This window comes from Bacillus sp. FSL L8-0152, assembly GCF_038006365.1.
Lineage (GTDB): Bacteria > Bacillota > Bacilli > Bacillales > Bacillaceae_G > Bacillus_A > Bacillus_A cereus.
In genome coordinates this window covers 1-57,671 of sequence record NZ_JBBOVB010000002.1, presented here as the reverse complement: position 1 = coordinate 57,671, position 57,671 = coordinate 1, and the positions used below count along the sequence as shown (strand labels likewise).

Genomic DNA, 57,671 nt, shown 5'->3' with positions numbered 1-57,671 from the left:
AGTATCAAACAAAATAAGATACAAAACGCTCGCCTGGTTTCTATGCATGGATTGAAGTCAAAAACAGTAATTCAATCTTTAATGGATGCGAAAAAAGAAGGGCACGATATTAAAGAGGTCATTATGGCAGTTGATAATGATAAAGCTGGGAAAGACTTCATTCAGACAATGAAATGCTTTGTAGACCTTAAAGAGGATATTCCAACAAATGAAAAGGATTGGAACGATGTCCGGAAGAAACAAGTGAATGAGCAACAGGCAAAAGAAACAGCCCAACCAAAGAAAATGAAACCAATTAAAGAGGTGGAGCGAAGTGTCTAATCTACCAGAAATGCCAAACATATTACAAATTTTGATGTATGGTTTTATCCTGTACGTTCTTTTTCGTATTTGTAAATTCATGTACCGGAAGATCCAGGAGCGAAGAATATTAAAGCGAATGGCTAAGTCTGGTATTCGTTATATAGACAAAATGGACGGACATCAATTCGAAGTATACCTAAAAGCTCTCTTTCGAGAGTTGGGTTATTCTCCAACAGTCACAAAACAGTCAAATGATTTCGGGGCGGATCTGGTATTGAAGGGGAAAAATCGTATTGTAATTCAGGCAAAACGCTACGGGATGAAAAATAGAGTCGGCATTAGTGCTGTACAAGAGATATATGCAGCACAAGCCTATTACAAAGCACACGAGGGCTGGGTTGTAACAAACAGTGTATATACAAGACAGGCGAAAGAATTAGCAGAGGCATGCCATGTAAAACTTATAGATCGTGTAGAACTTCAGAAATTGATTAATAAAATCAATCCCGAATATTCGGCTGAAGATGTGTATCAAGGGGTAAAACCTGCAGAACGGAAATGCCCAACATGTAAACATGATTTAGTCATCCGAAATTCGAATAAAACAGGAAATAAGTTTTTTGGCTGTTCCCAATATCCCACATGTACACATACAGAACCAATCAATACATGAGCTGTGATGAAAATCCAGCTCTTTTTCTTTTTATTTAGGCGCTGTTAAAAATACTGCAAATGAATAATCCTCTATTATTTACGCAATCTAATCCATATTATGCAGTAAGTTTGGAGTTAATTATATGTTTAAATGGAAACTGTTAATGACATTTTGCGGAGTTATAATGATGGTTTTATTTACATCTCCAATAGAAGGAAAGGCAGAAAATATATCTAATAAAGATTTTTATGATTCTTATAATACTTTATTAGCTCCTTACGCAAGTGAGATTATCCGAAGTAAACTTGGACCAGAACACCAGTATAGTTTAACGGATACAAAGATTATAAAAATTGAGCGTTCTCAAAAATATACCTTCACCTTTATTGTAGTAGCTAAATATAGAACGTATACTAACGCTCACAATCCACCTAATCATGTTGTAACAATAACTTATAATGTTAGTCCAAATGGGGTAAAAGTTATCGATTTCAAACAAAAAAAGAAAGAAAGTGAGTTTACAACTCATTTTCTTTATCAATAGGCAGAGTAGCAGACTTTTGGAATTCAAATAAAACAGGAAATAAGTTTCTTGGTTGTTCTTACTATCCAACATGTACACATACAGAACCAATTCATACATGAGCTGTGATGAAAATCCGGCCCTTTTTTATTTGTTTAAAGAATGCATGAAAAAATCAGTTTAACTAAAAAATGAACCTTCAAATTTAGTTGTATGAGGTTTTGATATGTTTATCAATACAATATAAGTCGTATTTGTTATAAAAACGCATGTAAAGGGAGAGAGAGGATTTAAATGCGTTTTTAGGTTTTTTAAGAAAAATAAAAAGGGTAGCCATTATTTACGACTTAACCCTTTGTCTACGACCTGACGAATTGCTTCATTTCGATTCTTCAGCTTATTTTCATGCCAGTAATTTTCTATTTGTTCTACTTGTTCTTTTGTAAAAGTAACTAAAATTTGAGTGTACTTGTCTTTATTAACAGCCATATAGCAACCTCCTCTATAAAAAATATTATAAGTTATATAACTTTATTGAGGAGGTTATTACATGGAACGGAAAGTTAAAAAGATGATGGCTGATCTTCAATTTATTATAAATCATGGTCAAATCAGTGTAGATTTTATAGATCAAGGATATAAAAGAATGCTTTTTAGTGTATTAGAAGCTACCGGAAAAGGTTTAATGTGCATACCAATGAACATAATGAAACAACCTTGTTCTTAGAGTTAGTTTAGTAAATTTACACAATGAGGGGCTGTTAATAATGGAGCAGTTAACGATTTTTGACGTAATGGATGAAACTAAAAATAAGCTTTATGAGGTATTAGAGAAAAATGGATTAGATTATAAGATTCATAAGTACTATTTATATTCAGATTATCAGGGAGCTGTTCAATATTACTATATAAGTACAACTGATAATACAATTAGGGTGTTTTTGCCCATCCCCCGAAAAAGGAGAATAATACAAAATATACCAATTGAACACTGGATAGATTGGGATTCAGCCGAGATACGTGTAAAAACGGATTATAGTTTCTTCAGTAGTTTTTCAAGTGAAAATGCTTACATCACGATAAACAAAAAGCCAATTTCCTGCATGTGAGGGAAATTGGCTTTTTGCTCATAATTTACGAATAGGACTAGTAAGAGAGATAATAATTTCAATGACCTTTGTAGTTGATGCCAAAATAAATATTGCAACCGGATTAAAATCGGAAATTAATCCACCTACTAGTGCTCCTAATGGCATAGCCAAACGAGTAAGCACACGTGAAAATCCTAAAACTCTTCCCTGCATATTGGTGGGGACTGTTTCCTGTCGGACGGATGCTACAATAGTATTCCAGGCTATATTACAAATCATAGCAAGACCAAATGAAATGCCCGGCGCAAGCCAATATTCACTCCATATTGCATAGGTCAATCCAATTGCTCCCACAGCAAGAAGGGTTGGAATAAGGATTCCCCTTCGAAAGCGTTGTTCAAGTGGAATAACAATGATACTTCCTAAAAGACCACCTACCCCAATTAAAGTGTAATTAATCCCACTTTCTTCAGCAGATAGATTTAATGTAGAAAGTAAATAATACATAAGCCCACCTAATACAGCGCTAGCGCCAAAGTTTCCCACCATTGCTTGAAGAGATAAAGCAAGGTTAAGGCGATCATTCATTAACCATTTTAGCCCTTCTCTCATATCATTCCTTATAGTTTGCAATGGCGTTTTTGCTCTATCTGTAGGTTTCTTCTTTTCTAATTTTGGCAATAGTAATACAGCAACTAGAGTAGCCATAAAAGAGATAGCATTTATCCAGAGGGCATTAATCCCACCCATTAAAGCAATTATAATACCGGCTAATGTGGGCCCTGCTAAACTAGCAATTTGATTAGCCATTTGGTATGCGGAATTGGCTCGTGTTAACGATGGACCTGCAATTTGTGGAATTACTGTAATAGTCGCTACGTCAAATAACATCGATAGTACGGCTAATATAAAAGAAATAGCATATAGATGCCATAGTTGAAGTACGCTCAAGTTATACAGGAGAGGAATTAAGGATACTAAAATAATACATCCTGCATCAGCAACCCACATTAATTTCCGCCGATCAAAACGATCCACTACTACTCCTACGATTGGACCAAATAAAACAATAGGTAACACACCGATAGCAAAAAGTGAACTCATAATTATTGCTGATCCAGTTAACTTATAGGCAATCCAAGGAAGAGCAAACGTATAAAGGGAATCACCTATCCTGGAAATCAGTAAACCAAAAATAAAAATCACGTAGGTACTAGGAAAATGTGTAGTTTTTGAAACTAGATTTCTGCTTTGTGCATTCGGTTTCAACGATGAGTTAAAGTTTGTTTCTTTCGTCATTATCGACTCTAATTTACCTCCTTTTTTAGTAGCAAAACTTATATTAACTGGCAGTAAGCCCCTTACTTATCAAATATTTAATAAAGTATAAAATTCTTTAAAATACAAAGGTGTCCCTTCTTTTAATCAATTATTCATTTTGCTGTAAGTGCCTCTTTATGCTAAGTTAACGTTTGTCACAATATAAAACTTCTACCTTTTTGTTACGTTGATTGTTTATAAATTGGTATTTTATGTATTATACCTTCTTTTCGGGGGATGGGAAAAAACAACCAATTATTGATTTGTGTCTCTCGGATTTTCCAGAAATTTTCGCTATCCCTAAAGGGTTTAGTGATAAAGAAATTAAAAAATTTACAAATGGAACTTATAAGTCTAAATAAATAACAAAGTAATGGAGGAATGAAGAATGAAGATTGCTGTATCTGAGTGGAAAGCGTTGAAAAAAGAGACAAAGTTAAAGCTATTGCGTTATGCGATGTTAGAAAGCAAGTATAAGTATGCAAAATAAAAGCTCTTCATTTGCAAAAAGCAAACAAAGAGCAAAGTCATGAGTGACCGTCGAGGAAAGAAATTGGCAGATTTCTCTCCTCTATATTTTAACATATTAAAAGTTGTAGAGAAAAGGGGGATGTAGAATGGAAGAAGGGCGTATTTCCTTTCAGCAAAGGGTTAAAGAAGTACTTGTTATGATCGTTGGCTTTTAGAATTTTATGTTACTCATGTATGGCGAAATCCTGTTACAATAGTCAAGAATAACTTTGGTACAAATTAATAATGAAATGGGGAAAGATAATAGATGAAAGCAACCGGAATGACTAGAAAAGTAGATGAATTAGGACGTGTAGTACTTCCAAAGGAACTTAGAAATACACTTGGTATTAAAGAAAAATCACCATTAGAGATTTTTGTAGAAGGGGAAGATATTATTTTACAGAAGTATCAGCCTGGTGGTGTTTGTGCATTAACAGGAGAAGTGTCAAATCGTAACAAGGCATTAGCAAATGGTAAGATCACATTAAGTCCAGAAGGTGCAGAACTATTAATAAAAGAAATAGAACAGTATCTTGTAAAATAAGTGCTCCTTTCAAGGGGCTTTTTTAGTAAAGATATTTAAAATTTCACGTACCGTAATATTTAATAAAAAACAAGATACATAATCAATAGTCTACATTGAATTTTATGTTGAACTCATCTGCTAAATGGAGTCCCTTCTCTTTTGTCCAGAATCCTGTAGGCGTTTTTTTTAATTCCCACTCTTTAAAACGATTTGGATATAATTCATTCAACATATGATAAGGACGACTACCCCAAAATTATAGCGCATTTAACATAGCAAATGGACTTGATTTCCAAAACTTTATACAAGGAGTTTGGAGTCGATGTTTTAACAACCATTTTTGTGAATATACATCTATTAACTCTTCACGAGACAAGTAAACGGACCTTTATTTAATACTTAAATTATCATTCCGATTTTTACCACAAATTCTTTTTAATTGTATAGCAGGTGAGAATTTTCTGTACTTATTTCGTTTTAGCTTCCATACTTTATGTATGTAGTGCATTCTTATCAATTTTCCCCATTACTTTAACTCGTAGGGGCATTAACTTTAGAACTCTGCTAATGGATAAGCAAGTTAATAATTATACTTGAAAATGGAGTGATACGATGAATAAGACGTATGATGTCATCATTACCGGTGCTAGATGTGCCGGCTCTACCCTGGCAATTTATCTTGCTAAGGCAGGTTTCCATGTGTTGTTAGTGGACCGAGCGAATTTTCCAAGGGACACATTATCAACCCATACCTTTTTCAATAATACTGTCGCTCTTCTTCGAGAAACCGGTGTCATGGACAAGTTATTGGAAACAAAAGCACCGCCGGTACGGGATATTAAATTTCAATTCGAGGATACCGTGATAGAAGGTCTCATCCCTGAGGTTTACGGAGAGGAAAGTTGTTATTGTATTAGAAGAACTTATCTCGATCATATTCTACTTGAACAAGCCAAATCCCAAATGAATGTAACTGTTTTAGAAGGATTTCGTGTGACGGATGTCATCCGTGATGACGAAACAGTGATAGGCGTGAAAGGTTTAGACGGCGACAATGAGAAACAAGAATTTTTAGCTCGCCTGGTAGTCGGGGCAGACGGCCGATCCTCTATTATTCGCAAGCTGGTAAAAAGTGAACTCAAAATAAGTATTCCGGCAACAGTCGGCATCTATTTCGGGTATTTCTCTGGATTTCGCCACGATAATGTCCCTAAATTTGAAGTATACAAGATAAAAGATAACACAGCCATTCTCTTTCCGACGAATGATGATTTATATGTAATTGTCGGCATTTTCCCATTAGAAAATAAGGAATTGATAGAACGGTTGAAATTAAATCCGGAAAGCTGTCTACGCAATTTCTTTACAGATAACTTTCCGAATACAACAATTGGGGCGCGCTTGAAAAATGCAGAACTAGTAGAACCGATCAAAGGCATTCTCGGATATGATAATTACTGGTATAAAGGAATGGGAAAAGGATGGGCGTTGGTTGGAGATGCAGTTTGTTTTAAAGATCCTGGCATGGCGCAGGGTATCCATGATGCTATATGTGGAGCACGTATATTATCCAATATTCTATCAAAATATAAGGGACAATCCGATCAATCAAATCAAATGTCTGAAGAATATCAAAAGGCAATAGAAGATGAGTTTATGGTTCGGTTTCACATGGGATGCCAAATTTCGAAGAATGAACGCATATCTGAACAACAGGATGCTGTCAACAAGCTAATCAGTTCCCATCCAGAGGCTATAGAGAAGTTTTTAGGGATTTACAATTATGCAAACGAGCCCGCTGCTTTAGAAAAAGAACTCGCACGAATTATGCAATCGATCTAGCAATGATTTTAGAGATTAAGTGATTTAAGGGGTAGCACGCACATTTTAACTTTTTTATGCGCTAAGGGATTCTCAAAACTCAATAACACGATTTGAATTGAGTTTTTGATTTAAGGATGAGTTTTGAGACACTATTTAGGCTCTTTTCAGCACCTTTTACATTGGAACGCACTTGTCTCAAATACATACGTTTTTGAGATCAGATGATTCTCTTAGAGTAGTAAAATCAACGTTTTTTCATGTTGAATTTTGCTTAGCGTATATTTTCGTTAAAATGTTGGTGATACGCCTATCAAAAATCACAAATAAAAAAAGATAAGATCGGCGAACACGATCTTATCTTTAGCACAAGGAGTAAACAAAAGGATAACCATCATATTTTTATTATAATTTATTTTTTGTTAATTTTGAATATTAGAACCATACTTAACAAGTATATCTATATTGAGAAATTTATTACAAAATTAGTTATAAATGATTCAAAACTCCAATGTAAACTTTTAGCCAGTAATTTGCATTCAAATTACTGAAAATATTGAATTCACGATAATTTCTCTAATACCTTCAAAACATACGACAAAAGTATACATTCAAAACACAATAAATAAACAGGTTAAAGCATCATGGATAAAAAAGAAAAAGCTAGTTCCATGCTAGCTTTTTTACATAATTTAAGTTAACAGGAGTAAGCACTATTTAATAAAATATTTCCAATATCCTATTACTACAAATAATAAAGACACTACTATGTAGAGAATAGATCCAATAAAAATAGGATTCATATTAAATTCAAACTTTTCTTCATCGATTTTAATACCAGTTTGAGCTTGAACTTGAAGTCGATTGCTATTACTAGAAAATCCACCCTTACTACTGAAAAAACCTATAATTAGAGTAAAACAAATTCCAGCAAAAAAGGTCAGGTCAATAAAATTCCAACCAATAAATTCTGCTAATTTATATACAATTACTCCTTCAATTATTAAAGTTGCAAACACTCCTAGCACTTTTTTCATCTTATCCATATACTCCTTCATATACCAAATTAAAAACCATTACTATGATATTTCTAAATTTATAAATAAAAACCTTTTATATATCCTATCTATAGTTAATATAATTCCACTTATCGGTAGTTTTAGTGAAAATATGAATATGATGATGATCTTTTTGGAAAAATACTACAAATGATTAAAATTCAAAATACAACAATTGATGAGATATAAAATCTAACTTAGAATAAGTTGTGTTTCAATTTTGTTTTTTACTGGATGGAGACAATATGAAGAGAATTACTCAAAAACAAATTATACTATTTTGTATTTCGTTAATATTTATGACAGGCTGCTTGCAAAAGTATATTATTGATGATCTTGAATTAATTCAAGGAATTGTATTTGATATAACAAAAAATAAAATAAAAACAACAATTGTCTCTCCTGTTCAAAAAAAAGGTCATCAAGTTCAAGTGTTTGAAAACATCGGAAACACAGTAACACAAGGAAAAGAAAAATCCTTTTCCGAATCTGTGCGCCCCCTTGCCATCGGACAATTACGTGTTGCTCTTCTTACAGAAAAATTAGCAAAAAAAGATATAACCATAGCATATGATACGCTTCTACGGGATAAGAGCATAGGAGGTACAATATATCTAGGAATATTAGAAGGTGAAGGATATGAGCTATTCTCTGGAAAATATAATAATACCTTTAACGTTGCAATTTACATAAAAAACCTGTTTGAACACAACATGGAAACAGGTTCATTACCACATGATAATTTATATCTTAACTCTTATCGCTACTATGAAGTTGGAAGAGATACTTTTATGGCAATATTAAAAAAACAAAAAGACAAAATAAAAATTAAAAGTATAGCTCTTTTCAAGAAAAACAAATATATAGGAAAATTGGAACAAAAAGATATGTTTATTTTTAAAGGATTGCTTGAAAAACATAGATTAAATTCCAAGGAATTTAAAACCCATGACGGTTATGTATTAATTAACAATATCAGTTCCACGCCTTCCTATCATGTTAAGATTAAAGATGGAAAACCATCTTTTTATATTCAAGTTAAAATGAATGCCCGTCTACAAGAAACCTCAAAAATGATAAATTTAGAAAATAAAAATACCATCAAGATAGTAACAAAAGACATAGAAAAACAATTGAATTCAGAAAGTAAAAAACTAATAAGAAAAATACAAAATCTAAATGTAGATCCGCTTGGTTTAGGCTCCAAATTCAAACAACAATATAAACCATTTAAATTAAAAGAATGGGAAAAGATATATAAAACAGTACCAATAAGAGTGAAGTACATTGTAAATATTGAAAATTCAGGGGTTATTGAGTAAAACATTTAATACTTTGCTACAAAAAATAATTAAATCAATTATTATAACCTCACTTATCAATAACAAAAAAAGCTAGCTTTTTTAACCATTATAATTATCCATAAATATAAAATATTATTGTTGATTTTGTTTTTCTCTTACACCTACAACCCAAGCTAATAATAAAATTGAGCTAGTTACTAAGAATGCTGTTAAAACTCCCATTAAACATTCCTCCTTTTCACAACCGAATTAACCATATTATACCATGATAATAAATACAACGACTTACCTATCCTATATAATTTTAGTTACCATAAAATCCGTTACAGGAAGTACAAACAACCCCCTCTCCAAATGGAGAGGGGGTTGTTATTCGTTCTCAATATTTTTTCTTTTTAAGTCGGTAAAGTCCTGTCAGACTGGCCCCTATTGCAATGGTAATCATAAAAATAGAAACACTTAAGGAAACAGCTTTATTTGGAATCGAATGATTAAAATTTGCCCCAAGTAATGTAATAGTTGCCAACCATGTTAAACCAATAATGTAAGACCAACTTGTTCTCTTTGTCATAACTTATTCCCCTCTTTTTTTATTACTTGGAGTAACACTCTTTGCAATTGATTTTTCCTTCGTTATCAAGCCATTTTTTGATTACAGTCATGCCTGCATATTCCGGATATCGTAATTCTACATAGACAAGTTCCCCGCCCCGAACGTCTTTTCCGCAACTTACACATTTAGGTTTCACTTTTAACATGATACATTTCCTCCTTTTTGCTAATTTTAACATTCGGAATAAGCAATTTGTTTTATATTTTTGATGTATAAAATATTCATAGAGAGTTAACATAACGTCTTATTATCAGTAGCAAGGACAAAAGCGCCCCCTTACTCTCGCAATGCATCTGCCTTTTTCTTTCTATAATTCTATGCATCTTTTTATATATTCCTATTTTGACGTGCCTTTTGGCCTCCCCATAGTTCCCTAAGTCTCCCGATCTTTTGCATAAAACTTTGCATGCTCTTAGCGTGTTTTTTTCTGAAATGCTGGCGGTACGCCTAGTATTACAATTCATCTAAATTATCTATTTTTCGTTATGTTAAAACTATGTATACTATAAAAAGTTAATCTCAATCTATAGAAATAAAGAGATTTGTAATATCTGCTTACGTCCACTTTTGTAAACATTCTAATCGCTTCATACTCTCAATCACTTTTTCGTCACTCACTATATAATAAATCTCATTTCCTTTTCGCTCATAGGAAACCATCTTAAACTGTTTTAACTTTATTAATTGCTGTGACATTGTAGATTGTGGAACACGTAGTAACCTCTGTAACTGGGATACATTTAATGGACCTTTCGAAATTAATTCTCGAACTATCATCAAGCGCATAGGATGCCCAAGCATCCGCAATATATCTGCAGGTCTCTCGTAATCATTAATATTCATATAAAAAGCTTTTGGCATAATTATTTCTCCTTTTTTAGTGAGCGTTTTCTACATCCTAACATCATCTATTTGTTTGGCAAATGTTTAGATACACAAGAGATTCCTTCAAGTGCTTATGTTTTCATAACTGTATCATTCCCAAAGAATCTCCCTATGTCCTCTTGGTATCTTCCATTGCTTCCGATGTTATTATAATAAATAACTCATTTAGTTCTCTCTGCTGTATATTTTCTGGTACTTTTAATTCCCTTCCAAACGTTTTCCTTCAAGTAATTTTTACTACTTTAATCTGCTGCGTAGAGACCGGAGTTTGAAATTTTTCTACTTTCTGGGCTGATGACAGGGTAATTTTAAGCTATTAAAGATTCCTTTTGTGTATCTAAAATCCAAAAATAAAAAGATAAGATCAGGGAACACGATCTTGTAAGTGTTATTTTTAATGACCGCTTCCGCGTGGAAGGTGCTGACCACCATCATTTTCAGGTGTATATTTTCATCCTACACCTGGTTCATCAATATAATAACCGGTGTTTCCATCTGTTTATTTACAACTTATATAGTTCATTTAAATTTCTCACCTTTTGGTTAATGCTTATATAGTCGTCTAGGTCCAATTTAAGCGTACTATTTCTAGAGGATTACATTAGTATTTTCGTTGCTTAGCCATGTTGATAAATGGTTCATATGTACTTGTTTCGTCAAAAGGATGCCCAAAACCATATTCATCTTCTCACGCATGGTAACCGTAGGTTGCAATACCTACACCTTGCGTGTGATTTTCTGGAAAATAGATAATGACTTTTGCTTCTTCGGGATTAGAGAGGTGCAGGCAAGCACATATTTTGTCTATTAAGTATTTATTAATTATATTGATTACACTTGTTCTTTTTGCACACCAACCAATATCATCATAAATATGTAATAAGTGATTTTCTTTGTCGACATATAACTCAAAATGATTATATCCCATATTGTGAAAGTTTTCCGTGATCAAATGGAATCGATTGTCAACGATATTTGGAAATAAAAACATATCATAGGTATCACTGGCAGTAATAACAATAGCTCGTTCATTATCTGATGATTTTTTGAACATGATAAATTCCTCCTTAAGAATATTTTTGTATTTTAATCTACCCCCACTTTCACTTCACTTAGAAGTGAGGGGTTCCTAAGTAAAGAGTTTTATTGAACTTAGGCTATTCCCGCAGTCCTTGCGGTTAGAATCCTTATCGCTTCATTCTTTAAAGGATACTTGCATTCATATTTCTATCATCATGTGTACGACAAGAAGGACACTCCCATGTATGTAGCTTCAGACTTTTAACATCTTTGTTTTGTTAGTAACAACAAGAACATAGTTGCTAGAAACAAATGTTTTTGATACAACAATAACTTGTTTGTCATACCATTTTTCTTTATATTCTAACATGGTTCGAAACTGTAACCATGACAAATTGTTTAGTAACACTTTATATATGTTGAACAATTAAGATGACTTGATGCTATTCCTTGTTCGAAGAGCCAATTCATCTCCCAGCTACTCACTGGACCGTGAACCTTCTCACTTCTTGAGGAAGGCGTCTTCTTGGCTAAAATAATAAGGAGTAAAAAGATAATGATATTCTATAAAAGATTTTCTATACTTATATTTAAATTAACTGAGGAGGCTTTTATTTGCTGACAGTATTAAAGAGTATTTTGGGGTAATTGGTTGTATTTTAGCGTTGTACTATCTAGTAACTGATAAATTTGAAGTAATGCCTTTTATGTCTTTATTTATGGGATTGTTGATTTTAATGACAGGAATTTCTAATTAAAAAGAAAATCAAAAAGCTTCGGCGTATATGCTATTTTTAGCATCAGGATTTATTATCTTTGTTGCAGTTTATACTTTCAGTTCTTAACATATATTTACTTAGAAAAATCAAGTTAACACAACTTACCATTATTAGGAGTAAAAAGAGCTAGTTTTTTACAATAATAATTATCCATACATATAACATGAGTTTATTTTACTAACTGTTTTGATTTATAAAAAGTCATATTTTTTTATTCTTTATAATAGTGTAAACCATTTTGTAGAGTTTCTGTGTGGAATTCCAACTTATGACTAGTTGGGTCTGTTAAAAATAGTACTTTTGTAGTTCCTTAAAAATGGAAATTGTATGCCTGAAAGTGAAAGTATGCGAATACTTAAATGATACATAAATAGTACTGAATAATCCTAGTATTTTTAGGTTGAGAATGTATAAAAAAGTCAATTTAATATTGACTGAATATTGTTATTTTTCTTTTTTTGAAAAGCGGAGTAATCTACTGTAATAAAGGCGTTTATAACGTTTTTTTCTTTTGACTAAAAGGGATTGTTCACTTGAAAGAACAGAAGATGTTTGTTAAGGTAGTGAACCATAAGCAAAAACTAAAAAATAGAAAGAGTCATTTCCCGGAATTTTGAATGGCTTATGGTAACACAAAGGAGAGATTTGGTGAAGGTTGAAATTATGGTTTCGCTTGCCATTTATATGGCAGCTATGTTGTACATCGGATATTGGTCTTATAAGAAGACATCCGATTTATCAGATTATATGTTAGGTGGAAGGGGACTCGGTCCAGCAGTTACAGCTTTATCAGCTGGCGCTTCTGATATGAGTGGCTGGATGTTAATGGGCTTGCCTGGTGCAATGTATGTAACAGGAGTAGCAAGCGTATGGATTGCAATTGGGTTATTAGTAGGTGCTTATGTAAATTATTTAATTCTTGCCCCACGTTTAAGAACCTATACAGAAGTAGCAAATGATTCTATTACTATCCCAGACTTTTTAGAAAATCGATTTCAAGATCGCACGAAAATACTACGTTTTGTCTCCGCTATTGTTATTTTAGTCTTTTTCACATTTTATACGTCAGCCGGTTTAGTTTCAGGAGGACGTCTATTTGAAAATTCCTTCAATCTTGATTATAAAATTGGATTATTTATAACAGTTGGTGTTGTTGTTGCATATACACTATTTGGCGGTTTCTTAGCAGTCAGTTGGACAGACTTTGTGCAAGGATGCATTATGTTTATTGCACTTGTATTAGTGCCAATTGTTGCTTTTACAGATGTGGGTGGTGTAACAGAAACATTTAATATAATAAAACAAGTCGATACCTCATATTTAGACCTATTTAAAGGAACTACAATACTTTCCATTATATCATTTTTAGCATGGGGACTCGGATATTTTGGACAACCACATATAATTGTCCGCTTTATGGCAATTACCTCCGTTAAAGACTTAAAAACTTCTCGTAGAATCGGTATCGGTTGGATGGGGATTTCGATAATAGGTGCAATGCTTACAGGACTTATTGGTATTGCTTATTACGCCAAAAATGGTGCTACATTAGAAGATCCAGAAATGATTTTTGTAACATTTTCAAGTGTTTTATTCCATCCGTATATTACTGGATTTTTATTATCAGCTATTTTAGCCTCTATTATGAGTAGTATTTCCTCACAATTACTCGTTATTTCAAGCGCAGTTACAGAGGATTTTTATAAAACATTTTTCCGCCGTCATGCAAGTGATAAAGAACTCGTATTTATAGGTAGGCTGTCCGTGTTAATAGTAGCTATGATTGCAGTTGTTTTATCATATCATCCAAGCGATACAATTTTAACACTTGTCGGTTATGCGTGGGCAGGATTTGGTTCTGCATTCGGTCCAGCAATTTTACTAAGTCTTTATTGGAAGCGAACGACAAAATGGGGTGTACTTGCAGGGATGATTACCGGTGCAGCAGTAGTCATTACATGGGTGCAAATTCCGAATCTAAAAGTGATGATGTACGAAATGGTACCAGGATTTTCACTAAGTTTACTAGTTGTCATTATTGTGAGCTTGTTGACACCAGAACCTACGAAGGCAATTTATTGTGAATTTAGTGAGATGAAAACATTGCTGGAACAAGAAACAAAGTAATCTAATGTAAGTGTTTGATATTAAACTATACAAAAGACATTTTTTTGAGAATGGGTAAATGCTATAATCTCCATGTTTATTGAAGATGTAATATTTAAATAAGAAAGTAGGTGTAGTTCATGTTAAAAGCATACAAGTATCGCATCTATCCGAATAAGGAACAACGTACATTTTTTTCTAAAACATTTGGATGTGTACGATTTGTATATAACAAAATGCTTGCTGATAGAATCAATTCTTATCATGAATCTCAAACAAGTATTGATAAATCCATCAAGTATCCTACACCAGCCCAATACAAAAAGGAATTTCCGTTTCTTAAAGAAGTAGATAGCCTTGCTCTAGCTAATGCACAAATGAACTTAAATAAGGCGTATGCTCATTTCTTTCGTGATAAATCTATTGGTTTTCCAAAATTCAAAAATAAAAAAGAAAACCGTTGTAGTTATACAACGAATAATCAAAAAGGAACCGTATGTATAGAGAATGGATATATGAAGCTACCAAAACTAAGGACAAGGGTAAGAATTAAGCAACACAGACCGTTTTTTGGTTTGATTAAGTCTGTAACGATCTCTAAAACAACTACTAACAAATATTTTGCTTCTGTTTTAGTTGAGGAAAAGGAACGACTGTTCCCTGAACTGAAAAAAAGAGTTGGTATTGTTATGGGTTTAAAGGGTTTTGCAACCCTATCTAATGGTAAGAAGTACGAAATTCCAAAATGGATGAGAAAAACTGAAAATAGATTAGTTTTTTTACAAAAGTCTTTGCTGCGCAAAAAGAAAGGCTCTAAAAATCAAAATAAAATTAGATCACAAATTGCAAGACTTCACGAAAAAATTGTTAACCAACACAATGACTTTCTTCATAAAATCAGTAATGAAATCACTAACGAAAACCAAGTAATTGTGATGGAAGATTTGAAAATGAAGGATATACAAAATAATCATAAGTTGGCAAAATCAATCTGTGAAGTATCTTGGGCTAAATTCAGAGAATACCAAACCTACAAAGCACTATGGAAAGATCGTGAGTTAATTATTGCACCGAAGAATTACTTAAGTGGTCAACTCTGTTCTTGCTGTGGTTATAAAAACAAAGAGGTAGAAAAGACGAATCTTTATGAATGGGATTGCCTAATGTGTAATAGCCATCATGATCGAGATGTAAATGCAAGTATCAACTTGCTAAAGCTAGCCCTGTAGTTTGATGCTTTCGTTTAGGGGTAGGAACTACCCTGATAGCTTGGAAAATATAGATGGCTAATATAAGTGTCTACTTCCCAAGAAGCATCCACTTCAAACAAACAATAAGGGTGTTAAGTGGTGTGTAGTTCACAGATGACTTCACACTGCCTTTAACAAAAAGGCAGATTGGATCTCCTTTGGTAAAAGAGATAAGGTAATTTCAATATCTTGTTTCTTAATGGATTTTTTCTTTAAAATGAGGAGATAATAAAAAATTACAATAAATCTAATAATGTATAGAGTTATGTTGCATGGTTATCTAATGAAACTACCCTACAGATGGTAGCTAAGTTTGAACAAGAAAAATTAGCTTTATAAACCAAATTTTACATGCCAGTTCTTCTAAAAATACAAGTGTAATATATCGCTGTAATTTTTCAACAAATGATAGTAGTTCATCTTGAATCGAAATATTCATAAAAAAAGTTATTCTTTCTAATTAATCTAGTTAGAAAGAATAACTTTTTTGGTACTTAGAGGTATTAAAACCCCTTAAGTTCATGGGTATGTATGTTGATCCCTATTTGTTGTATATTTCTGTGTATATTCAACTAGCTCAGTAATTGTTGAAAGAAAAAAGGAACAAAACTGCACTAGATTGCCTAGAGGGCCTAATTATTTCACTTGTACAAACGGGGTAGCACCACCGCTTACTTGTGGGAGTTTTCCGTCCCATTTCTCGATTTTTTTGATTTCTACTATTTCTGGAGATAGAGATTGCTTTAAAATTTCATTTGCCTGTGCTTTACCTTTCGCAGCCTCTATGTCACGTTCAGCTTCCACAATAGCTTGTTTTTTCTCAATCTCTAATTTTTCTAATCTTTGTTGCGCATCTACAACACCTTGAATTGCTTTTGCTGTATTTTCGTCTGGTTTTGGTGCTTCAAGTGTTACTGAATCAACCATAAATCCAGTATCATCTACAATTCCACGAAATTCTTTTTCAATTGCCGCATTAATTTCTCCTTGATGCTGGAACACTTCGAGAACAGAATATTTCGAAAACACATTAAGTGTCGCTTTTTTGATACGTGTTTGTAGCCAACCATTCTCAATCACATCTGGAGATTGCCCTTTAAATTTGTTATATATTTTAGGGAGTTTTTCTACATCATTTGCATAATCATAAGATAAACTAACAGCTAATGGTTTACCATCTTTTGTTTGTACATTAAAACTCTTTACTTGTATCGTTTCCGTAGAAACTGGATATTCCGTTACACGTTTAAATGGCGATACTAGATGCCAACCTTGGCCTAATGTTTCTTTTTCCACACCTGTACTTCTATTATAAACTACACCTGCATGTCCTTGTTCAATTACTGTTACACTCATTGCAGTTAAAGCTCCAACTACTAAGAGTCCTATTCCTACTATAATAGCGCCCATTTTCTTTTTCATTTTTTGTCTTCCTCCCTGAAGCTATTTTTTATTTTTAATGCGATATTACCTATCCATTCAAAAACCCCTAGTTTACCCGATACGAACCAAATGCTGGATAAAATCATCACAAATAATACAACCCCAACGACCAATGAATACATCGGATTCCCCCTTCATTCGTAGCATTCCTTTCTTTAATAACTCACATGTCTTTAGATAGTTAGGAATGTTTATAAATATAATTTGTATTTGTCATAAGAAAAACAGTTTAAAAATCATGCCTTACTTCAAAAAAATTTCTTATTGTATAGGTACACCCGGCAAGAATTTTACAATTAACACCATAATAGTAGCTAAGAATCCTATTTTAATAATGAATAGAATAATAATCGGAATAATTGCTTTTACTTTACTTAATCCCGCTGTAATTTGTAATCCTAACCAAATTAAGACCAAATTCCATATGTAAAATACTTCTATTGCATTACCAATCCCATATGTAAATGTACCCTCGGACAAAATTGCCCCTAAACCTGTATATTGTGTGGATCCACTACCCACAATGAAACTTAAAGTAGTATTTATAAATCCGCCAACGATAAGAATAATGTTTGTATATGTAACTATGCTTAATAATGTTTTATAAGATGTATCATTCCCAAAAAATACGATAAACACTTTGTAAATAGCTGTTATAAACAGTGCCCCAATCATTGTCCCTACAAAATTTGATAAGATACCAGAAATAACTTCTCCTGCAAAAGTACTCTTTCCAGCAAGTTCTCCAAATTCTTTTCTCATCTGAATCATCTCAGGTGAGGAATACATCACATATTTACTCAAACCACCTAAAATTCCTTGTAACAGTGCAACTAAAAAGAATATACCCCAAACTTTTTGGTTTGTTTTAATCCTTTCAAACTGAAGGCTAGGAGAAGTAAACATTCCAAGTAGTGATGGCTTCTTCTCCCATTCTTCTGGTTTTACATTTTCTTTCATTTTGAATCCTCCTGATTCTGTCCCACTAAAATTATATATAGTAGGACTTTTCTCTTTACTACATGACGAATGTCTTCATTTTAATTAGGTACATAAAATTATAAGTTCTTAACACGAGTTCAAATGACCTTGTTTTTAGAACTTATATTTAATATATATTGAATATGCTGAAAAATCAACAAGAAATTCAAAAAACAATAATAACCTTTTTTAATTATTTATTATAAAAATTTACAAATTAAGATTAACTTTACATGGGTATGGATTAAACATGTAGTGATTTCTTAGTTTTTCTGTAAAGATGCACCTTTACAGATACATATAAATCTATGAAGAATACATATGTAAATATAGATTTTATAATTTGTTGACGGTTGTTTATTTTACAAAGATTTACAATAAGGATTTGCTATCATTCTTAATGAGGTGTATGAAATGAAACATAAAAAGTCTGGATATGTACGAGTTTCCAGTAAAGATTAAAATGAAGGACAACAAATTCGAAATATGAAAGTTTTAGGGATAGAAGATCGGGATATTTTTTATCGATAAACATTCTGGTAAAAACATGCAATATGTGAACCATTCTTATACAAGTCAAACATGTCCGAAATGTTCTGAAAAGAACAAGGTACAAGACAGAAAATACAAGTGCCAATGTGGATTTGAGAAACATCGTGATATCGTTGGGGCGATAAATATTTGCTACGCAACTGTGGTTGGAGGTAATAGTCAACCACTATATGGCCTGTTTTAGGAGGGGGATGGCACACCCTCATCTTGAAGGCTGTTCAAAACAGAAATGGACTGCGAATGCTTAGTCATTCAAGAATCCCATCCGTTACAACGTAAGGTGTAGGACTTGCGGCTTTAGCCGTGGGAGTGTCAAAATATCCTTATTGTTGATGTTTTCACTGCCAAAAAGGAACCTTGCACAGGTTGCTTTTAGTTTTTATCGAGATACAATTTTACTAACTCTATTATATCCCCTTGATTTGTGACAGAAATGTTAAATATTTGAATATAAAGAGATTTCTAGTGTATGAATATATAAATACAATTATAAAGGGGATAATTTCGTATGTTTACAAAAAAACTAGTAATCGTAGCAACTACTGTAGCATATAGGATATGGATTAACTGTGGGTATGACGCCAGTTTTCGCAGACTTTAATGGGGGTCCCGCAAATCATACAACACATTCTATTCTCCATGAACAAGAACAAATACCCTTTACTGGGTATGTTATTTCAGTGGATAATAATTATCTAGTTGTTGCAAATACAACTACAAAAGAAGAAGCACTCTCATATCAAAATGATTGGTGGAAATTGGTTGCTCAAAATAAAATTTTAAAAGGTTAATATTGAGAATATTCAGTGTAAATAATATCAATTTACTATAGTTTACAATTATGTAAAGATATATCCAAAGTTGGTTTTTCTTTAAAACTTATCCCTAATGAAGAGTTAAAGAGATTTTTGTTGGAGTCATCATGAAGAAACAAGCCAACTTCTAAACAAATTGGCTTGTTTTAAATCAATGCTCTTTTTCATTTATAATTTTGCCAAACCATCAACATTTACAAGCTTAATCACACACAATATTAAGACTTTTTGCCTCTTTTGATGAAGGCAATTGTAGGAGTGTTTGAATATAGGCTCAAACAATGGATAGACTGCTTTAAATGGGATGAAACAATATTCCTATTTACCAGCAAGCCCTCCAGTTAAAAGTAAAGGATACACAATAAAAAATTGTTCATGGATTAGGATGTCGTGTCAGTAATTTACATAAATAGCTAAATCAACTTGGTTTGTAATGAGTAGGTTAAAAGTTGTCATATGAGTAATGATAAGGAATGACATTATGAATGGCCTTCGTATAAGAATAATTTAAGAGTCTAACAGAGACTGTAGTTGATACAGTAGGATGTGGGTGCTTACAGAATATATTAAAGGAAATGAGGTGAATACAGCATGAGAGGAGTTGCAAAAAAAGTACAAAGGCTACGCTTACTGGAGGAGCATTGTGAGCGTCAAGTAGACACAAAACAATATTGTGCACAGAAGTGTAAAATAGAAAAAGAGTGTATCAAACTAGAAAAAAATACAGTTAAAAAACGAACCCAAAAGGTACAAACGCCAGAAGAAAAATGGGATGCAAGATGTAAACAAGCAGTAGAATTATTTAATCAAGGAATGGAATATCCAGTTATTGCAAAAAAAGTGGGATGTAAAGTAAGTAGTTTGTATAGAGAGCTCAAGAAACGTGGTGTATTACAAATGCCAAAGCAAGTAGCACCATCTAAAGTAGTAAAACCATCTATACTATCACCACAAACAAAAAAATCGGCGTTCCAACGATATAAAGAATACTATATGTATAAATAAGAGAATTACTGATGATAGGATCGATAAATTGAATTAGGAATACTATTGCTAGATATATAATCTGCATATAATCAAAGGGATTTAAAAAAGCGTTTGTTTAGAAATACAATTGAATATTGCAACATTATATTTATTTTTCATCAATTCAGTGTACTCTCTTTTTTGAAATCAGGATGCGTAAGAATACCAAAATACACAAAAATTCATTTTTTAAAAATCTTAAGAGATTATTAAGCATTGGTTCCATATTGGCCATTAATGTTTAGCACTGAAATGTGTTATTCAAGCTATATACCGTATAAACTTAGTGATTGTAATATTTATGAAATGAATACAATTTTTATAAATGGAAGGGGATATATCATGTTAACTGAGTTACAAAAAAAGTTTTTCTTAAAATTAAAAATCCCACCAAAAGAAAATGTGGAATTTGAAGATTTGCATACAATTCTTTTACAGTTGGGGCACGTATTACCTTATGAAAACATAGACATCATGGAAGGGAATATGAAAGAGTTTTGCAGAGGAAATATTGAAGAAAAACTATTTGTAAAGAATCGTGGCGGATTATGCTATGAGATTAATTCTTTATTATATTATTTTTTGTGCGATTGTGGATTTAATGTGTACCGAATAGCTGGAACTCTTTATAATTCAAACACAAGAAAATGGGGTCCTGATGATGGCCATGTAATCATCGTTCTACAGCACAAACGTGAGAACTATTTAATAGATGCAGGTTTTGCATCGTATCTTCCTTTACAGCCCGTTCTTTTTGATGGTAACAGTGTGACTTCTGTGACCGGAGAATATCGTGTTCGTAAACAAAAAACAGAGAAAGGAACCCATGTATTCGAAATGAAAAAAGGGAAAAATGGTGAAACTTCGCATTTTCTTGATTCTGATCTTACTGATACCTGGTCTATCGGTTATGCTTTTTATTTAAATGAAATTAACGAAAAGAAAGTGAGTGCTATACAAAACATGGTTATAGAGCATCCAGAATCGCCAGTAAATAAGGGGAATATTATTTGCAAATTAATTGAAAATGGGCATATTGCACTTACTAAGCAAAGTTTTACAAAAACCCGGTATGGGAAAAAATCTAAAAAAGAAATAACAGAGAAACAATATCATCAAATACTTAGAGATACATTTCATATTTTTTAGAAAACTAACATGAAGAAAGTGAAATAGTAGATTTCATAAATCGTTGTTCCTTCATTTGTATCTGGATTTTTATTTTATATCTCTTTATATATTTTTAATGATTTAAAAGAAAGCAATAAATTCTTCTATTTTACCACTAGAAACATATTTAAATAGGTTATCTTTGCCCAACTCCTTGAAATGAGGGAATAGCAAGAAATTCAAATAAATATGTTATATAAGTATAATTTGTATTTTTGAAATGGAGAATTCTGAATTTTTTTGCGAAAACATGTAATTAGAGCAGTATTTTAATTTAAATGTGATACGATAGCTATATATGCATTTAGATGGTAAAAGGGGATGAAGTTTGGTGAAAAACCATGTAAAAGTAAAGGGACGACTCTATCAAACAAATAAAAAGTGGTCACATCTCCGGCAAAAACAAAAAAACATATTTCTAATTGGTTACATTGGGAATATACACAGTTTGTAAGAACGCATCATAGAAAACCTAGAAAGTACGAGCATGATGAAATTCTTCATGAAGTGATGAATCAAATACAGAAACGTAAAATCTGGATTCCGTATGATGAAGTGAAAAAATATTATGTAAGCAAAGTAGGAAAATGGTTTAGAAAAATAGAAAGTGAATGGGAAACACGAGGTGAGGGTGCATTCCATGTATAACTTACAGAATATATGTGTGAACAGTTAAAAGAGAAAAAAGGAACAGTATTATCATTTTAAAGAGTGAGGTTCCAATACGTAGATAGGTCCTTGCAACAGATAAATTTACTGTCTTTATGATAGTTCATGGTAAGCATCAATTCATCTACAAGTAATCTCTACAATTATTAAGTAGTTCTTTTTCTTCCTTTTTGGGAGGGGGAGGAAAAAATACCTACTTAGTAGTCAAAATATACAGAGTTTGTTTTTCAAGCAATAGGAATAATACCTAGAAAAAAAGACTTTAGTACGTCTTTTTTGGGTGTTGAAGAACAGACGAGAAGAATAGGGGGAGAACTCGTTGGAAACGAAATTACAAGCATTTCAAAAGGATAAAAGTAAGAACATGCTATTTTCACAGGAACAATTGCTACAAGAGGCGTTTCAAAAGCGTCAGAATATCACATTGATTCTGTTAAAAGGATTACATGTAAAAGGAAGGATAAGAGGATTTGATACTTACTCTGTTTTAATAGAATTTGAAGGAAAGCAACAGCTTGTATATAAACATGCAATCTCCACGGTTCGATTTTAGAATAAAACAGTAGCATGAATCCTAGTGATCTCATGCTACTAATGAAGATTATTCAGCTTTCCCCGCTTTAAAGACAGGTATTTTACTCACAGGGATGGTAAGAGCTTCACCAGTATGTGGATTGCGTCCTTTACGGGCAGCACGATTTCGTACTTGGAATGTGCCAAATCCAATTAGTTGTACATTGTCTCCATTTTACAGAGCGTGTTGAATATATTCTAATACGGCATCCACCGCAAGACTTGTTTATGGTTTTGTTAGTTCGGCTTGTATTGCGACTTGTTTTATTAATTCTGTTTTATTCATAGGACACCTCTTATTATAGTTAGTTTTTGTTTAGTATAAGGTGAGAAAATACGTGGTGCAAGATGATTTGTAAGATGTGAAATTTTAAATTCTTTTTATAAGGAAAAAAGAAATGAGGAGGAAAAGAAGATGACAAATGTTTTCCATATGGAACCGAACGAATTTGAACGTATTTCAGAAACATTAAGGGTGTTGGCACATCCTGTCCGTCTACGAATTGTACATCAATTAATAAAGAAAAAGTCTATAAATGTTTCTGCATTACAACAGTTTCTCTCCATGCCACAATCGACTGTTTCGCAACATCTTAGTAAGCTAAAAACACATAAAGTCGTAGCATATGAACGAAAAGGATTAGAAGTATTTTATCGAGTGGATGATGAAAAGGTGAAACAAACACTCAAGATACTTACATGTTAAATACATGGATTTGTTTATATGCCTAGTAATATGTACTTATAGGAATAATAGATAGAGGAGGGAGCGCATCTATGAATAAAATTTCACAATATAATTATATAACAGTGAAAGAACTTATTTTTATCCATGCCTACGTAACAGGAGAAGAAATCTCAGATCGGCAAGCATTACAAATTTTAAAACAGTTAGCTCCTGAAGAAATATCAGGCACAATCAAACAAAGCCGTCGGTATTGTATAAGGAAAAATGGAGAAGAGCTTTTTGAATACTATAGAAAAAAACAGCCGAAATTATTTGATAAACAAAAATTATACACGTTTGAAGAGTTGAAACATCGAGCGGATAATTATTGTTCCTCCTATTTAATGATTCACCTCTAATTCAGATGGTTCACTCCTTGTACATTTTGGTAAATGCATAAAATTAATATTTACTTTGCGGAGAAGGTAAAAACGAACTCTCAGATCCTCTTCTACCGAAAGAAAAAGATAAGAGCAATAATTTTCCCCTTGAAAAGGTAAAAACAATAAATGAAAGACAACAAGGCTATTTAAAGAAGCAGAGAAAAAAGTAGAAAGGGAGATATACCTATGCAGGTGAGGTTATAATTTCACGTACCAAAAGGTTTTATTAAAAATAAAACCCATCAAACCCTTGCTCAAGGTTTGCCTTTTCTCTTTATTCTTCAATACAATAAACATATAGAATAACCACAAAGAAAGGTGTATAAAAAGGTAGTCCAACCATCTATTCTTCAACAACAAAAAAACCTCAAAAAAGGGTAGTATACAATCGAGTGATTGAAATGTTAAATGGTGGCGAAGCCATTTCTCATATTGCAAAAGAAAATGGTGTAATTAGGAAAACCGTCTACAGAATAAAGAACACCCTAATCTAGATTAAAATACTCATTTACCCCTTATTGTAGCAACGTTGGTACCTGGACTTGTACGAATGATTCGCAAATCAATATATATATTAAGCAAGTGATCCTCCTATTTTTCCAAACAAAATCATATAGATGGAAATAGATAAGTAAGAATAAAGAACTGAAGAGATATTAGACTTTTCTTTAGTTTGGTAGGTACGATACTCGCATTAATTACTTCTGTGAAAATAAAAGCAACTATGCAAAATTGATTAATTATCAGGAGGGAGATTTATGAAGAATCAATTGTTAATTGTTGGAGCCGGACCAACTGGATTAATTTTAGCTATTGGACTTGCAAAGCAAGGAATCCCTTTTAGAATCATCGATAAAAAGAAAGGTCCTGGAGAAGCTTCAAGGGCTTTGGCTGTACAAGCAAGAACATTAGAATTCTATCGGCAATTTGGATTTGCAGAACAAGTTGTAGAAAAAGGAATTAAATCAGTTAATATGAAATTTTATAAAAATACAACAATGAAGGCTACGGTCAACTTTGAGAATATGGGAAAAGGACAAAGCCCATATCCCTTTATGTTGAGTTTTCCTCAAGATGAGCATGAAAAATTTTTAATTGAACAATTAGAAGCAAAAGGGGTCAATGTAGAATGGAACACTGAGCTTGTATCATTTCATCAGAAAAATGACCATGTTAACGTTAGTACCATAAAAAATGGTGTGGAAGAAGAAAGTATTTATGGCTATTTATGTGGATGCGATGGTGCACACAGTTCCGTCAGAAAAGGGTTAAATTTGAATTTCCCTGGTGGCTCATATAAGCAAATGTTTTACGTAGCTGATGTGCAAACTCACAACCAAGAAAGTGTTGGGTTTCAAATAAGACTATTTAAAAAGGGATTTGGGATTCTTATGCCAATTCGGACTGCTGGATCGTTACGCTTAATTGGAATAATACCAGAGGATTTGATGCACAAAGAAAATTTAGAAGCTGATTTTTCTTTAATTAGACCTTATATCCAAAAAAATATGGAATTAGAAATTACGAAAGTAAATTGGTATTCAACATATAAAGTACATCATAGAGTAAGTGAACATTTTAGAAAAGGACGCGTTTTCATTGCGGGAGATGCTGCGCACATACATAGCCCAGCAGGAGGACAAGGAATGAATACAGGCATTGGTGACGCAATTAATTTAGCATGGAAGCTTGGAGCAGTGATTCAAGGGAAAGCAAGTGAATCTATTCTAGATTCCTATGAGCAAGAAAGAATAGCATTTGCCAAACTTTTAGTAGCAACAACAGATAAAGTTTTTTCTTCGATTGTTGGTAACAGCATATTTGAAAAGTTCACTCGGCAATACTTAATTCCAATTATTATTCCAAGGATGACTAAGTTTTCGATAGTTAGAAAAATGATATTTAAAGTTATTTCACAAATAAGGATTCACTATCGAAATAGTCAACTTTCTAAAGGAAATACAGGTGAAATTCATGGAGGCGATCGTTTACCATGGATTCCTTTTGATGATACAGATAATTTTGCGCCACTTGAATCTTTTGATTGGCAGTTACACGTATATGGGGATGTAGTCCCTGATTTTAGTAAATTTGCAGAAGAAAATAACATTCTTTTGTATACATTCCCTTATACTCAAGAGGTACAAAAAGCAGGTATAAAATTGGGATCTACTTTTTTGATTAGACCTGACGGTTATATTGCATTAGCAGAGGAAACTCAAAATATAAATAGTATGGAAGAGTACATTAGAAAGAACAAATTAAAGCTTTAATATGCTATATAAAAAGTCGGTTCCTAGTGGATTGAACCCTGAGAATGAGACGATAAAAAACACCTCTCTAAATCGTAAGTATCAGTTATGATTTAGAGAGGTGTTTTTCGTGTGGGGAAAAAGGCATATTATCCCGCCGAAATAAAGTGGAAAGTAGTTGAAATGAAACACAAAGAATTCAAAAATAAAGAAATTATGGATGCCTTAGGAAGTAGACATGTGGCTCAAATTAAAACTTGGATGAAATGGTATCGTGAAGGCGAGACCTATCGGTTTGAACAGTTTATTGGAAGACAATCTGCACATAAAAAAGCTTAAAAAAAGTTAACAGAACTTGAACAAAAAGAATTAGAAATACGTTATTTAAAGGCAAAGAATATATTGCTGGAAAAAGACAAGAAATCTTAAGGAGGTGGGAGGAAAAGAAGAAATAATGAAAATGATAAAAGAATGGCAATTAACTTTCACAATTGCAGAACTGTGTTCCATATTTAGTATTTCACGTGCTACTTATTATCGTTGGAAAAAGCACGAGAAAACAGTAACTAATTATGAAGAAAAAACCGTAATAGAAATATGTCAACATCATAAATATTGGTATGGATATCGTCGGGTTACCGCTTGTCTACGTGATCAATTTAACATCGTAATGAATCATAAAAAATATTACGTATCATCTGGAGTTAGAAAAAAGAAAAAGGTATTTGTGCTCGGTCATGAACCAGTGGGAGCTAAAAATTGAATGCAACGGAGATTTAAAGCTACTAAGTCTAAGGGGTAGCACGCACATTTTAACGTTTTTATACTCTAAGGGATTCTCAAAACTCAATAATACAATTTAAATCGAGATTTTTATATAAAGATGAGTTTTGAGACACTATTCAAACTATTTCCAGCCTATTTTAGGTTGAAGTTCCTTTCTCTCAATTATCACAATTTACTGTACACATAGTACAGTAATATATGTTAATTAAAATTTTAAAAAATAAACTATTTACATACCCTTACTAGTGAGATCTATCTATATTTTGAAAAATCCCAATCCATTTACTGTGAAAAATTTTATTAATTAAGAAACGACAAATATACAATTTGTTGGATATTTATTGCATTTGAGGGGATAGGTAAGATATCATTTTTTTACATAAGTAAAATATTTAATATTAAATGAACTTTAGAAATTGCGCCTAAATTAAAGGAGATTACGTTATGAATACAATCATGATTGTAGAAGATGATATGAAAATTGCTGAATTACTGGGAACTCATATTAAAAAATATGGATACCAAAGTGTTATTATAGAGGACTTCGAAAATGTTTTAGATATATTTCAAGAGATAAAACCAGATGTAGTGCTATTAGATGTAAATTTACCTAATTTTGATGGTTATTATTGGTGTCGCAAAATACGAGCTATTTCCACTTGTCCAATTGTATTTTTATCTGCAAGGAGTGGAGAGATGGATCAAGTTATGGCTTTAGAAAATGGTGGTGACGATTATATTACGAAACCTTTTTATTATGAAGTTGTTATGTCTAAAATCCGTAGCCAGCTCAGAAGAGCATATGGTGAATATGCTCCTAAAGTAAAAGAAAGAATAGTTGAGCAATCAGGGTTAATCCTGTTTCCAGAAAGAATGGAAATTCAACTAAATGATAAGACAATATTACTTACTAGAAAAGAAACAACTTTATTAGAAATATTGATAACAAAGTCTCCGCTCCTTGTAAAACGTGAAGTGATTTTAGAACAATTATGGGATAGTTCATATATAGACGAAAATACATTGAGTGTAAATATAGGTAGAATTAGAAAGAAACTGCAAGATTTAGGGATCGAAAACGCATTGGAGACGGTTCGTGGTGCTGGATATCGTTTGCATGCTACTTGGAAAAAGGAAGGAAAGGAATAATGAAATTATTTTTACAAGAACATATTCCACTTATTTGTTATACATTTGCCCAATTGCTTATCATTCTTTTTATATATTGGTTTGATGGTTATCCACATATTTTGACAGCAGTATATTCTGTATTTTTGGGTGTTTTTTTATTAATGGGTTATTTAATCTATCGTTATTATAGTCATCGTTCATTCTATAAGCGTCTATCAACACCAATGGAAACTTTAAATGAGTCAATAAAAGATAGTGATTTGACTCCATTATCAATGGCCTTAGAAACATTACTACAATCTCAATATCAATATTATCAAAACCAATTAAAAAAATGGGAACGAAAACAACAAGAGCAAATGACTTTTATGAATCAATGGGTTCATCAAATGAAAACACCTATTTCTGTTATTGAGTTAATTACACAAGATGCAGAAGACTCACGATTTGACAGTATTAATGAAGAAACGGAAAGAATCAAAAAAGGACTAGAAATGGTCTTATATGTTGCTCGCTTAGAAACATTTGAACAAGATTTTCAAGTGAACAGATTGCAGTTATTGGGAATGATTGATTCTGCTATTCATGAAAATAAACGTCTATTTATACGTAGTTATGTGTATCCAGAAGTAAAAGTAGATCCGAATCTTATTGTAGAAACAGATAAGAAATGGTTTCGATTTATACTCAATCAAGTACTGTCAAATGCAATTAAATATTCATCAAGTAAGAAAGAAAAAGTAATAGTATCGGCGTGTTCGAAGGGAAGGGCAATTATTTTGGAAGTAAAAGATTATGGGGTTGGTATTCCTTCTGCTGATTTACCACGTGTTTTCAATCCATTTTATACTGGAGAAAATGGTAGGAAATTTAAAGAGTCTACGGGAATGGGATTATATCTTGTTAAAGAAGTATGTGAAAAATTAAATCATAAGATTGAGCTAGAATCTGAGGTAGGTAAGGGAACAAAAATTAGAATCATATTCCCGTATGCATCTCGTTAACCGATGAAAGGTATACCTTTCATCGGTTTTTCTTTTGAATCTTACAAACTTGTTAGATAAATGTTAGGAAAATCGATATGAGACATACTATATATAAGTTACACTTCATGTATCGAAAAGAGAAATGGAAGGTGAAATACTTGTGGAGATACTACATGTTTCAGATTTAGGGAAAGTTTATTCTGGGGAAATTTCTTATACAGCATTATCCCATATTGATTTAAAAATAAACAAAGGTGAATTTGTAGGAATTATGGGACCATCTGGGAGTGGTAAAACAACACTATTAAATATGGTTTCTACTATAGATGCTCCAACATCAGGAGAAGTATTAATTCATGGAGAAAACCCATATCTGTTATCTCCAGATCAGTTGTCTTTATTTCGAAGACGTGAATTAGGGTTTGTTTTTCAATCATTTAATCTCCTTAATACATTGACAGTGAAAGAAAATATTGTTCTTCCACTTACGCTTGATGGTGTAAGCCCTAGAGAAATGGAAGGTAAAGTGGAAGCTATTGCTGAAAAACTAGGGATAACTGAAATATTAGATAAACGTACGTATGAAATCTCTGGTGGGCAAGCACAAAGAACAGCTATCGCACGAGCTACTATTCATAATCCGAAATTATTACTTGCGGATGAACCTACAGGAAATCTGGATTCAAAATCTGCTAGTGATGTGATGGAATTATTGACAAAGCTTAATAAAGAAAATAGCACAACGATGATGTTAGTGACACATGATGCAATGGCTGCAAGTTATTGTGATCGAATTGTGTTTATCAAAGATGGACAGTTATACAATGAGATTTATTGTGGAGATAATCGCAAAGTATTTTATCAAAAAATTCTAGAGGTTTTAGCATTATTAGGAGGAAATGCAAATGACTTTTCGACAGTTCGCATTTAATAACGTCATTCGAAGTAAACGAACATATTTGGCTCATTTTTTAAGTAGTACGTTTGCTATTATGATTTTCTTTACTTATGCATTACTTGCATTTCATCCTAATTTACAAGGGGATCTTGCTGCTAGTATAACAATCAATACATTTGCAAAGTCAGGATTACAGATATCGCAGGGGTTAATATTTTTCTTCTCATTCTTCTTTATCTTATATTCTGTAAGTGCATTTTTAAAAACAAGAAAAAAAGATTTTGGAATTCTAATGCTACATGGGATGTCGCGTTCACAGTTGAATAAATTAGTATTTATTGAAAATATAATAATTGGTACCGCTTCTATTTTAACAGGAATTACAATTGGAATGGCGTTCTCTAAGTTTATCTTAATTATGAGCAACAATCTGTTAATGATTGATAAAGGACTTCCATTTTACATGCCATTTAAAGCAATTGGGATAACATTTGGAGCATTCTTATTACTATTTTTATTTATTTCACTTTTTACTTCTCGACTAATAAATGTAGAGCAATTAGTAGAATTAATAAAAGCAGAAGAAAAGCCAAAGCCTGAACCAAAAGCATCCCTTTGGCTATCTCTGTTCGCACTAATTTGTATTGGATTAGGATATACAGCTGTTTTCCATAGTGTTAACGCAATTCATTACAAGGATGTGAAATATGTATTATTCATGATGGCGACAGGGGTAAGCTTTGTTGTATTTGGAACGTACTTCTTATTTACCCAGCTCAGTGTGTATGTGTTACGTGCATTAAAGAAAAGGGAAAATATTTTCTTTAAGAAAACAAACATACTCACCATCTCAGATTTAGTGTATCAATTAAAAGATAATGCAAAAATGTTTTTTATGGTCACTATTATTTCTACCGTTGCCTTTACTGCAGTGGGAACTTGTATGGGATTAGGTAACTCATCAATGGCTGAATCAAATAGTCCCTTTGCATTTTCTTATGAGTCCTATAATAATAATCCTTTAGAAAAAGAGCATCTAAAAAAAATAGAAAGCGAACTCAATAATGGTGGGTTTAAATTCAAACAAGTAGCTTATTCCATAAAACAAATTCCTGATACCCTTTATAACAGTAATGTATTATTAAGCGTTATAAAAATAAGTGATTATAATAAGTTAGCTGAGGTATTTGGTTTTGAAAAAGAAAGCTTAAAAGATGAAAATGATAGTTTTGTCATACCATCAAGAAAAGTTACTAATACAAAACCTAATCAAAATAACTTTCAATTGTTGCATGAAAATATAAAAAAAGATATGCATGTAGATAAAATACTAACTCCGAAAGAACTACAAGATACAACCGTCACGATAATTATTGTACCAGACGTTTTATATAATCAAATGATTGTAGACCCAGAGAATCAATATGGGCAATCTACTATCAATGGTTTTATTGTGAAAAATTGGGATCAAACAAAAAAGGTTGCTGAAAAAATCTTGGCTTCCTTACAAAAAGGGAATAAAGATATAAATAATCCCAGGGTGGTATACAACGAACCATATCAATTTTCGGCTTTAATTTTTACATGGATAACTATGAAGCAAGGTTTTGGACTTGCATCTATCATGAGTGTATTAATAGGGATTGTTTTCTTTACGTTTGCTGCAAGCTTTTTATATTTCCGATTATACACAGACTTAAAACGAAATCAGCAGCAATATAAAATGATAGCAAAAGTTGGTTTAAGCAAACCGGAATTAAAGAAAATTGTGTCACGTCAACTTGCATTGTTATTCTTTTTACCAATTGCAATAGCGATTACACATAGTACGGTTGCTTTTATGGCCTTGCAAAAGTTAGCCAATTTTTCAGTCTTGGGTAGTTCCGTTATGGTATTGATTTGTTTCTTAGTTATGCAAATTATATACTTTTACTTTGTTCGAGCTCAATATTTGAAAAAAATGTATAAAACAATCTTTTAATTTAAAAAAAGGAGAATATAGGATGAAAAAAAGACTTGGATTATTAATAGTAGCTGGTATTTCGATTACCATGTTAGGAGCATATTCATTATTTGGTACAAAAAACTCCCCAGCAAATGGAATTTCAATAGAAGTAGGAGAGATAAACGAACAAGCAAGAAACTCTATAATAGACTTGTACAAAGATATAATAACATCACAAGACCTATATCAAATAAAAGAAGGGGCCATAGATAATAACAAGCTCGACATAAAGCTACCGACTAATTTTGGGGATTCTATGGATGCTGCTACTAGTAATTTACTATTTATTAGTAGAACAACTGCTGAAAAAATGAATAAAAAGGGACTTATACGTGAAAGGGATAATAACGAGGGGCTCCTATCTTCAGACCCTCTCGATTCGTTACCGAAAATAGGGAAAAATGAAGCTATCATATTTGCAAATAAAGAATATAAAGACTTAAAAGAATTAACATTCGATAACAAAAAAATGAATGTTCAATACAAAGGAGATGTATGGCTATCTCCATATCGTGGTAAATACAATGAAATCCTATTAATTGTAGATGATACATTATTTAAAGAAATAAATGGGAAAGAAAAAACTAGACAGATTCTATCTTTTAATAAATCTTTTGGGAATCTTAATTTAGTCAATCAAGGAAAAGCACCAGAATTAAGTAAGGAAATAGATAAAGTGAATATGGTTTTAGGAACTAAGGGCAAGGGAGCCGTTAATTTTGTAAATATTACAGAAAAATAAACAAATATTTCTATATAGAATAGAAAAAGTTAAAACCTATTAAATGATGAATAAAAGTTCATTTATTACTTTTTTCAAATATGATTATTTTTAAGGACACAAATAAGTGGATCAGATTTTTTAGTTATAATAAAAAAATCTGATCCACTTTTGAAATTATAACCATCATCAAAATTTATACACTTGTTTTTTTTGTTTAAAATGTGTCTAAGCGTACAATTTCCCCGAAATGATATGGTGACACCTAATACATTGTTAGGATAAAAAAATGAATTTTCCTCGCATAGGATAATTTGAACAAGAAATGGTCAATTTCTTGTTCGTCATAGTTTGAAGTAGTTGTCACCCAGTTCAGCTATATTAAACGTTTATGAATAATAGTTTTACGTATTAGGGGTACGGCAATAATCTTTTTTGGAGTCACTCACAAATTTATGATAAGAGGTAGTATAAATAGTTAACTAACTACTTGAACTACCTCTTCGTTTTACCTAATTTGAGTACAGAAATGATTATAATTTAACCAATTAAGATTTTTTCTTCTGCATAACGAATCTTATTATGCTCATTTTTGGCCATAGCAAGCGCAAATGCCATAGTTAATGGTCCTAATCTGCCAATAAACATCATGATTGTAATCAAAATACGTCCTACAGGAGTAAGGTCTCCTGTTAATCCTGCGCTAAGTCCAACTGTCCCAAATGCAGAAACTGTTTCAAATAAAATTTGAGAGAATTCAGCATGTTTTTCAGTAATTGTTAATAAGAAAAATATGATAAAGATAAACAAAACAGCTGTCGTAGCAATGGCGATTGCTCGATTCACTAAATTTTTTGGAATTCTTCTTTTAAATATATGAATATCCTCTCTATTTCTTATAATTGCTACAATGGATAATAAAAGCAGGAATGCTGTTGTTACCTTAATTCCACCACCAGTTGATCCAGAAGATGCTCCGATAAACATTAATGCTATTGTATAGACTTGAGAACTCATCGTCATTTGCCCAATATCAATGGTGTTAAATCCTGCTGTCCTAGGAACAACACCTTGGAAATAAGATGCCCAAATTTTATCATCAAGCGACAATGTTCCTAATGTTGCAGGGTTATTGTATTCTAAACATAAAATAATAATGGAACTTATGATGTTAAGAAACAGTGTGGCTACTAAAACAAGTTTGGTATGTAGTGAGAAATATCTAATTTTTCTTTTCTTAATTACATCTAAAATCACAATAAAACCGATTCCACCACTTATAAATAGAAACGTAATTATTATATTGACTACAGGGTCTCCTACCCATTTACTCAAACTATCTGGTTCTAATCCAAATCCTGCGTTATTAAATGCTGAAATGGTATGGAATATCCCGTAATATATTGCTTTTGGCCAAGGCATTTCATATGACCATCGTATCGCTAAAACAGTTGCTCCAACTAATTCAATGACAAGTGTAATCAAAATAATTTGTTGCACTAATTTTATAACGCCTTGCAAAGACAAGGAATTAATAGCCTCCTGAAGTAACAGTCTCTTCTTTATGCCAATTTTTTTTCCTAAAATAAGAAACATCAAAATCCCACTCGTCATAAATCCCCAACCACCAAGCTGGATAAGGATAAGCAAAACAATTTGTCCAAATACAGTAAATGTACTTCCTGTATCAACTACGGCAAGCCCTGTTACACACACAGCCGATGTCGCCTCAAAAAGCGCATCAATAAACGATAAATGATGACGATCTTGAGTGGATATAGGTAACATGAGTAAAAAGGTTCCAATTAAAATTAAGCCTAAAAAACCTAATACTAAAATATGCGCTGGATTTAGTTTGAAGAATAGGTTTTGTCTTTTGAAAATTTTATTAATCAAAATAATAACTCCCCTCGAATGGTAAATGTATAGGTATGATTAAATTTCCCATAAAAACAATATCATATAAAGAACAATAGTGTGAGATAAATTAAAAAAGTCCTCTTTTCGCTTGCCAACTAAAAAGAGGACTTTTCACAGATAGGACTTGCAAAAATAGAATGTAAAAAAGTTAGATTTCGATAGCATATGGCTACATAAAACACCCAATAACCAGTATTTTTAAACACATACGTCTAAAAAAGAAAAAGAGTTGCGAAAAGCAATATTACAACGTTTGAGATTCAGCTGAGACACGTGTATATCTTGGCTGTCTCCTTCCTTTATCATGTTATAGAATTATTGTTAAATAATATGCCTTGTGCACAATAGTGGATAATATCTCTCCTTTTAACGATTCCTATAAAAATACCTTCGTCATCTATAACGGGAACAAAGTTTTGCTCCATAGCTCTTGATACAAGGTTTTCGATTTCTGCATTTATGGAAACTGGTTCATTAAAACGGTGTAAAGAAACCTCACTTAAAAGAATTTGATGGGTATTGTTAAAGGTTAAAGATGATGTTTTTTTGAGTTTCCATAGTAAATCACCTTCTGTTAGTGTACCTGCATATTCCCCCTTATCATTGACTAAGGGAATAGCTGTATATCGATGGTGTTCTAACTTCTCTAAAGCCTGACGCATCGTTGAATTTATGTTTATATATACAAGTTCACTCTTAGGAGTAAGAAAAAATGCAATGTTCATTTTATTGAATCTCCTTTAATAGTTCGTTTTCTTAGTATTCTTTATATTTTTATAATATAAAAAGGGAATGAATTCAAGATGTTACTAGGAAGATATTTAAATTCATTCTCTTTTTTTAATATTAAAAATCGATTTTGATGAAAAAGAAAGGAAAGACAAGTAAACAGATGATAAGAGGTTCATTATACTCCATATAATCCTATAAATAGCTAAATTTATCCTTATTTAAGGTGATTCTAATCTTTACAAGTTAAATCTAGAGGAGTATATTTACATTCATAAATTGATTATAAAATTTTCCAAAAACAACCTTATATCGCTGAGTCCAGAAATGGAGCGGGGGAACCAATTTTGTGCATTGTCACTTGGGGTGAATCTTTCATTAAGAAAGTAGGGCTACTCTTTAGGCCCGAATCCGACAGCTAACCTCGTAAGCGTTTGGAGAGGAGGTTTACTTTTGTGTTGTTCGTTTTTGAACGCTGAGTAGAGCCTCAGTGTTCTTTTTTGGTTATTTAATGGTAAAATTTAACATTTGGAAGTGAGGGATTATAATGCTAGATGTAGTAATAATCGGAATCCTGGTTGTATTAGTAACATCTATGATAGGGCTTGCAAGCTGGTCAAATAAAATTGTGAAAGAAGAAAAATCGAAATGATGATTGTACTTTCGATTGTAGTATTACTTATTACAAGTTATTTAGTATATGCGTTATTAAATCCAGAGAAGTTTTAAGTAAGGGGAGGCAACAATAATGATATGGGTTGCAGTTATTGTAACGATATTACTGTTTGTACTACTAGCGATTCCAATGGGAACTTATTTAGAAAGGTCGTTCCAAGGTAGTCAGATATTAGATAAAGTATTTGGGCCAATCGAAAGAATTATTTTTAAATGTGGCAATATAAAACAAAATAATCAAACCTGGGTACAATACGCATTTGCTATGTTGTTAACAAATGTTTGTATGATTACATTTATTTATTTTGTTTTTAGGTTACAAGGTGTTCTTCCATTGAATCCTAGCAAAATAGAAGGAATGGAACCTACACTGGCATTTAATACAGCAATTAGTTTTATGACGAATACAAATTTACAGCATTATAGCGGTGAAAGTGGAAGTGTCTGCAGAAGTTATTAAAAAATTAGCATTATGCGTTGGGGTTATAGGTAGCTTGGGGATTAATCCTAATTGTATAGATGCAGAATTAGGTGTTATCTTAAAAAAGCCTCTCAAACATCCTATAGAAAAATATAATTATACAATATACCATGCAGTAGGCATGCCATTTCAAGATTTGGCAGCAGCATGGATTGTTTATAAGAAAGCAAAAAATGCCCAAAAAGGGCATTCTCTGAATTTTTTAAATAATCCCTAAGTGGAGTATTATGAACTAATATTTGTTTCTTTCACAACCTCTGTACTTCTGAAAGGGCCTGAACTCCAGCTGGTTCTTTTTTATTTGTAAATTTGAATAAATATTAAACATTTATAATTCTTAGATAAAAATTAGAGACTCATCACATGTCCAGCAACCTAAGATTTTGAAGGAACACTAAAATAAAAAATTAATAGTTTTACAGTTATATATGAGAATTCAACTTATTTGTTTTGTGAGGAGGCAATCTGCTAACTATATGGTGATGTACTTCAACTTATCGAATTTAATACAGAAGATGTTCTATATAGAATGACTGATGAATCAGAAGGATTCATTCAAATTTCTGGAGACAAATCTTATAAATTTCTAGATTCTGTTAAAATGAAATTATAAATTGATAGAATTGGAGAAACAAAAAGCAATTGGAATCGAGAGTTTGAAATAAAAATTGATAAAGAAAAAGCTACAAAGTCTACTGAAATTATGAAAGAGGAATCACAAAAAAGAGGTATAAAAGGATAATACGTTCTTAGATGTATTATGAATATCCTTTCGAATTAGAAAAACTTCCAAGAGCGAGAATAATGTAAATAACTTAATCAGGGGATCATCCTAATTAGAATGATCCCCTTTTATTTCATAACATCCGAATACGGAATAGTTGTTTCTATTTTTATTACTAATACAAAGTTTTCTTTAACTTACTCTGGTAAATAATCTAGTAACTTAATCAAATCTTTTAAAAAGTCAGGACTAGCAAATTTCAACAAAGCAGGTACTTCCTTAAAATGATTCTTAAGGCCAGTATCTACCTTCTTAGAATAGTCTTTTTCATCACCTATTAATAAATCTACAATAGTTGTTTTTAAAGGATTACTTACTTTTCCCCACAAAAATTCCGCTTCCTGAAAATGTTTATTTATAAATACTTTCACCTGATTAATAAATGGATCATTCTTTTGTTGAATTGCTTCTTGTAATTGTTTCAATGACATATCTTCAACTTTTACCAGCTGATTTATGGAAACATCATTTGTATACTCTGCAGCATGAGCACTTATCCCGAAAACACCAAAACCACTAAACCCAATTGCACTAGCTAATGTAACACCCACAAATTTCTTCATAATAACGGAATGATTAAATCGTTTCATCTTTTAAATGCCTCCTTAAATAATTATAGTAAAAAACCACTATGCAATTATCTGTAATATCAAAGATGCATTTCTCACAATTGTATTCCTTCAACTATATTGCTTATATTCAACTTATCATCATTAAAAAGAATTGTATATTGATAATATCCTTACAAAAAATTGCTAATGTTTAGTATAGATACTTTCTACTATTTTTATAGGAGAATAACATTATTTTATGATTGAAGGAAAACAGCCAAAGAAATGGACAAAGAATACTTACTTTATATATTTTTATATAATAGGAGGATATATACTTATTCATAAAAGCAAAAAAAGAAGAGGGATATCTCCCTCTTCACCAATAAATTCAAACATATTTACAATTAAGGAAGGGCATACATTCATCAAGTGATGAAAGGAACAATAATAGTTCACCTAGTGAATTATAACATAAAATAGCTCCTATTAATAGGTAATATTACCATTAATGGAATTATTGTGACAACTTTGTTAAATATCTTAATATTAAAAGGCTTTATATGTATACAAATGGAATGTGGATAGTGTAGGGATAAAATATAAGGGGGATATATATTATGTTTAACAAAAAACAAAAATTAGTAACAACCGTAACAGCTTTAACATTAGGATGTGGATTTACTTTCGGATTAACACCAGCCTTTGCAGATTCTACTAAGATTTCTGCCAACAATACTCCTGTTCATTCTATTCAAAACCAAGAGCAAGAGCCTTTTACTGGATATGTCATTTCAGTAGATAAGAATTACTTAGTGGTTGCTGCTACTTCTACAAAAGATGAAGCACTTGCGTACCAAAATGATTGGTGGGATCTAGTTTCTCAGAATAAAATTTTACGAGTTCCTGTTTCAGATGGGGGAAATTACACATTAGGTGAAAAATTAAACGTATATGCAGTTGGTTGGACTGCATCATTACCACCAATCGCTGTTATGCCTACAATTGAAAAATTAGCCCAATAGGTAATAGCATTTAATATAAAATAAATAACCGATTTCTTAATTGTATAAGGAATCGGTTATTTATTGTCAAAAGTGTGTCTAAACGTACAATTTTCCTGAAATGATACGGTGAACCAATGTAGTTTTAGAAATTTTAAAAACACATTCACATATACTCTCTTCGAAGCCTGGGAGTGTACACAACCACCTAAAGCCTGTTATTGTATCTATATATCATGTATTATTAATGTATAATTGTTATCATGTAATTTCTATGAAAGGTATGAATTCGCATACACATAAGTGATAAAAAGGTGAAAAACTGAACCAAATAGTTATCTAACTGGGATAAAGAATGATAATAAATAGAACCCGCTAATTATAACAGGTTCTGATCAGAGTCATAGGCTCAATTACAGGAACTAAAGGTCTACTGGGGGGTAGCCTAATTCCTGGTTAATATTAAGGTATGTTAAAAAATTTTAAATATGATTAATCAAATGATAACTAAACAAAATTTTTATTTTGTAAAAATCAAAAAAGAGCACCTCGTACAGGTGCCGGAATTAGATAGGCGATAATCAAGATAATTACTTACCACCATTTTAATTGATATGTATTAAATAAAAAATAGAAAGCTCTTTTTAAAGAGCTCTCTACCAAAAGTGATGCTGAATATGAATACACACGATATTGTATGCGTACTATTAAGGTAGGTGCAAATTTAAAACAAAATTCTTATTAGAAAGAAAAAAGAGATAAATGTAATTTTGCTTCTTCACAATTTGGATTAGTACAGTAATGAATAAACGAATGTTCATCATGTTGTATGAGAGGTTGATTACAAGGTACACATGTATATGGTCAGAGCATTTTAAATACATAATTACAAAGTATGGATTAATTTTAACGCAGTTTTAGCTGGTTGAGGAGTAAGAAAAAATCGTTATTTAAATAAAAGAAACCCTGTTTGTCTACAGGGTTTCTAAGGGTAATCGTCAAGTAATGACGTACTCGACTAATTAACCAAATCATGAATTTTTTGGTAAAAACACTGGTAAATATGTCCAAATAAATGAAGGCATCATTTTCAACCAAAACGCTATTTGATAATAAAAATTAAAAGTGAAAAGAGCAATATGAATAAGTGCCCTTTCCAAGAGTGAGTATAAATACCTATCATTCTATACTAGTATATGTTGATAGATATTAATTGTGAAAAAAATGACCAAAACCTTATTTGATAAAAATATAACTAAGTTACAATAAATTCTACAATAATTGGAGTTGCTCCATCAAGTACATCTCCATCAGGAATGGTAATAGAAGAAGGGCCAACAGTGATAGTTGAGGTATCCGCTGTTTGGAGAACGCCATTAATATAGAGGTTGTAGTAAGAATATGAAGCTGGAAATGCTGTATTGGTCCCTATATCATTTGTAAAAGCTGTTGCAGCAATTGCAAATGTAGCACCAGTGCCTGTCCCAGAGCTTGCTAACCCAGTGAATTTTCTACCAGCCACAAAAGGTTTAACGATAGCCATTGAAATTCGCTCCTTTCTAAAATTAACTCGAACAAACTTTTAGAAAGCTTGATCCTGTATTATATTTTATGGTTTACTTTTCAAAAAGAAACGGCTTATATATTGGCATATAAGTACAATTTTGTTTTTGTATATACAACTATTAGGGTTTTTAAGGGTACGTTACGTTTTATTAGGAGGCTTTTGAATAAAAATTTCATTTTGTAGAAAAGAGGAAGCTAAAAAAGAGCACTATACATCAGTATTCTTGTCGAGAGTGAGTATAAATTACTATCATTCTATACTGGTATATGCAATGTATTATGTAGTTTTTACTAAAGTTAATGCCAGTTTTTAAAATTAGAGGTTTCTTTTAATGAAACCTCTAAAAAGACAACTAAAGTTACGTTATAGTAAATTCAATTGCAATAGGAGTACATCCATTTAGTACGGCTCCTCCTACAATAGTAGCAGCTGTAGTAGTCACACAGGTAATAGTATCACTTGTTTGAATAACGTCATTAATATAAAGCGTAAAATAAGCATAAGAAGCAGGGAAAGTAGTTACAGCATCAGTGTCATCAGTGAAGTTTATGTTAGCAAAAGTTAAATTTGCTCCAGCGACAGTTCCTGTTGCTGCTGTACTTACAAATCTTCTTCCAACTATAAAAGGCTTGACGATAGGCAGTTCTGTTCACCCTTTTTGAGAATTAACTCGGACAAGTTTTTTGAAAGTCTTGTCCTGTATTGTATTCTATGTTGTGCTTCCTTTAAAAGAAACGGCTTGTACACTAGTAAAAAAGTATAATTCCTATTTTCTATTGAAACAATTCCGACTACATAACTAGAATATGTGTTATAATATCTATTGAACATATGAATAGGATAACAACTACCTGCTGTTGGCAAGTAGCAATTTATCTAATAAAAAGATCACTTGTTTCCAAGACAAGTGATCTTTTTATATACATTTCCTATACTATTTTTGAAATCCATTAGATATTTTAGTTCTTTTATTGATATTGCGTATACATTTTCAACTTCTTCAATTTTAATACTATATTCCGTTTTCAGCCGCATCGAGTTATAGTATTGACTCGATATTTAATAAATATTGTTTAATCTAAAAACCCCTATTCTATCACACAGTTATCAAAATATAAATTGCTATATTCCTCTTTTGTAAATCCTTCTTTACAAGAGTCACATGAATATCGCTTGTCATATCCAACTTCATGTTTCTCCATGTAATTTCTTCCTTAATGTGTAAAAGTGTAAACGTGGACATTTACACATTTACACAAGTTCACAAAAATAATACAACAATAAATTATTATAATATAATTAAGTGTAATTTATTATTTACAAACAGGAGTGATTTCATTGGAAAACTTTGAAGATGAACTATACCAAATTGATATGGATAAAAAAGAAGCAATACTAGTTATAAGGGCTTACAAAAGGTATTTAGCAGAATCAGATGAAGATAGGGAATATGGAACAGAAGTGATTGAACGTATTAGTAATAGTGATACTACTCGTGAGGATGCTGATTTTATTATAGATGCACGGAAGTTATTGCTAATCTTATCGATAAAGTCGTCGAGGAGAAAGTAGCAAATAAAAGCAAACCTACTACTATAGGGCAACCCTCCTCAAAAAAAACCTGGCATATAGAATACGGATTATCTCTAAATGAGCTCGTTGCTTTACGAATGAAGCATTTGCATTTTTAGAACAATACAGTATCTATTCCTGAACTAGTGCGCCCAAGATATCACAGCGATAATTGACTCTTTGTTTTTTGCCACTTTAGGTTCGGAACCTATCTTTGGAGTTATGATGAAGATGTACCAAGATTTCTAACGGAAATCTCTATTCAAAAAAATGATTAGTTTGGAGATAAAGCGGACGAATTTGTGGAAAGGGATCTCTGCATAACATTTTCTAAATACTTTTATTTTGAAGATGATTCAGAAGCAATTAGGATTTAAAACTCACATATAATTCTTTAGTCGAAAAGGAATTAAAAAACTAGTTTGTTAGACAAACCACTTTTTCTTTTTACACTTTTTTCTTTTTGGTAAGTCAGGAAACTTCTTCATTGTGTCAACAGCATGCATGAGCGTGAAATATGGATGTTTTAAAATCATTTTCGGTCCGCTCTTTTTCATAATTTCCTTAACTAAACCTTTCATATCTGGTTTATAACAATGAATTTTGCAATTTTGACATGCTGGTTTCTTTTCTTGAAATGGACATTTTGATAAACGAAAATAAGCATAATCTTTTAATTTTTGACATTCTTCACATAGAGTATTTTGTTTGTGTTCGTTTTTACAATACATATCAATCATAATGCTAATTGTTTTCTCTTCACGTTCAATTCGATTCATAAATTGGCGCCTCCTGTATCAAAGTCTCTCTGCTTTGATTGTAAAACTTTTTAGAGAGTTTACTTGAATTTTTAATGACAGTTTTTCTAATGTTTATCTCTTTCCTAAGACTTAAATATGGTTGCTTCTTTTTCTTGGGGGCTTCGGGTACCTAAACGACTCGAACAGCAAGAGTTCACTTGATTTTTCCACGTTATTAATTAATTCTATTGGAAGGTGAGGAGTATTTGAAGTTTACTGCTATATCAAATAATTCAGCCTTAGAGCACGCAACCAGCGTTTTGTTTTAGGGCCACTATACAATTTTTAAATTAATGAATATGTGGTGGTACCGCTTTTTATAAAATTGGCTTTTAAGCGGAACAAATGTTAAGTTAACTTTACATTTTGTTAATTATGGTATACATTTAAGGTAAGAGGTGGTGAACTTGACTATTTTTAACAAAGTAAAGGAAATTAGAGCTCGTTTTAATTTCACACAAAGTGTATTAGCTGAAAAAGTTGGAGTGACGAGGCAAACGATCGCAGCAATTGAAAAAGGGGATTACGTCCCTTCATTATTACTAGCATTGTCAATTTGTGATGTGTTTGATTTGAAGATGGAAGAAGTGTTTGTATTAAATAAGGAGGAGGAAGAAGAGGATGAATAGATTGATGATTTCTTATGTGATTAATGTACTTATTATGGCATTAGCATGTTGGGTATTCATAGAACTTTATTACGGCATTATAGAACTTGCCAATATTATTGAAGCTAAGAAAGTAGCCTTTGAAGTATCATTAAATATTACACCAGTCTTATTCTTATTAGTTATAGGTATTGTAATAACAATTTTTTATAAAATACAGCGGAAGAAATATAATGCCCTTTCATATCTGATGTATCCACTATTGTTTCCCCTAGAAGACGAACGTGAAAAGTTAATTACTGAAAGAGCTTGTCGTACAGCATTTGTTTCAGTATGGTATGTGTTAATCATCGCAATTGGATTTTTAGTGCTTTCTCCTATTTTTAATATGTATATTCCAGGATATCCCTTATACATTGTATTTAGTGTTTTCTTTATTCAAATGACAGTTTTTTATTTATCTTTATACCGAAATAAAATAATGTAAAGTGAGACCCTCTTGTAAAAGCAAGAGGGTTTCTTTATATGCATGATTTATAGTGATTCCCATAATAATTTTCTATTTTCTAACATATCATTTAATAGAATCTGTCCCATCATCATTGTAAAGTTATCCCTGGTTTTTGTATAGTAGTCATTAAGTTTTAATAGATAGTCTTTCCTGGGGACATAGGTGATTACAAATCCACGGTTTACTTCTTTAGGCAAAGGAATATATATATTTTTAACATCTTGGTTTGTATTGTTGGGATTTTTAAATAATAAATCATTTAGATTACTAAAAAATTCTTTTCCATTAGAGATAGGGTGAATTTTTTTAGCTATGTGAACACCATTATTATTTTTATTTGAATCTATTCCCCATATAATTACACCACCAGAAGCATGAGAAAAAAACGATATAGCTTTTTCGTAATTCTTTTTATCATCTATTGAAAGGGTACTAGTTGTACAATTTTTTTTGCATTGAAATGTAAGGAATATATTCTCTTCTTGCTGTGTAATGATCATTTTTTGAATGTATGAAAATCCTTCTTGTTGAAACTTTATAAAAATCTTCTTCGCATTCGCCAAATTAAACATTCTCCTTTTCTGCTTTTTAGCAAAATATTTAAAAGAGTAAATTAAAACAAGTAAACTTTGTATAGGAAATATATTTTTTAAAATTCTAATGCTTTTGATTTGTTTTTTATTGTATTAATATCCTGGCATTGTTGGGAGAGCTGGGCACATTCATGAAAAGCAAAATGTTTACATCCTACACATTTCGCTTTATTCAAATGTCTTAAAGCACAGTTAATTGCTTCTCCTGTATGATCAAAAAAGTTCTCTTTTCCAATCTCAGCATATAATCCATTTTTAATTAGAGTTGTTTTCAACTCTGATTGAGCCCCTGAAATGAGAAGTACGCCACCTTGGTTTTTAAAATGTTGGACAATATTCCTAAAGTAGGCTTCGCCTGTTGTGTCAATAAAAGGAACCTTGCCCATACGTAAGATTAGAGTTTTGGGTCTATAATGAATTGTCGCTAAAATGTTTTGTTCGAATGTTTGCGCAGCTCCAAAAAATAATGGACCTTCTATTGTGTAAATACTAATTTGAGGGCAATCATGAGTATTATTTACCACATGCGGTAATAATTTTTCATTCTTTGTTGTATGATCAGGAAGCACTTTTGACATCACAAGCATATTACTCATACGTTTTGTAAACAAAATAACAGCTAAAATAAGACCGATTTCCACAGCCGTTGTCAAACTTGTAAATACAGTAAGGGAAAATGTTACTAGTAATACAAGAGAATCTCCGGTCTTCATTTTAAGTATATGAACAAAATGCTGTTGCTCACTCATATTCCACGCTACAACCATTAAAATAGGAGCCATACTAGCAAGTGGGATGTGCGAGGCGTATGGAGCTAGCAGTAGAAGCGTAAATAACACAAATACTCCGTGAATCACACCGGACATGGGTGAAACAGCGCCACTTTTAATATTCGTTGCTGTTCGAGCAATTGCTCCAGTCGCCGGAATTCCTCCAAATAATGGGGTAACAATATTAGCAATTCCTTGACCAATAAGTTCTTTATTACTGTTATGTTTACTATTTGTCATCCCATCTGCAACGACAGCAGATAAAAGGGACTCAATACCGCCCAACATAGCAATAACAAACGCAGGGCCAATTAAATGTTGGATACGCTCTATTGTGATCTCTGGTATATCAAACTGAGGTAGTGTATTTGTAATCGTACCATATGCTGTACCAATAGTAGGTACATGACCTGAGAAAAATATAGTTGCAATTATAGTTGAAATCAAAACACCTACTAATGAACCCGGTACTTTTGGCAAAATTTTTGGTGTTACGAGTATAACGAAAAAGCAAATCAAAGCAGTTACTACATTATAAAAATTAGTGGTATCGATATGAGTAAATATTTCTTTCAAGTTTGCTATAAAGTCCTCATGTTTTTTTATGCCTGTTAAACCTAAAAAACTAGCAATTTGTCCAGTGAATATAATAACAGCAATACCTGAAGTAAAACCAATTGTTACAGGACGTGGTATGAACTTAATTAACGAACCTAATTTAAAAATTCCCATAAGGCATAAGATAATTCCAGCCATCAAACCAGCGAGTAGTAAATTTTCATACCCATAAGTAATGACAATCCCTAAAAGAATGGGAACAAAAGCCCCTGTAGGCCCTCCAATTTGATACTTTGAACCACCAAATAGAGAAATAAGTATCCCGGCAATACACGTTGTATAAATTCCATACTCTGGTTTTACACCAGAAGCTATGGCAAAAGACATAGCAAGAGGAATCGCAACAACTCCAACAATCAGTCCTGAAAGAAGATCTTTTTGAAAATGCCCTAATGAATATCCTTCAAACCTTCCCGTAAATAAACCTCTCATTACAAACCCTTCTTTTCTCTTTTTAATAAACTCGGATTACAACTATGTGTCGCATTCGTTTTATACAGGAGGATTTAATTTTTATCAAAGAAAACGACATCCTAATACTTACTATAAGTTTTGCTTAAATGACGTTCTAATTTTCCTATATCTCCACCTTGTTGTACATGGAATTGTAATCTTTCCGCTAGAAGTTCTCCAGCTCGACTATCTAGCTTCTTCGTATCAATAAACGTAGTGACTTTTACTTTATCTGGAGTAATATCTCTACGAAATATCTGTCCTGGAATTTCAGTCCAAAAACGATTCCATTCTTCTAATAATCCTATTTGATCAAACAAAAAGTTCTGAATGCCGCATAACCATGCTGTACAAGCTGTATTCCTTTTTTGACATCCAATACCATCTTGTAAATGTTGACATGAAAAGCAACAAGAATATCCACTTTTAATGCAAACATTACAAACGTGATGAGCTCCTATAGAGTGAAATATCTCAATTCCATGTTGGATGATATCTTCTCTTTTAGCCTCATTGCTCAATTTATTCCTCCTTTACCATTTCGTTTTCTGCTTCATCTAGCTCTTCTAACATAGAAATTGTATCAATTAAATGATTGTTAAAAATTTTCCGCGCAACCACTAATAAATTCATAATCATAGGATCTCGAAGGGAGTATAATACTCGTTTTCCATCTTTAGTGCCAACAACAATATTTTTCGCGCGTAATACACTTAATTGTTGAGAAACTGCAGAACCTTCTTTTTTAAGAATGCTTTGAATTTCATTTACACTTTTTTCACCTTCTGATAGAAGTTCCAAAATCCCTATTCGTAAAGGATGCGATAAAGCTTTAAAGAAATCTGCTTTAAATTGTTGCATTTCGGTTCCCATTAAAACACCTCAAGTATATATTTACATTTAACATTTCAGAAGTATCCTATACATCTTCAAATGTTTGAATATGTATAGGATACTTCTAAAGCCAAGAATTATCAATACAAATTTAGAAACTTAAAATAGGTAAATAAATGGTTTTTGGTTGAAATTACGATTCTTTCTTTCGTACACAAAAATCCTATGTGTCCTAGACTATATTTCTAGATAAACCTTATACCTACAGGTTCAGAGGCTATTGAATAAGGGAGAAATAATGAATTTACATGAATAGACTCAAATAACATAAAAGCATTAAAGGAAAGAGGATTTACGGATTTATAAGAACGGAATATTTATGCAAGTAAAGGTGAGCTGTGAAAAAATGTAACAATCTAGTTATAGTATGACGAATAAAGAAAAGAACCCGTTAGTAAAAAACGGATTCTTTTCACTAGGTGTGCAAGAAATTCAAGGTGACTAGAATAAAATCACTTGTATTTTTTTAGGGCACGCACAAGTTTGAAAAAATATTTATTTGAACGTAAAAAGGGTTTATTCAAGATAAAGAAGCTTTTTGAAAAAGTAGGTGGACACCTAAAGGGAATTATTGAAAGACAAATTAATTTTGGTGGGTTACTTGAAGATTCGAGGGCAATTGTTATGCTACACATTGATAAATAGTAGGTTACTTATAAATTTCCTGAATTAGTAATTTTAGAAATTAAAGAAGATGTATAGACTTCATATCCCTAATTCGGATTCACTATATTTGATAGATTACCTGTATTTGTAAAAGAAATATTAAATACAAAGAGGTATTAAAACTACAAAAATAGAATATATAAATTTAAAGATAATTTTAAGGTAAATAAATCCATTAAAAGGTGATAATTTAGTATGTTTACAAAAAATTAGTAGAAATTAATAGTAATGTTTTGTTTGTTGATGTGTATAGGTGGGATTAATGTTAAGAATATTCAATATTAATAATATCAATTTACTATAGTTTACAATTATGTAAAACTATAACCAGGATGGATTTTCTTTAAAACTTATCACTAATAAAGATTTAAAGAAGTTTTTGTTTCATTTTCCATCAAGAAAAAAGCCAATTTTTATATTCATTGGCTTCTTTTAAATCCATACTCTTTTTCATTTATAATTTTACCACATCATCAAAATTTGTATAGAAAAATAATTTAAAAATTCAGACTGAAATACCCGTTGTTATGAATGGAATTGTAGGATTGTTTGGAGTTGGGTTCAAAAATGAATAGACTTGTTCAAATGGGATGAATCAAATCTATTAGAATTAGAAAGCGTTGTCATTAGTGGTGTAATATTGGCAACTATTATACCGCAGAGATTGGAATTATGAATAATAGAAAAATGAGAATTTGTATTTTAGATTTGCAAGATCATCATACTAGTTGTGTACATAAATATTGTATTGATGATTGAAAAATTGGAAAAGCAGCATGTCAAATAGGAACGGAATTGATTTTTGATGAAAAGGCTGCTAAAAGAAAAATAAAACTGAAGTGGGATTACATTTGCTAGCAAGCGCTGGTGTTAAGAAGGAATGGATATGTATAAGAAATGTACATCAATTTGAATGTCAAATAAGTAGTTTACGTAAACAGCAAAATCAATGTGGCTTGTAAATAATTAATTAAAAGTTGTAATAGAAGTGATAAGGATAGAAGTATTAATGGCCTTATTATAAGTATTATCTGAGAAACTAGCAAGAATTGTAGATAACGTAGTAGGATGCGAGAATTTATCAAATAAAATGAGGTGAATGAAACATGAAAGTAATTACGAAAAAAGCACAAATGATACCCTTAGAGGGGGAGGAGTTTTGTAATCTTCAAGCGGACGCAGAACAGTATAATGCGGAGAATTGTAATATAGAAAGAGAGTATTTCAAGTTAGAAAAAAAATCAGTTAAAAATCGAACGACAGAAGAAAAATGGGATGAAAGATGCAAACAAGCAGTTCAATTATTTAATCAAGGGACCGAATATCCAGACATTGCGAAAATAGTAGGGTGCAAAGTGAGTAGTTTGTATAGAGAGCTCAAGAAACGTGGAGTATTAGAAATGCCAAAGCAAGCGGCACCCTCTAAAACATTAAGGTCACCCATAATACCAGCAAAAACAAAAAAATCTAAGTTTGAACGATATAAAGAGTATTATATGTATAAGTAGAAGGATTAAAGGTTATATAGTTATTTATCTGAATAATAACTGCATCTTAGATTCTCTATTTTTGATTTTTCATAAAGTACATTTTTAGACGTTACATTTAAATTCTTATCAACTCAGTTTTGGGGAATTAGCAAAGATATCAAAATATCAAAAACATACATTTGAATAAATATTAAGGAATTTTTGAGCACTTGCTCCTTAATTGTCGCTAATATGTTTAGTGCTACACACTCTTATGAAATGTATTAATCAAGCTGTACACCATATATAATTAATAGTTTTAATATATAGGTAAATATATATGATTTCTGCAAATGGAGGAGATATATAATGTTAACTGAATTACAAAAAAAGTTTTTCTTAAAATTAAAAATTCCCCCAAGAGAAAATGTGAAATTTGAAGATTTACATAGAATTCTTTTGCAGATGGGGCACTTATTACCTTATGAAAACTTAGACATCATGGAAGGAAATACGAAAGAATTTTCTAGAGAAAATATTGAAGAAAAGCTGCTTTTAAAGAATCGTGGTGGATTATGCTATGAAATTAATTCTTTATTATATTATTTTTTGTGTGATTGTGGATTTAATGTGTATCGAATAGCTGGAACTCTATATGATCCAAAAACAAGAAAGTGGAACCCTGATGATGGCCATGCACTTATCGTTTTACAACACAAATATGAAAACTATATTATAGACGCCGGTTTTGCATCCTATCTCCCTTTACATCCTGTTCCTTTTCACGGTGACAGCGTGACTTCTGTAACGGGTGAATATCGTGTTCGTAAACAAAATACGGAGAAAGGAACCCATGTATTAGAAATGAAAAAAGGAAAAAATGGAGAAACTTCACATTTTTTTGATTCGGATCTTAGTGATACCTGGTCTATCGGTTATGCTTTTTATTTAAATGCAATTAATGAAAAGAAAGTGAATGCTATACAAAACATGGTTATAGAGCATCCAGAATCACCAGTAAATAAGGCGAATATTATTTGTAAATTAATTGAATACGGGCATATTGCACTTACTAAGCAAAGTTTTACAGAAACCCGGCATGGAAAGAAAATTAAAAAAGAAATAACAGAGAAACAATATCATCAAATACTTAAAAATGAATTCAATATTTTTTAGACAAGTAAGATGTAGAAAGTAAACTATAAGATTTTCAACGCATTACGCCCCCATTTGTAGAAAAAGGGGGGTTTTTAATTAATAAGTGCTTAAAAAGTTCTAAAATATTTTTATTTTTATGAATTTTTCTATTGTTAATAGGATAAATTCAGCGATATATAACTTAAATTTATAACGAAAGACTATAAATGCTTATTGAATAACAGTGAAAATAACATCAAATATATCCATTTTATTAAAATAGTACTACATTCATGGAGAATTTGTTCAATTGTATATAGAGAGATATTATTTTAAATAGTTATTAATAACGAAAGAGGAGAGGGAAAATTATGTTCAATCAAAGAACAAGAAATGGCGTCAAAAAAATCCTAGCAATTACAGCAGCTAGTACGGTGTTTTCGATGTTTGGATCATCAATTTCTATCATAGAGGCGGCGTCTGCTCCAGGAGTTTATGTTACACCTAAAAATAGTGTTTCTTCAGATATTATTAGTATAGACTGGTCTCCTGTTCAAACAGCACCTTATACATATTGGGCTGTACATAACTGGAACCAGGGGGGAGAAGCTGGTGGGTATGCTGGATTCCAACAACAAAGCGGTTTTGATGAAAATGGAAAGCGTACTTTGCACTTTGCAGTTTGGGATCCTATTTCTTCTAAGGAAGCAATAAAAGCAGAATATGTATCCCCTACATCAGTTGCAAGTAATTTTGGTGGAGAAGGAACAGGTCTTAAAATTCAGACGACATATGATTGGAAGAATTATAATTGGTATCGCATGACAATGCGTTCTTGGCAAGAGAATGGACACACAAAATTTGGACAGTGGTTAAAAGATGTTTCAAAAAACCAATGGAAGCTTATTGGGATTATGGACTTTCCAGTTCCTAACGTTACATTTAACTATGGACAAACGCTGTTTCAAGAAGACTGGCTTGGTAATGGACAAGATGTAAGAGAGGCACGTGTAAAAAATGGATATGGAAGAAATATCTCAGATAAAAAATGGACATCTTGGAATACTCAATCAATAGAGGGGCAAGAGCCATTGAATAATAATTGGGATGGGGGAGCTACTTCAGAATATCTTTGGTTTAAGGCTGGGGGAGACTCTCGATCAACTATTGGAACAGGAAAAACATTTACGTTAAATCAACCTAGCCAACCTGAAATAGGAAAACTAGATTATGATGTAAAGTCTATGTATTATGAAAATGAAAAATTAAATATAACTTGGCAATTAAAAGATAGTAGTACACCTCAATTTAAGGGGAAAATTGAAATTTATAATAATGAAAATATGACGGGCCAACCGATTAACGTAATTAATGATATTAAATCTTACCAAAATGGAATCAGTCAATCTATATCATTACCAACAAATACTTATGCAAAAATTGTATTAACAGATATATTTGATCAAACTGTGGAAAAAAAGGTGAAAATCAAAAATGAATCTCCAAACATTTTAGAAGGGGATCGGTTTGCATGGTCGATGAAGGGTATAGGAGATTTTGAATTTGCAAAACTTGATTTAAATAAATCAACAGAAGAATTGCAAGTTAGTTTAATAGCAGGTACACCACACAATTATTTTGATAGCACGTATGCAAGTATTAAAGTACAGGATACATCAGGTAAAGTGGTATATAACAAAGAGATTTATGGGAATAACAAACAAAATGCTGAATCAAAAACAGTCCCAGTAAAAGTAGGCAATTTTATTGAGCTTACACACCTAGAAGGTGGAGAGAGAGCGACATTAACAAATCTGGATAATAATAAATGCGAAAGCTTTGATAAAAAAGTAATATATGAAGTTACAAAGGATGGCCTGAAGAAAGTAAATCAAATTGTTAATCCGAAACCGGACACAGAAGCTCCAACACAGCCACAGGGATTATATGCAAGCAATGTTGCATCAGACAGTGTAGAGCTAAAATGGAATCCTTCTACAGACAATGTGGGTGTAAAAGAATATCAAGTGTTACGTGATGGACAATTAATTCAAACAGTACAAGAAACAAAGTTTACTGATCAAAACCTTACAGCTAATAAAGAATATAAATATACTGTAAAGGCTGTAGATACGGCTGGAAATATCTCGGTTCAAAGCAACATCCTTACAGTAACAACAAAGAGTCAAAATGTAACGTATGAAAAATGGGATCCTAAAAAGGCATATACAAAAGGAGATAAAGTAGAGTATCAAGGGAAATTTTATGAAGCGGTTCAAAGCTATCAAGGAAATGGGGATCCTACTTGGATATTTGCCTTGTCTTTATGGCAACCATTTAAACTAATATAAAAGTCTTTTACTTAAATTTTATATATTAATTAAGTGTTCGCAAAAATATGTTTAGATTTTAGCAGAAGATTTCAAAATTGTAAGGGAAAAACTTAAAAACTGTATATAAAGTAAATGGTAGTAAAAATACCAAATCTGAATTTTGTTAAGAAAATGTACTGAAAAAATTGATTATATCAAATGGGAAATAGCTTTATCACTGAGAGAAAAAAACTGTACACAGGGCATCTAAAAAGATACCTTAGCAATAACGACAATTAGGGAGAAGTATTAACTAAGGTATCTGGGTGGATGGTTGCATAGTAAATATGCAATTTTGAGCATTGTTGAATGTATTGGGATATTCAACAAGTTCAGAGTAACACAAAGTTTCTGTTAATTCAGCCGGTAAATTTGTCCAAAAATACGGGTCTATAAATCCAATTTTTATCTCTAGTGCGGATTTATAGATCCTAACAAACGTGTGATTTGAATTTAAAGTAATACCTTTAGAGACTTTTACTTGTCTATTATGAAAATTACACGATTTAGGGAAGTTTCTGAGCATATCGTTAAGATTAGACCACAGGATAAATATAATACTTAAATCATGAGAATCGACAATATCTATGCATATCTTGTCATAACACCAAGACTTTTGGTAACTCTTTATTAATTAGGGGAGAGGTCGTGTTTGATGAGAATGATAATCTGATTAGGAGGCATAGAGATGGAACTAACTAAATTGGAAAAGGTAATTGTTATTAGTACATTTGTTCAAGGGTTAGGTGAGGAATTCCTGGAAAATAGCAAGGAAACCCATTCTTTAAAACAACTACTTAGGGAGATAGAAAAGGTGTTTAATGATTCAACACCGGATCAAATGCGAGAAGCAGCTGAAAGTGTGTTAGAAAAATTCATTTATGATTTAATAAAAGAAAACAATCTTCCACTACTAAAAAATTAATTAAGGCTTAGTGTGAGAACGAGAGGGCAGTAAGGCAATGCCTATAAGGAATCGTTACCGTATCCCTATAAAAATTAATATCAAGCTTGCATAAGGAATGATATATAAAGAGTTTATTCTCTTTATATATGCCAAAAGTCAGTTACTTGTTTTCGAGAATCATGTTTTCTAACAATCTTCATTATTTTTTGCATTGTATTTGGTGATGGTACATAATCCTTGTCATTACACAGTTGGCCTAATGTATTTCTGTTTACTTTACTAGCTTTAGAAAAATCCTGAATTGAGTAATCGTAGCTAGCTAAAAATTTAGCTAGCTTTGTTCTATGTCTTCCAATACCTCTACCCCACACGCTAATCTCCTCCATAATCTTTTTTAATCATCCTTGTCCAAAATGCAAAAAACTATACGCAATTGCAAAGAAAAATTTGCATATTGTACAAGCTATTCACAATAAGATGTATCAAGGTTGCTACCAAATTAGCTATCAAGGTAACTCTACCAAATTTCTAAGTTTGTAAGCCCATGTATCATCAACATTCAAAATTCTGTTTATAAAGGGGAAATTTATATGTTAACTACATTTATCTCTTTAGGAGCTTTAGGAGTAACGACAATTGGAGGGGCGTTGTTAGAAAAGCATCTTGTGAAAAATGATCATGTTGCAGCAGCGAAACTTGTAAGTGATGGAATATATCATGGAATGAGGATAGGTGGAGTTTGTTTCATTGGGTATGTATTCATTCAAATTGTGGAGATGTTTTAAGGAGGAAATTACATGGGGATTTTAAAGGATTGGCTTCATAAACAAAGTTTGAAGAATCGACTTATAGAGGTATTTACAAAGGCAGGTTTATATGTAGACCATCAAACAAGAGGTGGAAAAGTACCAATTTATCCGAAGATACATGACATTTTTTCCTCGAAAGAAAAGGTTCGATACATATTTACCATTCCAAACGGATTAGATCCGAAAAATATTGAAAAGAAGTGGTTTTGCTTTCAACAAATATTAGGGCGTAATGTAGCAATTGACGGTGATATTAAAAGATTCGTACTTAATGTGTTTCATTCGGATGCTGGGCTACAAGCATACAATTACAGTTATAAGAAGTGGCAGCCATTACTTATACAACATCATCTTCCTGTAATTGTGGGGCGTGACCAATTTGGAAATATGATTACGTATGACATGATTGCTTCAAACACGCCGCATCTTCTAATTGCAGGAGAGACGGGGAGCGGGAAAAGTAGTATGGTACGCGTTGTACTGTCTACACTTATTCAATATATGTCTCCTGATAAATTACAGTTGTACCTGGGCGATTTGAAGAATTCCGAATTTCATTTCTTGCGAAGGGTGAAACACGTAAAAGAGGTTTGCATGGAAGAAATAGAAATGAAGATTATGCTGCAGAAAGTGTGGAAGGAAATACGCGAACGTAGAAAATTGATGGAAGAGTATGAAGTAGATCATATTGACGAATACAACAAATTAAATCCTGATAATCAGAAACCATATATCTTACTTGCTATCGACGAAGTGGTTATGTTGCAAGATGAAAAGGAATGTATGTCTATAGTTGAAAAAATATCGGCAGTCGGAAGGGCACTTGGAGTTTTTTTAATGCTAAGTATGCAACGACCTGATGCAAAAGTGTTGGATGGTAAGCTAAAGCTCAATATGACGGTTAGAATGGGCTTTAAATGTGATAGTACAATTAATAGTAATATTATGGGTACTCCTGGTTCAGAACGCTTGGAGCAATCTGGCCAAATGATATTAAAGTTAAATGGATTAAAGAAAGTACAATCTCCTTATTTAGAATTAAGTAAAGCCAAGAAGATAGTTGAACCTTATCGCGTTCCGAAAGAGAATATAAAGTTGCAAAACCTACCACAAGAAGAAAATCAATTATTCGGGGTGTTAGATTATGAGGAATAGAGACAAAGCCATACTAAACAATTTGAAGCGTTTTAGATGTATGTCTCGTGATGACATTATTGATTTGCATTTTCAAGGATTAAAGAACGCGGTTACATGCTGTAATACGGTGATGAAGCGATTAAGAAGAGATGGTCATGTGAATGCCAATATCTCGCAACAGCCATACATTTACTTCCCTCAATCCAGCACACTTCGCAAAACTAGCCAAAAGATCCCCCACTTTCTAGGCATATTAGATGTGTATAAACAGCTTATCTATTATGAAAAACCTAAACTGTTTAAAGTGGAGCCAAAGTACGGTAAAGAATTCATGGAACCTGATGCATTTACAATTTGGCGTAGATCTCCATTTTTCATTGAAGTCCAGAAGTCAGTTTACAGCAAAAAAGTTATGCAAGATAAAATAAATAGGTATGAATTATACTTCCACAGTCAGGAATGGCATAACGAATCTTGGCAGCCAAAAGAATCTAAATTCTTTCCATCAATACTTATAATTACTGAAAAGTATTATAATATCAGCTCTTTTAGCCTACGTATTTTTCAAGCTTCTTCAATTAGTAATTTCTTGAATAGCCTTGCTGTAAAAGCACAGTAACAGTCCCTAATTAGGTTTTTCTTTCTAAAGAGGTTTTTTAATTTACATCTACGTTTATTAGGTCATCATTGACTGAATTAGTTCATATATATTTTGCCAATGTGAATTCTAATACAGTTTCTGTTATTAATACAAGTAGCAATGCTGTTATCGCAACAATTTCAGTATATACATTCCTTAGTGGTATTTCTATAACACTAAATGGTTAAAAAGCTTTTGTAGTAATAGAAGTATTTTTCGGAATCTATTTCTTAACGATTCGCCTCTCATCAATAACATATGATAATTGATATTAATCAGTATCTTTTATTTGATACAATCGTTTGATTAGGCGTTCTTAAGTAGTGTTTGTTAACCTTCCGGGAACATAGTTACTTTCAGCGCATCGTCTCTTTAGTTACCGAATCAATTCCACATACTTTTGGTAGGAGGAATATTACCTGGGATTTCGAAAAATGTTTACATATCCTTATAACAATAATTGATATTGGATGTTTTCTACCTTAAAAGCTAGTTAGGCAATAAAAATAACATGAATGGACATAATAAGTTTGGTAAATTCATGTATTACTTTTTTAATCCTAGGTATTATATTGCTTATAAAAGGATGTGTTAGAAGTGAGAATTGGAGTAGTTAAAGAGATAAAAAAGGGAGAAGCACGTGTAGGAATGACCCCTGAAAATGTTCGGAAGTTAGTTGAAGAAGGGCATCAAATCTTAGTAGAAAAAGATGCAGGTATTGGATCAGGATATACAAATGATGAATATACAGGCGCAGGTGCAAATTTAGTAGCACAAGGAGAAGCTTGGGAAGTCGATATGGTAGTTAAAGTAAAAGAACCATTACCTGAAGAATATCGTTACTTTAAAAAAGATCTTATAATCTGGGGTTTTTTACATCTGGCTGCGTCGAAAGAGTGTGTCGAAGCACTGAGAAATGCTGGTACTACTGCAATTGCAGGAGAAACAATTAGCGAAGATGGTGTTTTGACATTATTAAAGCCAATGAGTGCAATTGCTGGGCGTCGTGCTGTATTCATGGGAGCATATTATTTAGAAAAACAACATCAAGGAGAGGGGATTTTATTATCAGGTATTGAGGGAATTCCTGCCGGAAATGTAGTTATTTTAGGTGGAGGA

At 32.0% G+C, this 57,671-nt stretch carries 57 protein-coding genes, 15 pseudogenes and 1 riboswitch (1 of these 73 running past the window's edge); of the genes and pseudogenes, 48 read left to right on the top strand and 24 right to left on the bottom strand.

Going from position 1 to position 57,671, the window contains the following annotated elements; all coding sequences use genetic code 11:
- The 4 genes and pseudogenes from MHH27_RS28730 to MHH27_RS28715 form a co-directional block, all read left to right on the top strand.
- Positions 1–321 carry the end of a DUF3991 and TOPRIM domain-containing protein gene (locus MHH27_RS28730; protein ID WP_097961257.1) on the top strand. 657 nt of this gene lie to the left of the window's left edge, so 321 of the gene's 978 nt are visible here — the last part of the coding sequence; the start codon falls outside the window, past its left edge; the stop codon is at positions 319–321.
- Positions 314–976, top strand: coding sequence for a restriction endonuclease (locus MHH27_RS28725; RefSeq protein ID WP_136986305.1), 663 nt, complete (start codon positions 314–316; stop codon positions 974–976). Before MHH27_RS28730 ends, MHH27_RS28725 begins: the two co-directional genes overlap by 8 nt.
- Before the next feature lie 124 nt (positions 977–1,100).
- Positions 1,101–1,502 carry a DUF3888 domain-containing protein gene (locus MHH27_RS28720; protein WP_340945055.1) on the top strand — a complete coding sequence of 134 codons (402 nt, stop codon included), beginning with the start codon at positions 1,101–1,103 and terminating at the stop codon, positions 1,500–1,502.
- 20 nt (positions 1,503–1,522) lie between these two features.
- Positions 1,523–1,603 (top strand): annotated as a pseudogene (locus MHH27_RS28715) (restriction endonuclease); the annotation flags it as partial.
- A 214-nt stretch (positions 1,604–1,817) separates the two neighbouring features.
- Here MHH27_RS28715 and MHH27_RS28710 read toward each other — a convergent pair.
- Positions 1,818–1,970 (bottom strand): hypothetical protein, encoded by a 153-nt coding sequence (locus MHH27_RS28710; RefSeq protein WP_172794261.1) that lies wholly within the window; start codon positions 1,968–1,970, stop codon positions 1,818–1,820.
- Between the two features lie 61 nt (positions 1,971–2,031).
- Between MHH27_RS28710 and MHH27_RS28705 the strand changes: the two are divergent.
- Positions 2,032–2,219: pseudogene (locus MHH27_RS28705) on the top strand (hypothetical protein).
- 29 nt (positions 2,220–2,248) lie between these two features.
- Entirely contained in the window at positions 2,249–2,590 is a 342-nt protein-coding gene (locus MHH27_RS28700) for a hypothetical protein (protein WP_061660630.1), read from the top strand.
- An 18-nt stretch (positions 2,591–2,608) separates the two neighbouring features.
- Here MHH27_RS28700 and MHH27_RS28695 read toward each other — a convergent pair whose 3' ends face one another.
- On the bottom strand, positions 2,609–3,871 hold the full coding sequence (locus MHH27_RS28695) for an MFS transporter (protein WP_340945052.1): 1,263 nt from the start codon (positions 3,869–3,871) through the stop codon (positions 2,609–2,611).
- 799 nt (positions 3,872–4,670) lie between these two features.
- Here MHH27_RS28695 and MHH27_RS28690 point away from each other — a divergent pair.
- Both MHH27_RS28690 and MHH27_RS28685 read left to right on the top strand, forming a co-directional pair.
- Entirely contained in the window at positions 4,671–4,949 is a 279-nt protein-coding gene (locus tag MHH27_RS28690; RefSeq protein WP_061660628.1) for an AbrB/MazE/SpoVT family DNA-binding domain-containing protein, read from the top strand.
- A 594-nt stretch (positions 4,950–5,543) separates the two neighbouring features.
- Positions 5,544–6,773 carry an NAD(P)/FAD-dependent oxidoreductase gene (locus tag MHH27_RS28685; RefSeq protein WP_340945050.1) on the top strand — a complete coding sequence of 410 codons (1,230 nt, stop codon included), beginning with the start codon at positions 5,544–5,546 and terminating at the stop codon, positions 6,771–6,773.
- Between the two features lie 692 nt (positions 6,774–7,465).
- Here the strand turns inward: MHH27_RS28685 and MHH27_RS28680 are convergent.
- A complete protein-coding gene (locus MHH27_RS28680; protein WP_242807326.1) occupies positions 7,466–7,789 on the bottom strand; it encodes a hypothetical protein in 324 nt (107 codons plus the stop codon).
- 266 nt (positions 7,790–8,055) lie between these two features.
- Between MHH27_RS28680 and MHH27_RS28675 the strand changes: the two genes are divergently transcribed.
- Positions 8,056–9,132, top strand: a complete 1,077-nt coding sequence (locus tag MHH27_RS28675) for a Ger(x)C family spore germination protein (RefSeq protein WP_242807324.1) — start codon at positions 8,056–8,058, stop codon at positions 9,130–9,132.
- A 361-nt stretch (positions 9,133–9,493) separates the two neighbouring features.
- Here MHH27_RS28675 and MHH27_RS28670 read toward each other — a convergent pair whose 3' ends face one another.
- From MHH27_RS28670 to MHH27_RS28650, 5 genes and pseudogenes are all read right to left on the bottom strand, one after another.
- Positions 9,494–9,685, bottom strand: coding sequence for a hypothetical protein (locus MHH27_RS28670; protein ID WP_340945044.1), 192 nt, complete (start codon positions 9,683–9,685; stop codon positions 9,494–9,496).
- A 22-nt stretch (positions 9,686–9,707) separates the two neighbouring features.
- Positions 9,708–9,872: a Fe3+ hydroxamate ABC transporter substrate-binding protein gene (locus MHH27_RS28665; protein WP_340945042.1), complete on the bottom strand. Its 165-nt coding sequence runs from the start codon at positions 9,870–9,872 to the stop codon at positions 9,708–9,710.
- 410 nt (positions 9,873–10,282) lie between these two features.
- Positions 10,283–10,588, bottom strand: coding sequence for an ArsR/SmtB family transcription factor (locus MHH27_RS28660; RefSeq protein WP_150190404.1), 306 nt, complete (start codon positions 10,586–10,588; stop codon positions 10,283–10,285).
- 712 nt (positions 10,589–11,300) lie between these two features.
- Positions 11,301–11,666: a hypothetical protein gene (locus tag MHH27_RS28655; RefSeq protein ID WP_340945036.1), complete on the bottom strand. Its 366-nt coding sequence runs from the start codon at positions 11,664–11,666 to the stop codon at positions 11,301–11,303.
- 98 nt (positions 11,667–11,764) lie between these two features.
- A pseudogene (locus MHH27_RS28650) lies at positions 11,765–12,023 on the bottom strand (zinc ribbon domain-containing protein); the annotation flags it as partial.
- A 376-nt stretch (positions 12,024–12,399) separates the two neighbouring features.
- Between MHH27_RS28650 and MHH27_RS28645 the strand changes: the two are divergent.
- From MHH27_RS28645 to tnpB, 3 genes and pseudogenes are all read left to right on the top strand, one after another.
- Positions 12,400–12,477, top strand: a pseudogene (locus MHH27_RS28645) (DUF3953 domain-containing protein); the annotation flags it as partial.
- Between the two features lie 582 nt (positions 12,478–13,059).
- A complete protein-coding gene (gene putP / locus MHH27_RS28640) occupies positions 13,060–14,538 on the top strand; it encodes a sodium/proline symporter PutP (RefSeq protein ID WP_150190406.1) in 1,479 nt (492 codons plus the stop codon).
- Positions 14,539–14,657: 119 nt separating this feature from the next.
- A complete protein-coding gene (tnpB, locus tag MHH27_RS28635; RefSeq protein ID WP_340945032.1) occupies positions 14,658–15,746 on the top strand; it encodes an IS200/IS605 family element RNA-guided endonuclease TnpB in 1,089 nt (362 codons plus the stop codon).
- Between the two features lie 305 nt (positions 15,747–16,051).
- Here the strand turns inward: tnpB and MHH27_RS28630 are convergent.
- The 4 genes and pseudogenes from MHH27_RS28630 to MHH27_RS28615 all read right to left on the bottom strand — a co-directional run.
- Positions 16,052–16,206: pseudogene (locus tag MHH27_RS28630) on the bottom strand (IS4 family transposase); the annotation flags it as partial.
- A gap of 197 nt (positions 16,207–16,403) precedes the next feature.
- Positions 16,404–17,189, bottom strand: a complete 786-nt coding sequence (locus MHH27_RS28625) for a prohibitin family protein (RefSeq protein WP_150159339.1) — start codon at positions 17,187–17,189, stop codon at positions 16,404–16,406.
- On the bottom strand, positions 17,186–17,332 hold the full coding sequence (locus MHH27_RS28620) for a hypothetical protein (RefSeq protein WP_340945029.1): 147 nt from the start codon (positions 17,330–17,332) through the stop codon (positions 17,186–17,188). The genes MHH27_RS28625 and MHH27_RS28620 overlap by 4 nt, the downstream gene beginning before the upstream one ends.
- A 139-nt stretch (positions 17,333–17,471) precedes the next feature.
- Positions 17,472–18,170 carry a Yip1 family protein gene (locus MHH27_RS28615; RefSeq protein ID WP_340945027.1) on the bottom strand — a complete coding sequence of 233 codons (699 nt, stop codon included), beginning with the start codon at positions 18,168–18,170 and terminating at the stop codon, positions 17,472–17,474.
- Between the two features lie 559 nt (positions 18,171–18,729).
- Between MHH27_RS28615 and MHH27_RS28605 the strand changes: the two are divergent.
- From MHH27_RS28605 to hfq, 7 genes and pseudogenes are all read left to right on the top strand, one after another.
- Positions 18,730–18,927, top strand: a pseudogene (locus MHH27_RS28605) (zinc ribbon domain-containing protein); the annotation flags it as partial.
- 324 nt (positions 18,928–19,251) lie between these two features.
- Positions 19,252–19,528: pseudogene (locus MHH27_RS28600) on the top strand (DUF3221 domain-containing protein); the annotation flags it as partial.
- Positions 19,529–20,149: 621 nt separating this feature from the next.
- Positions 20,150–20,563 (top strand): hypothetical protein, encoded by a 414-nt coding sequence (locus tag MHH27_RS28595; RefSeq protein WP_150191942.1) that lies wholly within the window; start codon positions 20,150–20,152, stop codon positions 20,561–20,563.
- Between the two features lie 363 nt (positions 20,564–20,926).
- Complete coding sequence (locus MHH27_RS28590) at positions 20,927–21,733, top strand: arylamine N-acetyltransferase family protein (RefSeq protein ID WP_340945022.1); 807 nt, start codon at positions 20,927–20,929, stop codon at positions 21,731–21,733.
- A gap of 352 nt (positions 21,734–22,085) precedes the next feature.
- Positions 22,086–22,402 (top strand): annotated as a pseudogene (locus MHH27_RS28585) (transposase).
- Between the two features lie 12 nt (positions 22,403–22,414).
- Positions 22,415–22,557, top strand: a pseudogene (locus MHH27_RS28580) (RNA chaperone Hfq).
- A gap of 185 nt (positions 22,558–22,742) precedes the next feature.
- The gene (gene hfq, locus MHH27_RS28575) at positions 22,743–22,976 is read left to right on the top strand and encodes an RNA chaperone Hfq (protein WP_150159347.1); all 234 of its coding nucleotides are present in this window, start codon (positions 22,743–22,745) and stop codon (positions 22,974–22,976) included.
- A 48-nt stretch (positions 22,977–23,024) separates the two neighbouring features.
- Here the strand turns inward: hfq and MHH27_RS28570 are convergent.
- Positions 23,025–23,282 (bottom strand): annotated as a pseudogene (locus MHH27_RS28570) (HU family DNA-binding protein).
- Positions 23,283–23,411: 129 nt separating this feature from the next.
- Here MHH27_RS28570 and MHH27_RS28565 point away from each other — a divergent pair.
- The 11 genes and pseudogenes from MHH27_RS28565 to MHH27_RS28515 all read left to right on the top strand — a co-directional run bounded on the left by MHH27_RS28565 (position 23,412) and on the right by MHH27_RS28515 (position 32,906).
- Positions 23,412–23,702 (top strand): ArsR/SmtB family transcription factor, encoded by a 291-nt coding sequence (locus MHH27_RS28565; RefSeq protein ID WP_151581002.1) that lies wholly within the window; start codon positions 23,412–23,414, stop codon positions 23,700–23,702.
- Positions 23,703–23,773: 71 nt separating this feature from the next.
- Positions 23,774–24,082: a hypothetical protein gene (locus MHH27_RS28560; protein WP_340945013.1), complete on the top strand. Its 309-nt coding sequence runs from the start codon at positions 23,774–23,776 to the stop codon at positions 24,080–24,082.
- 350 nt (positions 24,083–24,432) lie between these two features.
- Positions 24,433–24,600 (top strand): annotated as a pseudogene (locus MHH27_RS28555) (helix-turn-helix domain-containing protein); the annotation flags it as partial.
- A gap of 264 nt (positions 24,601–24,864) precedes the next feature.
- On the top strand, positions 24,865–26,379 hold the full coding sequence (locus MHH27_RS28550; RefSeq protein WP_340945011.1) for an FAD-dependent monooxygenase: 1,515 nt from the start codon (positions 24,865–24,867) through the stop codon (positions 26,377–26,379).
- A 111-nt stretch (positions 26,380–26,490) separates the two neighbouring features.
- Positions 26,491–26,697 carry a hypothetical protein gene (locus MHH27_RS28545; RefSeq protein ID WP_150190412.1) on the top strand — a complete coding sequence of 69 codons (207 nt, stop codon included), beginning with the start codon at positions 26,491–26,493 and terminating at the stop codon, positions 26,695–26,697.
- 115 nt (positions 26,698–26,812) lie between these two features.
- Complete coding sequence (locus MHH27_RS28540) at positions 26,813–27,121, top strand: IS3 family transposase (protein WP_340945003.1); 309 nt, start codon at positions 26,813–26,815, stop codon at positions 27,119–27,121.
- Between the two features lie 467 nt (positions 27,122–27,588).
- A complete protein-coding gene (locus MHH27_RS28535; protein WP_151581008.1) occupies positions 27,589–28,293 on the top strand; it encodes a response regulator transcription factor in 705 nt (234 codons plus the stop codon).
- Complete coding sequence (locus MHH27_RS28530; protein WP_340945001.1) at positions 28,293–29,279, top strand: sensor histidine kinase; 987 nt, start codon at positions 28,293–28,295, stop codon at positions 29,277–29,279. Before MHH27_RS28535 ends, MHH27_RS28530 begins: the two co-directional genes overlap by 1 nt.
- A 142-nt stretch (positions 29,280–29,421) precedes the next feature.
- Positions 29,422–30,192: an ABC transporter ATP-binding protein gene (locus MHH27_RS28525; protein WP_340944999.1), complete on the top strand. Its 771-nt coding sequence runs from the start codon at positions 29,422–29,424 to the stop codon at positions 30,190–30,192.
- Positions 30,167–32,140: an FtsX-like permease family protein gene (locus tag MHH27_RS28520; protein ID WP_340944996.1), complete on the top strand. Its 1,974-nt coding sequence runs from the start codon at positions 30,167–30,169 to the stop codon at positions 32,138–32,140. The genes MHH27_RS28525 and MHH27_RS28520 overlap by 26 nt, the downstream gene beginning before the upstream one ends.
- Before the next feature lie 22 nt (positions 32,141–32,162).
- Entirely contained in the window at positions 32,163–32,906 is a 744-nt protein-coding gene (locus MHH27_RS28515) for a lipoprotein BA_5634 family protein (RefSeq protein ID WP_340944994.1), read from the top strand.
- Between the two features lie 519 nt (positions 32,907–33,425).
- On the opposite strand, the gene MHH27_RS28510 is transcribed toward MHH27_RS28515, so the two are convergent.
- On the bottom strand, positions 33,426–34,781 hold the full coding sequence (locus MHH27_RS28510) for a TrkH family potassium uptake protein (protein ID WP_340944991.1): 1,356 nt from the start codon (positions 34,779–34,781) through the stop codon (positions 33,426–33,428).
- A 326-nt stretch (positions 34,782–35,107) separates the two neighbouring features.
- Positions 35,108–35,530: a CBS domain-containing protein gene (locus tag MHH27_RS28505; protein WP_098425949.1), complete on the bottom strand. Its 423-nt coding sequence runs from the start codon at positions 35,528–35,530 to the stop codon at positions 35,108–35,110.
- Between the two features lie 307 nt (positions 35,531–35,837).
- A riboswitch (cyclic di-AMP (ydaO/yuaA leader) is annotated at positions 35,838–35,981 on the top strand.
- 100 nt (positions 35,982–36,081) lie between these two features.
- Between MHH27_RS28505 and MHH27_RS28500 the strand changes: the two genes are divergently transcribed.
- The 4 genes and pseudogenes from MHH27_RS28500 to MHH27_RS28485 all read left to right on the top strand — a co-directional run bounded on the left by MHH27_RS28500 (position 36,082) and on the right by MHH27_RS28485 (position 36,907).
- Positions 36,082–36,186, top strand: coding sequence for a hypothetical protein (locus tag MHH27_RS28500; protein ID WP_242807295.1), 105 nt, complete (start codon positions 36,082–36,084; stop codon positions 36,184–36,186).
- Positions 36,183–36,263 (top strand): K(+)-transporting ATPase subunit F, encoded by an 81-nt coding sequence (gene kdpF / locus MHH27_RS28495; RefSeq protein ID WP_098688002.1) that lies wholly within the window; start codon positions 36,183–36,185, stop codon positions 36,261–36,263. The genes MHH27_RS28500 and kdpF overlap by 4 nt, the downstream gene beginning before the upstream one ends.
- 19 nt (positions 36,264–36,282) lie before the next feature.
- Positions 36,283–36,648, top strand: a pseudogene (locus tag MHH27_RS28490) (potassium-transporting ATPase subunit KdpA); the annotation flags it as partial.
- Position 36,649: 1 nt separating this feature from the next.
- Positions 36,650–36,907 carry a hypothetical protein gene (locus MHH27_RS28485; protein WP_340944981.1) on the top strand — a complete coding sequence of 86 codons (258 nt, stop codon included), beginning with the start codon at positions 36,650–36,652 and terminating at the stop codon, positions 36,905–36,907.
- Between the two features lie 704 nt (positions 36,908–37,611).
- Here the strand turns inward: MHH27_RS28485 and MHH27_RS28480 are convergent.
- Positions 37,612–38,064, bottom strand: a complete 453-nt coding sequence (locus tag MHH27_RS28480; RefSeq protein ID WP_242807293.1) for a hypothetical protein — start codon at positions 38,062–38,064, stop codon at positions 37,612–37,614.
- 581 nt (positions 38,065–38,645) lie between these two features.
- Between MHH27_RS28480 and MHH27_RS28475 the strand changes: the two genes are divergently transcribed.
- Positions 38,646–39,050: a DUF3221 domain-containing protein gene (locus tag MHH27_RS28475; RefSeq protein WP_340944978.1), complete on the top strand. Its 405-nt coding sequence runs from the start codon at positions 38,646–38,648 to the stop codon at positions 39,048–39,050.
- 1,234 nt (positions 39,051–40,284) lie between these two features.
- Here MHH27_RS28475 and MHH27_RS28470 read toward each other — a convergent pair.
- Positions 40,285–40,572 (bottom strand): DUF4183 domain-containing protein, encoded by a 288-nt coding sequence (locus tag MHH27_RS28470; RefSeq protein WP_340944977.1) that lies wholly within the window; start codon positions 40,570–40,572, stop codon positions 40,285–40,287.
- 382 nt (positions 40,573–40,954) lie between these two features.
- Positions 40,955–41,239 carry a DUF4183 domain-containing protein gene (locus MHH27_RS28465; RefSeq protein WP_340945298.1) on the bottom strand — a complete coding sequence of 95 codons (285 nt, stop codon included), beginning with the start codon at positions 41,237–41,239 and terminating at the stop codon, positions 40,955–40,957.
- Positions 41,240–41,934: 695 nt separating this feature from the next.
- Between MHH27_RS28465 and MHH27_RS28460 the strand changes: the two are divergent.
- Together MHH27_RS28460 and MHH27_RS28455 are read left to right on the top strand one after the other, a co-directional pair.
- Positions 41,935–42,179 (top strand): annotated as a pseudogene (locus MHH27_RS28460) (hypothetical protein); the annotation flags it as partial.
- Between the two features lie 45 nt (positions 42,180–42,224).
- Positions 42,225–42,558, top strand: a pseudogene (locus MHH27_RS28455) (integrase); the annotation flags it as partial.
- Positions 42,559–42,593: 35 nt separating this feature from the next.
- Here the strand turns inward: MHH27_RS28455 and MHH27_RS28450 are convergent.
- Positions 42,594–42,947 (bottom strand): nitrous oxide-stimulated promoter family protein, encoded by a 354-nt coding sequence (locus MHH27_RS28450; protein WP_081143347.1) that lies wholly within the window; start codon positions 42,945–42,947, stop codon positions 42,594–42,596.
- A 428-nt stretch (positions 42,948–43,375) separates the two neighbouring features.
- Here MHH27_RS28450 and MHH27_RS28445 point away from each other — a divergent pair, with 428 nt between their 5' ends.
- Together MHH27_RS28445 and MHH27_RS28440 are read left to right on the top strand one after the other, a co-directional pair.
- Positions 43,376–43,597: a helix-turn-helix transcriptional regulator gene (locus MHH27_RS28445; protein ID WP_340944972.1), complete on the top strand. Its 222-nt coding sequence runs from the start codon at positions 43,376–43,378 to the stop codon at positions 43,595–43,597.
- Positions 43,590–44,063: a DUF2178 domain-containing protein gene (locus MHH27_RS28440; protein WP_029442955.1), complete on the top strand. Its 474-nt coding sequence runs from the start codon at positions 43,590–43,592 to the stop codon at positions 44,061–44,063. Before MHH27_RS28445 ends, MHH27_RS28440 begins: the two co-directional genes overlap by 8 nt.
- 47 nt (positions 44,064–44,110) lie before the next feature.
- Here MHH27_RS28440 and MHH27_RS28435 read toward each other — a convergent pair whose 3' ends face one another.
- From MHH27_RS28435 to MHH27_RS28420, 4 genes are all read right to left on the bottom strand, one after another.
- Positions 44,111–44,650, bottom strand: coding sequence for a hypothetical protein (locus tag MHH27_RS28435; RefSeq protein WP_340944969.1), 540 nt, complete (start codon positions 44,648–44,650; stop codon positions 44,111–44,113).
- Between the two features lie 86 nt (positions 44,651–44,736).
- A complete protein-coding gene (locus MHH27_RS28430) occupies positions 44,737–46,500 on the bottom strand; it encodes a SulP family inorganic anion transporter (protein WP_340944967.1) in 1,764 nt (587 codons plus the stop codon).
- Between the two features lie 101 nt (positions 46,501–46,601).
- Positions 46,602–47,042 carry a DNA mismatch repair protein gene (locus MHH27_RS28425; protein WP_340944964.1) on the bottom strand — a complete coding sequence of 147 codons (441 nt, stop codon included), beginning with the start codon at positions 47,040–47,042 and terminating at the stop codon, positions 46,602–46,604.
- Between the two features lies 1 nt (position 47,043).
- Positions 47,044–47,394, bottom strand: coding sequence for an ArsR/SmtB family transcription factor (locus MHH27_RS28420; protein ID WP_000536397.1), 351 nt, complete (start codon positions 47,392–47,394; stop codon positions 47,044–47,046).
- Positions 47,395–49,187: 1,793 nt separating this feature from the next.
- On the opposite strand from MHH27_RS28420, the gene MHH27_RS28415 reads away from it, so the two are divergent.
- From MHH27_RS28415 to MHH27_RS28400, 4 genes are all read left to right on the top strand, one after another.
- Complete coding sequence (locus MHH27_RS28415) at positions 49,188–49,589, top strand: hypothetical protein (protein WP_340944962.1); 402 nt, start codon at positions 49,188–49,190, stop codon at positions 49,587–49,589.
- A 330-nt stretch (positions 49,590–49,919) separates the two neighbouring features.
- Positions 49,920–50,726 carry an arylamine N-acetyltransferase family protein gene (locus MHH27_RS28410; RefSeq protein WP_098566845.1) on the top strand — a complete coding sequence of 269 codons (807 nt, stop codon included), beginning with the start codon at positions 49,920–49,922 and terminating at the stop codon, positions 50,724–50,726.
- 332 nt (positions 50,727–51,058) lie between these two features.
- Positions 51,059–53,038 (top strand): DUF3472 domain-containing protein, encoded by a 1,980-nt coding sequence (locus MHH27_RS28405; RefSeq protein WP_097961227.1) that lies wholly within the window; start codon positions 51,059–51,061, stop codon positions 53,036–53,038.
- Positions 53,039–53,747: 709 nt separating this feature from the next.
- A complete protein-coding gene (locus MHH27_RS28400; protein WP_097925372.1) occupies positions 53,748–53,984 on the top strand; it encodes a hypothetical protein in 237 nt (78 codons plus the stop codon).
- 122 nt (positions 53,985–54,106) lie between these two features.
- Here MHH27_RS28400 and MHH27_RS28395 read toward each other — a convergent pair whose 3' ends face one another.
- Positions 54,107–54,337 carry a helix-turn-helix domain-containing protein gene (locus MHH27_RS28395; RefSeq protein ID WP_000264559.1) on the bottom strand — a complete coding sequence of 77 codons (231 nt, stop codon included), beginning with the start codon at positions 54,335–54,337 and terminating at the stop codon, positions 54,107–54,109.
- A gap of 219 nt (positions 54,338–54,556) precedes the next feature.
- On the opposite strand from MHH27_RS28395, the gene MHH27_RS28390 reads away from it, so the two are divergent.
- The 5 genes and pseudogenes from MHH27_RS28390 to MHH27_RS28370 form a co-directional block, all read left to right on the top strand.
- On the top strand, positions 54,557–54,751 hold the full coding sequence (locus MHH27_RS28390; protein ID WP_097925370.1) for a hypothetical protein: 195 nt from the start codon (positions 54,557–54,559) through the stop codon (positions 54,749–54,751).
- A gap of 12 nt (positions 54,752–54,763) precedes the next feature.
- Entirely contained in the window at positions 54,764–55,930 is a 1,167-nt protein-coding gene (locus tag MHH27_RS28385) for an FtsK/SpoIIIE domain-containing protein (RefSeq protein ID WP_340944956.1), read from the top strand.
- On the top strand, positions 55,920–56,531 hold the full coding sequence (locus MHH27_RS28380) for a replication-relaxation family protein (protein WP_016513387.1): 612 nt from the start codon (positions 55,920–55,922) through the stop codon (positions 56,529–56,531). The genes MHH27_RS28385 and MHH27_RS28380 overlap by 11 nt, the downstream gene beginning before the upstream one ends.
- 68 nt (positions 56,532–56,599) lie before the next feature.
- Positions 56,600–56,740 (top strand): hypothetical protein, encoded by a 141-nt coding sequence (locus MHH27_RS28375; RefSeq protein WP_369812842.1) that lies wholly within the window; start codon positions 56,600–56,602, stop codon positions 56,738–56,740.
- 409 nt (positions 56,741–57,149) lie between these two features.
- Positions 57,150–57,671, top strand: a pseudogene (locus MHH27_RS28370) (alanine dehydrogenase); the annotation flags it as partial.

Excerpts from the sequence above, each read along its gene's own strand:
- MHH27_RS28720 (WP_340945055.1), top strand. The coding sequence starts at position 1,101 with ATGTTTAAATGGAAACTGTTAATGACATTTTGCGGAGTTATAATGATG.
- MHH27_RS28710 (WP_172794261.1), bottom strand. The coding sequence starts at position 1,970 with ATGGCTGTTAATAAAGACAAGTACACTCAAATTTTAGTTACTTTTACA.
- MHH27_RS28700 (WP_061660630.1), top strand. The coding sequence starts at position 2,249 with ATGGAGCAGTTAACGATTTTTGACGTAATGGATGAAACTAAAAATAAG.
- MHH27_RS28695 (WP_340945052.1), bottom strand. The coding sequence starts at position 3,871 with ATGACGAAAGAAACAAACTTTAACTCATCGTTGAAACCGAATGCACAA.
- MHH27_RS28690 (WP_061660628.1), top strand. The coding sequence starts at position 4,671 with ATGAAAGCAACCGGAATGACTAGAAAAGTAGATGAATTAGGACGTGTA.
- MHH27_RS28685 (WP_340945050.1), top strand. The coding sequence starts at position 5,544 with ATGAATAAGACGTATGATGTCATCATTACCGGTGCTAGATGTGCCGGC.
- MHH27_RS28680 (WP_242807326.1), bottom strand. The coding sequence starts at position 7,789 with ATGAAAAAAGTGCTAGGAGTGTTTGCAACTTTAATAATTGAAGGAGTA.
- MHH27_RS28675 (WP_242807324.1), top strand. The coding sequence starts at position 8,056 with ATGAAGAGAATTACTCAAAAACAAATTATACTATTTTGTATTTCGTTA.
- MHH27_RS28670 (WP_340945044.1), bottom strand. The coding sequence starts at position 9,685 with ATGACAAAGAGAACAAGTTGGTCTTACATTATTGGTTTAACATGGTTG.
- MHH27_RS28665 (WP_340945042.1), bottom strand. The coding sequence starts at position 9,872 with ATGTTAAAAGTGAAACCTAAATGTGTAAGTTGCGGAAAAGACGTTCGG.
- MHH27_RS28660 (WP_150190404.1), bottom strand. The coding sequence starts at position 10,588 with ATGCCAAAAGCTTTTTATATGAATATTAATGATTACGAGAGACCTGCA.
- MHH27_RS28655 (WP_340945036.1), bottom strand. The coding sequence starts at position 11,666 with ATGTTCAAAAAATCATCAGATAATGAACGAGCTATTGTTATTACTGCC.
- tnpB (WP_340945032.1), top strand. The coding sequence starts at position 14,658 with ATGTTAAAAGCATACAAGTATCGCATCTATCCGAATAAGGAACAACGT.
- MHH27_RS28625 (WP_150159339.1), bottom strand. The coding sequence starts at position 17,189 with ATGAAAAAGAAAATGGGCGCTATTATAGTAGGAATAGGACTCTTAGTA.
- MHH27_RS28620 (WP_340945029.1), bottom strand. The coding sequence starts at position 17,332 with ATGTATTCATTGGTCGTTGGGGTTGTATTATTTGTGATGATTTTATCC.
- MHH27_RS28615 (WP_340945027.1), bottom strand. The coding sequence starts at position 18,170 with ATGAAAGAAAATGTAAAACCAGAAGAATGGGAGAAGAAGCCATCACTA.
- MHH27_RS28595 (WP_150191942.1), top strand. The coding sequence starts at position 20,150 with ATGAGAGGAGTTGCAAAAAAAGTACAAAGGCTACGCTTACTGGAGGAG.
- MHH27_RS28590 (WP_340945022.1), top strand. The coding sequence starts at position 20,927 with ATGTTAACTGAGTTACAAAAAAAGTTTTTCTTAAAATTAAAAATCCCA.
- MHH27_RS28565 (WP_151581002.1), top strand. The coding sequence starts at position 23,412 with ATGACAAATGTTTTCCATATGGAACCGAACGAATTTGAACGTATTTCA.
- MHH27_RS28560 (WP_340945013.1), top strand. The coding sequence starts at position 23,774 with ATGAATAAAATTTCACAATATAATTATATAACAGTGAAAGAACTTATT.
- MHH27_RS28550 (WP_340945011.1), top strand. The coding sequence starts at position 24,865 with ATGAAGAATCAATTGTTAATTGTTGGAGCCGGACCAACTGGATTAATT.
- MHH27_RS28540 (WP_340945003.1), top strand. The coding sequence starts at position 26,813 with ATGAAAATGATAAAAGAATGGCAATTAACTTTCACAATTGCAGAACTG.
- MHH27_RS28535 (WP_151581008.1), top strand. The coding sequence starts at position 27,589 with ATGAATACAATCATGATTGTAGAAGATGATATGAAAATTGCTGAATTA.
- MHH27_RS28530 (WP_340945001.1), top strand. The coding sequence starts at position 28,293 with ATGAAATTATTTTTACAAGAACATATTCCACTTATTTGTTATACATTT.
- MHH27_RS28520 (WP_340944996.1), top strand. The coding sequence starts at position 30,167 with ATGACTTTTCGACAGTTCGCATTTAATAACGTCATTCGAAGTAAACGA.
- MHH27_RS28515 (WP_340944994.1), top strand. The coding sequence starts at position 32,163 with ATGAAAAAAAGACTTGGATTATTAATAGTAGCTGGTATTTCGATTACC.
- MHH27_RS28505 (WP_098425949.1), bottom strand. The coding sequence starts at position 35,530 with ATGAACATTGCATTTTTTCTTACTCCTAAGAGTGAACTTGTATATATA.
- MHH27_RS28500 (WP_242807295.1), top strand. The coding sequence starts at position 36,082 with ATGCTAGATGTAGTAATAATCGGAATCCTGGTTGTATTAGTAACATCT.
- kdpF (WP_098688002.1), top strand. The coding sequence starts at position 36,183 with ATGATGATTGTACTTTCGATTGTAGTATTACTTATTACAAGTTATTTA.
- MHH27_RS28480 (WP_242807293.1), bottom strand. The coding sequence starts at position 38,064 with ATGAAACGATTTAATCATTCCGTTATTATGAAGAAATTTGTGGGTGTT.
- MHH27_RS28475 (WP_340944978.1), top strand. The coding sequence starts at position 38,646 with ATGTTTAACAAAAAACAAAAATTAGTAACAACCGTAACAGCTTTAACA.
- MHH27_RS28470 (WP_340944977.1), bottom strand. The coding sequence starts at position 40,572 with ATGGCTATCGTTAAACCTTTTGTGGCTGGTAGAAAATTCACTGGGTTA.
- MHH27_RS28450 (WP_081143347.1), bottom strand. The coding sequence starts at position 42,947 with ATGAATCGAATTGAACGTGAAGAGAAAACAATTAGCATTATGATTGAT.
- MHH27_RS28440 (WP_029442955.1), top strand. The coding sequence starts at position 43,590 with ATGAATAGATTGATGATTTCTTATGTGATTAATGTACTTATTATGGCA.
- MHH27_RS28430 (WP_340944967.1), bottom strand. The coding sequence starts at position 46,500 with ATGAGAGGTTTATTTACGGGAAGGTTTGAAGGATATTCATTAGGGCAT.
- MHH27_RS28420 (WP_000536397.1), bottom strand. The coding sequence starts at position 47,394 with ATGGGAACCGAAATGCAACAATTTAAAGCAGATTTCTTTAAAGCTTTA.
- MHH27_RS28415 (WP_340944962.1), top strand. The coding sequence starts at position 49,188 with ATGAAAGTAATTACGAAAAAAGCACAAATGATACCCTTAGAGGGGGAG.
- MHH27_RS28410 (WP_098566845.1), top strand. The coding sequence starts at position 49,920 with ATGTTAACTGAATTACAAAAAAAGTTTTTCTTAAAATTAAAAATTCCC.
- MHH27_RS28405 (WP_097961227.1), top strand. The coding sequence starts at position 51,059 with ATGTTCAATCAAAGAACAAGAAATGGCGTCAAAAAAATCCTAGCAATT.
- MHH27_RS28400 (WP_097925372.1), top strand. The coding sequence starts at position 53,748 with ATGGAACTAACTAAATTGGAAAAGGTAATTGTTATTAGTACATTTGTT.
- MHH27_RS28390 (WP_097925370.1), top strand. The coding sequence starts at position 54,557 with ATGTTAACTACATTTATCTCTTTAGGAGCTTTAGGAGTAACGACAATT.
- MHH27_RS28385 (WP_340944956.1), top strand. The coding sequence starts at position 54,764 with ATGGGGATTTTAAAGGATTGGCTTCATAAACAAAGTTTGAAGAATCGA.
- MHH27_RS28380 (WP_016513387.1), top strand. The coding sequence starts at position 55,920 with ATGAGGAATAGAGACAAAGCCATACTAAACAATTTGAAGCGTTTTAGA.